Origin of the sequence: Azospirillum melinis, assembly GCF_013340935.1 — a bacterium.
In the GTDB taxonomy this organism is placed as follows: Bacteria; Pseudomonadota; Alphaproteobacteria; order Azospirillales; family Azospirillaceae; genus Azospirillum; species Azospirillum melinis.
In genome coordinates, this window is sequence record NZ_WHOS01000053.1 from 1 (window position 1) to 49,032 (window position 49,032).

Below are 49,032 nucleotides of genomic sequence, written 5' to 3' on the forward strand. Positions count from 1 at the left end.
GAAGGCCGCAGGTTCAAATCCTGCCCCCGCAACCACCGACACTTGACGCCCCGGTTCGAAAGAGCCGGGGCGTTCGTGCGTCTGGGGTCCGCCTCGGCGCACGCCTCCAGGATTGCCAGCAGGTCGCCATGAAGCTGCGCCTTCAATCCGGCGCCCGAGGGGCAGGGGGACAGCACGACACGGTCGACCATGGACCGGATCATCTCCATCGCGGCCATCCCCTCGTCGCCGTCGCCAAGCACGGATTCGAGCTCCGCGATCTTCCGCCGGTACAGCTCCGGCAGGTTGGCCGGCAGCAGCATCTCCGGCGCCTCCGTCGCCAGGGTGCCGATCTCGGCGGCGAGCGCGGCACGCTCGGCCTCCAGGGCGGACAGCCGCTCCTTCAGGGCCGGGCTGTACATCCCGTTCTCCACCGCCTCCAGGATCGACGCGATCTTCCGGTCGATGCCCGCGAGGGCGCGCTCCTGGTCGCCGCGCCGGTTCCGGGCCTCGGCCTGATCACGCCGTTGCGCCACGACCATTTCCTCAATAAAGGCGGCGACCACGTCGGCGCCGAGCAGGCGTTCCTTCAGCCCGGCAAGAACACGGCCCTCGATCGCTTGCCGGCTGATGGTGCGGTCGTTCGGGCTGGTGCCCGAATTCCGGTGGCCGGCGCAACCGTAGCGGTCCTTGCCCATGATGGTGTAGCGGCCGCCGCAGACGCCGCAGACGCCGCAGACGCCGCAGACGCCGCACACCAGCACGCCGGACAGAAGGAAGCGCCGCCGATGCACGCGGTTCAGAGCGTTGCCCTGCTCATCCCGACCGATCTCGGTGGCAACCGCCTCCTGTCGTGCCTTGACGCGGTTCCACAGAACGTCGTCGATGATGCGCAGCTCGGGGACTTCGACAATCTCCCGCTTTGCCTGAGGGTTGATGCGGGCGACGCGCTTGCCGGTGCCCGGATCCTTGACGAACTCGCAACGTCCCCATTCCAGAACGCCGGCATAATTGGCGTTGTTGAGGATACCGGTCCCGCGGGCGACCTGTCCGCGAATCGTGGTATCGACCCATTTCCTCCCCCTGGGGCCTGGAACGTTCTCATCGTTCAACAGGCGCGCAATGGCGCGGGGGCTCATGCCGTCGGCGTATAGCGTGAAGATGCGGTGGACAACGGCGGCCTCGTCCGCATTGATGCGGCGATACCCGCCACCTGCCTTGTCGCCGTCGACGATGTCGTATCCATAGGCTTTGCCGCCGGGAATACGTCCCTCCTTGGCGAGGCCGAGATGGCTGCGTCGGGTCTTCTGGCCGATCTCCTTGAGCTGAACCTGTGCCATCATGCCCATGATGGCGACGTGGATCGTGGTGATCTCGCCGACGTGCGGCGTGTACAGCTTCACATTGTAGAAGCTAAGGCGGTCATAGAGATCCGAGGTGTCCGCCAATCGTCGACCCAGACGGTCGACGGCTTCGGACACCACGACATCGAAGCGGCGGCGCCCAGCGTCATCCACCAGCTTCAGAAAGCCCGGGCGGTGCCGGGAGGCGCCGCTGATCGCCGCGTCCGTGTAGGTATCGACAACCTCCCAGCCCTGCTGGACGGCGTAACGCCGGCACAGCTCGATCTGGTCTCCGATCGATTCCTGGCGCTGCTTGTCGGTCGAGTAGCGGGCGTAGATCACGGCACGGAGTCGGGGGTGGTGGAGGACGGTCATCGCAGGGCCTTCAGGGAGAACGCGATCAGGGCGGCGAGAAGAACAAGGGCGAGGCCGGCAGCGAACGTCATGAAGCCGGCCTGGGACGGCCGCCGGCGCATCTCATGGCGCGCCAGAATGCGCGCCAATCCGAGCAGCTTCTCGAGCGGAATGGTCCGCGGCTCCTGCTGGGGCGGCTGGACAGTGGGCGCCGTCGTCGCGGCGGTGGAGTCGGTGGTGTGGGTCACGGGTGGAGAGTCCATGATGGGAACGGTCAAGACGATATGGTCCGATGGCGGCAGGAGCGGAAACACAGGGGCAGATGGGCGTCGCCGACGCCAACCCGGTCATCGGTGCGGTCAGGAATCGGGCGGCGCGGCCATGGCCGGCAACCCCAACGAGCCCTGCTTGGCGGGCTTCACCTTGCCACCGGCTTCACGATGGGCGGATGCCGCGAGCGTCGCCGCCAACGGTTCCAGAACCTCCAGCCGCCCCTGCAGGCGGGCGTTCTCGCGGCGCGCTTCGTCCAGCGCCTGCTCCACCTGATGCTTGGCGGTCAGTTCAGAACGCAGCTGGTCGAGCTGCAGCGAGGAGCGCAGGAGGGCAGCCTTTTCTTCTGACAGAAGGCGGTTCACGGTCTCCACAGCGGCTTGCGCGTCCGCCGCCTGCCGCTGCCAATCCTTGATCTCTGCGGACGTCCGGGTCAGCGCCGCGTCCTGCTGGGCGACCTTCACCGCCAGCTGGTTGCGGTCTTCCATGATCCGGTCGTGCTCCTGCGCCAGATCCTCGTAGCCCTGCTCCTGTTCAGCGATCTCGGCCGTCAGAGCGTGCAGTTCGCTCCGGCAAGCCGCGCTTTCGCTCTGCAGGGCTGCCAGCGCGGTGGTGTGCTGTTCCGCGGCGAGGCGCCTCTCCTCCTGCCGCATGGTGTCGATCGACGCGATGAAGGCCGTCAAGGCGCCGTCGATGGCGCACCGCATCAGCTCGGCCGCAGCGCAGGACTTGACGTCAACCGGCCCTCCTGCGAACGCATTGCCAGACGTGTTGACAGCGCCCTTCTGAATGACGAAGAGGTGAGGGGCGGTCTTCCTGATGTCATGGATGAGGCGGGATACGTCGCGCAGGGAACCCCCGCCAATCTCGGCGCGGATGCGGCGGTATGACGAATAGGCATGGTCCTTCGACACGATCTTGTTGACGGCTTCCGAGACGGACTCGTGCGTGATCAGGGGATGGGTGGGCTGGGAGCAGGACATCCAGAACCTCAGCGAGGACTACGGTTTCGGCGGCCGTGCCGTCGGCCGGCTGAGTATCTGGATGAGTTGCGATGCCGGTAAAGGGCTGCGGCGACGGAATCTTGACGGTTCCGGTCTAGGCCGGTCGATGGTGAGGTGATACCGCGGTAGCGCTACCGGGTAACGGCACCTGATACCGGCGTTACCGCCGCAATCCACGTCGAGCCTACCCCTCCGCCTGCGGGCCGCTCAGGTCCACCATTTCACCCAGGCGGTGCAGAAAATTGCCCGGCGCCCGATGCGGCGGGGCGGAACCCTCCATACGCTTCCTTCCGGACAAGGCTGCCCGGGCGTCGGACCTCCGGCCCTCGCCACGGGCAGCCTTGAGCGAAGAAGTGTGCAGTTAGGCGTTGCGGCAGGCCGCAACGCCTCCGGGGCCAGCCAGGGCCGGTTGCAGGATTGACGACGGTGGGGAGGTGCCGATGCCGTGGCGGACTTGGGATACTTTCGCATCGAACAGGGCATGCTCTCCCGTGGCGCCGGTGCGAAGGCCGGAGCGTCGGCGGCTTATCAGTCCGGTGGCCGGTTCCGCACCGTCATCGCGGCGGCGGCCTACCAAGCCGGCGTGGGGCTGTCCATCGGCACCGACCTGCGGGACGCGTGGGCGGCGAAGGGGCAGGACCCTGTGTCGGAGACCGTGGACTTCACGGGCAAATCGGGCGTTCACCACACCGACATCCGCGTGCCCGCGGGCGCGCCCGCTTGGTGCGCCGATCTGCAGACCTTGTGGACCCAGGTGGAACTCAGCGAACGGCGCCGTGACGCGACGCTGGCGCTGCAATACACGCTGTCGCTCAGTCGGGAGGTCCCCATCGCGACGTCGATCCGGTCGGTGGAACGCTTCGTCGATGAGCGCCTCGTAGCACGCGAGCTGGTTGCCGAGGTTGCGGTCCATCTGTACGGGCGCCCCCTGGACCCCAGGGTGCCGGCCGCCGCCGAGAAGCTGGCGAACACGATCGATCTCGGGTGCCGGTGATCCCGGTGGCCCGTGTCCCCAGCACTCCACTAGTAGACGGCCCCCATGCCCTGGAACTGCCCGACGGGCGCCTCGTCGTCTACCAGCCGCACGCGCACGTCCTGGCGACGACGCGCCCGCTCGTCGACGGCGCCCTGGGCCCGAAGGACCGCGACCTTTCGCGGAAGGCCTTTCTGATCGGAAGCCGCAAGCTGTGGGAGCACCTGTGCAACCAGACCCTGGCCGAGACCGGGGCGACCCATCGCGTAAATCAGCGGTCGAAGTGGCATCGCCACCGTCAACAACAGGACCTCGGCGCCGCCGGGCCAATCCCTGAACCGCTTTCCCAGGTGCCGCTCGGTCCGGCCTATCACCCGGTCGTCGAGGGGCGTGCTCTGGATTTTGGAGGAGTGGGTGTCATGCCTCATGAATTCAATGCCATCGTGGCGGAACTCGAAAAGTCCAGACGTGCAGCGCCCGACAAAAAATCGGTGCGTCTGGCTCGGGCGGTTGTCCGGATCGAAGAGCTGGAAGCGCAAGGGGTTCGTTTCAGCCGGGAAACGGGTGGGATGGTGAGGGTCGAAGCTCCTTCCGGTGTGGTCGTTGACTGGCATGACCGCGCCTTGTGGAGCGGAATACACGCGATGGTGCTCGACTACCTGGAGACCCGCGACGCTGAACGGAAAGTGCGTGCGCCCGAACCGGGCACCGTCGGGATCACCGTTCCTGAAGCAAGCGACAGGATGTCGACGGCGCCGGAACCGACGATGGAAGCGGCGTGGCTGGGGCTGTGGGGCGTCACGCGGGGCAAGGCAGTGCGGACGACGAGCAGCGACCAGGCGGCTCCCTGTCCGCTCGACCGGGTGAACCGCCAGTTCCAGGCGCCCCGCCCGAATGCCTTGTGGGTGGCCGATTTCACGTACGTGGCCACGTGGCAGGGCTTCGTCTACGTGGCCTTCGTCATCGACACCTTCGCCCGCCGCATCGTGGGCTGGCGGGTGTCGCGCACCGCCCACACCGGCTTCGTCCTCGACGCCCTGGAGCAGGCGCTCCATGATCGCCGCCCGGCCAAGGGCAGCGGCCTCATCCACCACTCGGACCGTGGGTCGCAATATGTTGCCATCAAGTACACCGAGCGTCTGACCGACGCCGGTGTCGAACCCTCCGTGGGCAGCGTCGGCGATTCCTATGACAACGCCTTGCGCGAGCGGGATTTCGGCACGCTGCACCACAGGGGTGGCGTGTCGCCGCCCTGGCCGATCAGCTACGCCGACCTGGCGCCCTACTACCTCAGGGCCGAGCGGCTCTACAGCGTGCACGGCCAGCGCGGGAGCGACCCGACCGAGCCACCCTGCGCCGATCCATACCCCTACCCGCCGGTCAGCCACGAGCCCCGCATCCAGGAACTGTCCGACGACCTGATGCGCGCCGGCCACCGGCCGTTCCCGCTGCCCGTCGGAATCCGCCTGGACGAGGCGGGGTGCTCCAGCAGCGTGGCGACGAGACCGGCGGACAGCATGAAGAGACCGAGCCCGATCGCCTCCATGAGGTATTCCGGCCAGTGCGCGCGAAGGGTGTCCGGCATCGCTCAGCCTCCGGACTCGAAGCCGGGGTAGAGCGTCATGCCGCCGTCCACGAACAGCGTCGTGCCGGTGATGTAGTCGGCGGCGTCCGACGCCAGCCATGCCGCCGCCGCCGCGATGTCCTCCGGCTCGCCGATGCGCTTGTAGGGGACGAGCTTCAGGAGCGACGCGTAGGCTTCCGGTGTCTCCCAGGCCTCGCGGTTGATAGGCGTGCGGATGGCGCCGGGAGCGATGCCGACGACGCGGATGCGGTCGGCAGCCAACTCCTGTGCCAAGGTCTTCATCATCAGCATGACGCCGCCCTTCGAGGCCGCGTAGTTGACGTGCCCAGCCCAGGGGATGATCTCGTGCACCGAGCTGACGCAGATGATCTTGCCGAGCGCGCGCGAGACCTTCGGGCGTGGCCCGCGCCGCTTGAACTCGCGCACGGCTGCGCGGGCGCAGAGAAACTGGCCGGTGAGGTTCACGCCGATCACCCGGTTCCATTGCTCCAGCGTCATCGCCTCGACCGGTGCGTCCTGTTGCAAGCCGGCGTTGTTGACCAGGATATCCAGCGTGCCGAATGCGGTGATGGTGTGGGCGAACATCGCCTCGACCTCGTCTTCGCGCGAAACATCGGCCCTCACCGTGACGGCGCGCACGCCGAGGTCGCGGAATTCGGCCGCGGCCGCCTCGGCGGCGGCCTCCCCAAGGGTGTAGTTGAGCGCGACGTCGGCGCCGGCCTCCGCCAGGGCACGTGCTATTGCGCGTCCGATTCGCTGTACGGCCTTCGTTCGGAGAGGAAGGCCAGGCAGTTCCTTGACGTGGCGCGCAGCCGGCTGCGGCTGTCGATCATGCCCTGGGAGATGCAGTTGATCTCAGGGATCAGGGACCAACTCCGCTCGCTGCACTGATCATCGGCATGCGCGAAGATCGGGGAGGCTCGCCCGTCGCCGGGCGAGCCTCTTTTGGCATTTGCAGCAAGGAGACGTCGCTTCAGATTGAGATGGCTGGCAGCGTCAATTCTCGGTGGGTGCGCGCCCCCGCAACCACCGACACTTGACAGCCCGCCTCCAATGAGGCGGGCTGTCGGCGTTTGTGCTTCACTTTCGGGGGGAGGTGCCCGCAGAGTCACGCCACACTTCCCGCCATGGCGGAACGGAAGAACCGTTCAGCGCAGTGACGCGGCAGTTACGCGAGTGTGGGAGAAACCGCTACGGTGACGCGGCCACGGACCTGCCCGTCGAGCAGGCGGGTGGCGGTGGGGATGACATCGGACAAGGGGATCTCCGTCGTCAGGCCATCCAGCTTGGCCGGATCGAGGTCGTCGGCCAGGCGGCGCCAGGCCTCGATCCGCAGGTCCCTGGGGCACATGACGCTGTCGACACCGGCCAGGGTCACGCCGCGCAGGATGAAGGGCGCCACGGTGGTGGGCAGCGACATGCCGCCGGCAAGACCGCAGGCAGCCACCGTGCCGCGATATTTCATGGCCGCGCAGACATTCGCGAGGATCTGGCCGCCGACGACATCCACGGCACCGGCCCAACGTTCCTTGGCGAGCGGCTTGCCGGGGTCCTGGAACTGCTTGCGCTCAAGCACCTCCTTGGCGCCCAGCACCTTCAGGTAACCGGCCTCTTCCGGGCGGCCGGTGACAACCACCACCTCATAGCCGAGCTTCGACAGCAGGGCGACGGCGACGCTGCCGACCCCGCCGGCGGCGCCGGTGACCAGAACTTCCCCCTTGCCCGGCGTGACGTCATGCCGTTCGAGCGCCATGACGCAGAGCATGGCGGTGTAGCCCGCCGTCCCGATCGCCATCGCTTGGCGGAGCGTGAACGGGCTTTGCAGCGGGACCAGCCAGTCACCGTTGACGCGCGCCTTTTCCGCAAGGCCGCCCCAGTGCTGTTCGCCAACGCCCCAGCCATTGAGGACGACCTTGTCGCCGGGCTTGTAGTCAGGATGTGCGGAATGCTCCACGACACCTGCGAAGTCGATGCCCGGGACCATGGGATAGCTGCGGACCACCGGCGCCTTCCCGGTGATCGCCAGAGCATCCTTGTAGTTCAGCGTCGAATAAGCGACGCGGACGGTCACGTCGCCCGCCGGCAGGCGGTCGTCACCGACGGTGGACAGGCCGGCGCGGATGTCCGTGCCGTCCTTTTCGATCAAGATGGCTTGAAACATTGGACCCTCCTCGGTGTTGGGTGCGGGTGACGTCCAGAGACGCCGGGGCTATGCCTGAAGATGCAAGGCCGCGAAGAAGCCGCGGGAAAAGGCGTCGAGAGGGGCGGGGCTGCGTTCCAGCTTTGCCCGCAGCACGGCACCCTCCCAGCCGATCCAGAAGAACTCGGCCAGGTGATCGCACTCCAGATCGTCCCCAATCTGTCCGGCCGCCTGCGCCGCCCGCAGACAGCGGGATGTGCGTGCCTGCCAATCCAGAAAGACGAGATGCAGCTTTTCACGGAACGGCTCGGGCAGCGTGCCCATTTCCTGGCCGAGATTGCCGACCAGGCATCCACGGCGGAAGTCGAACCGCGCCATGCCCGCCTTGGCATCCTCGACAAAGTCGCGCAGACGCTGCAGCGGAGGACGGGATTCATCGAGGAACCAGCGGTCCAGCTTCCGCGCGAAGTATTCCGCATAGGCAGCGATCAGCGTGCCGCCAAACTCTTCCTTGCTGCCGAAGTAATAATAGAAGGATCCCTTCGGCACGCCCGCCGACGCCAGGATTTCCTCGATGCCGACGGCGGAAAATCCCTTTTCCGTGAGTATGGCGACGCCGGTCCTGACCAGCCTCTCCCTGGTGTCCAGATAGGCGCCGTCCTGCTTCGGAGGGCGCCCCCGTCGGCGAGGCTTCAGAGATGGGTCGGTCATGTTCATGGCGCTATTTGTAGACCGGTCGTCTATAAAAATAAAGCGCCAATTCTGCGCGGCGAGCGGCGGCACCGTTCTATCGCGCGGGGATAGAGCGACGGAGCCGATGTGATGGTAAGACCGTCCGTCACATCGGCTCCCGGCCCGGTTCTCATGCCGGCTGGCTGAAGACCACAACGGGTGGCAGGCTTCCTTTGAACCGCTCCACCTCGGCAACCCCGGTGTGCCCGCAGTTGCCTTGGGCCAGCTTCGAGGTCGACAGCCCGGTGGTCAGATTGTTGACGTCCCCGTACCGGCACAGGCTGCCGATTTCCCGGGCGTTCGCCGGATCGAACCAGCCGCCCTCGTTGATGCGGATCACGCCGCGGCAGATGTCGTCGGTGATCTTCAAACCGGCGAGGATCTGGCCACGGTCGTTGAAGACACGGACCACATCGCCATCCGACAACCCGCGCGCCCGCGCGTCCTCCGGATGCATCCAGCAGGGTTCCCGGCCGGCGATGGCGTAGCTCTGCCGGTTGACGGTCCCGCAGAGCTGGGAGTGCAGGCGCATCTGCGGGTGGTTGGCGGCGACATGCAGGGGATAGCGGGCCGTCGGCCCCCCCAGCCGTTCCACCGGCTCCATCCAGGTGGCGTGCGGCGGGCAGTCGTCATAGCCGTACTTCTCGATGGCCGCCGAATACAGCTCGAACTTGCCCGACGCCGTTCCCAGCGCGTTCAGCAGGGGATCGGCGCGGAAATCGGCATGGCGGACGAAATCGGCCTGCTCCTTGCCGAGGGGGAATTCCAGCGGCTTGTTGCTTTCCCAGAAGACGTCGAAGACCGGCATCTCCATGCCCTTGGCGCGCGATTCGATCTTGGCGGATTCGTAGATGCCGCGGATCCAGTCCATCTCGCTGAGGCCCTGGGTGAAGGCGTAGCCCTTGCCCAGCTTGTCGGCGATGGCGGCGAAGATGTCGAAATCGCTGCGCGCCTCGAAGACCGGATCGACGATCTTCTTCATCGGGACGATGTGGCTCAGGGCGTAATCCCCGACCTGCTCGATGTCGTTGCGCTCGTAGGAGGTCGTCGCCGGCAGCACGATGTCGGCATGGCGGGCCGAGGCGGTCCACTGCGCATCCTGCACGATGAAGGTGTCGAGCCGGCGCCACGCGCGCAGCATCTCGTTGCGGTCCTGCTGGTGGGAGAACGGGTTGCCGCCGGCCCAGTAGGCGAGCTTGATCAGCGGAAGCGTGATCTCATGCCCGTTGAACTGCATCGTCTTGCCAGGGTTCAGCAGGGTCTCGACCAGACGCGAGACCGGGATCGACACCGCTCCGCTCTGCGACAGCCAGGCCGCCCCGTCGCTCGCCTGACCGGAGGCGTCGTCGATCGCCTTGAGGATCGGCGTGGTATGGGTCGGCGCTCCGCCGGAGGCATAGTGATAGCTGAGGCCGTAGCCGCCCCCCGGCAGGCCGATCTGTCCCAGCATGGCGGCGAGCGTGATCAGCATCCAATGGATCTGTTCGCCGTGATGCTGGCGCTGCGTCGAATAGCCGAGCGCCAGCATGGTCCGCTTGGCGGCGAAGCGGCGCGCCAGGTCGCGCAGCGTCTCGGCGGGCAGGCCGCAGATGCCGGCGGCCCAGTCGGCGCTCTTCGGCGTTCCGTCGGTCTTGCCCAGCAGATAGGGCAGGAACTTGTCGAAGCCGTTGGTGTAGCGGTCGAGGAAGTCCTGGTTGTGCAGCTTCTCGGTGTAGAGGGTGTGGGCGATGCCCAGCATCATCGCCACGTCGGTCTGCGGACGCGGCGCCAGCCACTCGCCGTTAAGTTCCTTGCAGGTCTCGGTGCGGATCGGGTCGATGCAGAGGACCTTCGTCTTGGCCGCCTTCATCATGGCGATGCCGGGCCAGGCGCCATGGTCGGCGACCTGCCAGGAGATCTGCGAGCTGTTGAGCGGGTTGCAGCCCCAGAACACCATCAGCTCGCAATGTTCGGCGAGGTTCTTCCAGGTGGTGCACTGCTCATACACCTCGATCGAGCCGGACACATAGGGCAGGATCACCTGCGCGGCGCCGGTGGAATAGTCGCCGGAGCTGTTGGTGTAGCTGCCGGTCAGGTTCAGCATGCGGCGCAGCAGCGTCTGGCAATTGTGCAGCTTGCCGGGGCTCTTCCAGCCATAGGAGCCGGCGAACACCGCCTGCTGGCCGTACCGGGCACGAACGCGGGTGATCTCGCCGGCGACCAGCTCGATGGCCTTGTCCCAGCTCACGCGCACGAAATCGCCGCTGCCGCGCCCGTCGGGATCGGCACCGGGCCCCTGCTCCAGCCAGGCGCGGCGCACCATGGGATAGCGGATCCGCGATTCCGAATAGATCGAATCCATCACGCCGGGAAGCTGCGGCGACGGGGACGGATCGCCTTCCCACGGGATGAATTCGGTCACGCGGCCGTCCGCGACCTTGCCGTAGAAGACGCCCCAATGGCAGCCGGACAGGATCTTCCCGGGTGCCGCCTGTGCGATGGCGCCGCGGGCGAGCAGCGGCAGGCCGGAGAGCCCCAATGCCGCCGCCGCGGATCCCTTGAGGAAGGCCCGTTTGGAAAGCAGCGGACCGCCGGTCATCGTCAAGCTCTTTGTCGTGTTCATGGTCAGACCTTTCAGATCGCTGCGGCTGCGCGGCCACCGTCCACCGTCGCGGAGCCGTCCGCGATCCGGTCGAGCAGCGAGAGCAGGAAGCGCGCGAGATTGCCGTAATAGCCGACGCCGTCGGCCCTGATGAGTGCCGCGGCGAAGCGGCCGGTCCAGACCTGCATCTGGTCCGTCAGGTCGGCCACCGCCGAGGTCCGCCGCTGCCGCATCGCCTCCGCCAGCGCCGCCAGCTGGATCGCCAGATGATCGGGCGGTTCGGCGCAATCCGCCTGGACATGCATGTCGAGGTCACGCAGGACCGCGCGCGTGCGGTCGACGGCCGGGCCGCAGAGACGGCCGGTGCCGTCCCACAGGCTGGCATAGGGCGGAACGGAGCGCTGGCGGAAGATGCCTTCGAACAGGGCGGTGTGTCGGCGCTCGACCGCCAGGGTCACGTCAGCGGCCGAGCCGGCGGCGAGCAGCTGGCAGAGGGCGTCCGCCGCGGCGGGCTGTCCGAGACAGTCGCCGATCCGGCGCAGGGCGATCTGGCCTGCCATGGAGCGCGCCGCCTCGACGTGTTGGATATCCGGTGGCGACAGGAACTGCTGCGTCAGCCATTCGGCGATGAAGACGAGATCCCGCTCCTCGGGGACGGTATCCATCGGATCGCGGCTCATTTCGCCTTCTCCTTGCCGTCCGGATGCAGATCCTTCGAGTGGTTCTGCAGGTAGGCGAGGATCAACCGGTACTGGTCGTCGTTGAAGGACGTGAACCGCTTCATCGCCTTCAGCGTTCCGATCCACTGGTTGGCGGTGAAATGCTGTTTTTCCGGCAGCACATGGCAGGCGGAGCAGGCCTTCTGGAAGGTCGCCTGGCTGTAGTCCCACAGCGCCTTGCGGTCGGCGTTCAGATTGGCGGCGTTGGACCAGAGGGTGACTTCGACCGGTATCCAGGACTGGCCGGTGTCGGCGTCGGTTTCCGGTTTGCCGCGCGTCACGGCCGTGGCGGCCGCTTGGTCGAGCACCGCGAGCATCACGCGATGACCCTTGGACTGATAGACGACGGACGGCGCACCCTCCATCTGCCAGCCCTTCAGCACCAGCTGTAACTTGTCGGCGCTGCGGGCGGCGACATGCACCGGGGCGCCGCCCAGCAGCTTGCCCTGCTCCGGGACCGATCCGCCGACGCCCGCCTGTTCGAGCCACACCGGCTTGGTCGCGACAACCCAGGCGTCACCGCCCTGGACGATGGCCTGGTCCGGCGAGGTTGGCAGCGTCGGCGTGACGGCGACGGCGTTGCGGAGCATGACCAGCCTGTCGGTCCGGTTCGGTTCCGGCATGCCGGGCGCCGGCTTGTGCACGGCGGGAACATGCTTCAGATAGACGGCCATCGCCTGGACGTCCTCGCGCGGAAGCTGGGCGGTGTTCTTGACGACCTCCGCCATGTCGCCGCCCGCCGTGCGGCCGATGGGGCTGACGCCGGTGTGCAGGTAATTGGCGATGGCGTTGGCGGACCAGAAGCCGATCCCGGTCTCGTCGGGGGTGATGTTGGGGAAGTAATCGACGCCGTCGGGGGCCGGGCCGCCGCCGAAGCGCTGGCTGGCGATGACGTTGCCCATCAGGCCGCGCGACGAATGGCATTCGGCGCAATGGCCCGGCCCCTCCACCAGATATTCGCCGCGCCGGTACTGGGCGGCGTCGACACCGGCGGGAACCGGGCTTTCCTCGCCGCGCTTGCCGTCGAGGAAGGCCAGGCGCCAGACGCCGACGCCGCGCCGCATGGCATAGGGGAACTTCAGCTCGTGGTCCGGAACCTTGTTGTCGACCGGCTTCAGGCTGCGCAGATAGGCATAGAGGTCGCGGACATCGGTGCCGCTCAGCCGCTGGTAGGAGGTGTAGGGGAAGGCCGGATAGAGGTTCCGGCCATCCGGCCAGAGTCCGCCCGGCCCGACGCCTTCCCGCAGCGCGCGGTCGAACTGGGCCAGCGTCCAGCCACCGATGCCGGTCTGCGGATCGGGCGAGATGTTGGGCATGTGGAACACACCGAACTGCGTGTCGAGCGCCCAGCCGCCGCCCAGGACGGTGTCGTCCTCCTGGCCGGGGGTCTTGTGGCAGGTTGAGCAGTCGGAGGCGACGAAGACCTTGCGGCCGTTGGCGAGGTCGGCGCCCCCGGCGTCCGGCAGGGTCCGGCCCGGATGGGTGGCGGACCAGGTCCAGGGCGAGGTCAGCACCACGAAGCCCAGCACGCCCAGCAGCGCCGCGCCCCCGGTGAGACGGTAAAGGGTCTTGCGATGAAGAGCCATGTTGCGTGCTTCCTTCGAATGATACCGACCGAATGGAAGCAGCGTAGCGATGGCGGCGGCGCCATAGGCGTCATGCCTGTGAGCAAGATGTAAACGCGATGTAAACGACGACGCCCTTTACACCGGCCTCGCCGGCCGTAAGCTGGCCGTCTGGAGTTCGGGGGCCGGGGTCCGGACCCTCGACGGTGCAATGGCTGAAGGATGGGGGCGGATGAAGCGGCGGGCCGAATGGTTGACCGACGCCCTGCGGGCCGAATGCGGCGCGCTGGTCGACGAGGGCATCCGGCTGGCCAAGGAGAAGGGCTATGCCGACCAGACCAGCTCCATGCGGGCGGCCTGGACCGAAGCCACCGTGGCACTCAACGAGGGGCTTGCCGCCTATCTGTCCGACCCGCTGCGCCGGGATGGGCACAGCGGCCACAACAACTATCGCACCGATCCGCGGTTCGACAGGCTCCGCCACATCGCACAGACGCACCACGACGCCGGGATCCCGCTGGAACTGAACAACGGCCTGCTCAAGCTGTACCGGCGCGCCTACCGCAACCGGCTGGGCGACCTGCCGGACGGTGCGCAGGAGTTCGGCGGCGGCGACGCCTTCCAGGCGAGGCTCGACGACTTCTTCGACGAGGTCGAACTGGCGATGCTGGTTCCCTGGGCGGTGGCCGCGCCGCAGGAGGAGGCATTGAGCGACAGCCTGCGGCGGTTGACGCGCGAGCGCGACCAGTATTTCGCGGCGCTGGAAAGCCTGCGCAATCCGGTGTTCATCCTGGACGAGGACGGCAGGCTGCTGACCGCCAACCGGGCCGCCCTGCAATTCTTCCTCGACATGCCGGAGGCCGGCGCGCTGACCTACCGTCTGGCCCTGCAACCGCATCGCAGCGAGCTTCAGGCGGTGGTGGACCAGATCGTCGCCACGCCGGGGACGGAGTGGAGTTCGATCTGGATGCAGACCCGCCAGGGCAGCCGCTGCTTCGACATCCGCCTGCGGTCGGTCGAGGATACGGTCCACAAGCTGCGGCCCTGGCAGATCATGCTGCTGCACGACGTGACCGAGCATCATCAGGCGATCCGCAGGGCACGCGAGGCGGAACGCACCATGTCGCTGTTCCTGGCGGCGATGTCCCATGAAATCCGTGCGCCGCTCCACAGCGTCCTGGGGGCCGCAAGCCTGATGAAGGGGGCCAGCCCGGACAAGCAGGAGGAACTGGTCGAGCTTCTGGACATCGCGGCCCGCTCGCTGAACACGACGCTGGAGAATGTGCTCAGCTTCTCGCGGTTCGAGCATCAGGCGCCGCAGCCGCGTCCGGTCGCGGTGTGCCTGCGCGAGGCGCTGGGCGATCTGGTGCGGATCAAGGACATTCACGCCCGTCAGTTGGGCGTGCCCCTGCGCCTGGAAATGGCGCCTGGCCTGCCGGAGCATGTCCGGCTGGATTGGTCGTTGATCCAGCAGATTCTGGGCAACCTGATCCAGAACGCCCTGCGCCACGATGACGGCCGTGGGGTGCTGGTCGGCCTGCGGGCGGAAGACGGCATGCTGGTCTTCCGGGTCGCCGACCATGGCCCGGGCATGCCCGAGGAAATCCGCGAGATGCTGGCGCAAGCCCCCGTCGGGCTGCGGCCGCGGACGACGGGTCGGAACGGGTCCGGCCTCGGCCTCGCCATCGCGCAGCGCATGACGCTGGCGCTGGGAGGCGGTATCGCCGTCCTCGACCCTGGGAAAGGGGCCGTCGTCGAGGTGCACCTGCCGCTGGTCGCGGCATCCCCGGCCGAGCCGCCGGCCCGGCAGAGCATGCCGGACGACCGTCTTCACCAGAACTGCCTCATGGTCGACGACGACCCGATCAACGCCCAGGTCACCGCCGCCATGCTGGAGCGCATGGGCCTGTCGGTGGACCACGCCCAGACCCTGGAGCAGGCGCACGCCCTGTTGCTTGCGGCCCCGGACGCCTATGGCGTCTTCCTCCTCGATTACCGGTTGCCGGACGGCACCGGACCGGACTTCGCCCGCGAGATCCGTCGCAGTCCGGCTTTGGCGGATGCCTCGATCATCCTGTTGAGCGCCAACGCCGATTGGGTCCGCGCCTCGCCCGCCGACGCCGGACTGTTCCAGGCCATCCTGGAGAAGCCGCTGGATGCGACCGCGCTGGGCAAGGCCATCCGCGGCAAGGCGGGGCGACCGGCGATGGGGGCGGGCGGCCTGCTCGACGGCCTGTCGCCGACCGCCCGGCGGCGGATGGCGGAAGCGTTCACCCGCGGCTGGACGGAGTTCCGTACGATGCTGGAGGTCGCCGACCCGGCGGAGCGGGATGCCGCCCTTGCCGCGCTGGCCCACAAGCTGGCGAGCGGAGCCGCGACCTTCGGCCTGGACGAAATCGCCGACCGGCTTCGCCGGATCGAAGCGACGCATGAGGATGGCGCTGTCGGCGCAGCGACGCGGGCCAAAGAGCATGGTTCCCTGCTCGCATGCTCCCTGCCACCGGATTGGCGGAACCGCTTCGCAGAGGACTCCTCAGCGTGACCGAGACCGCCGACATCCTTCTCGTCGACGACGACGTCCTGATCCAACTGATGGTCGAGGATGTGGTCACGCAGATGGGGCATCGCTTCCATTGCGCCGCCGACGGCGCCCAGGCGCGGGCCGAGCTGAAGCGGCAGCGGTTCGATCTTGTGATCCTGGACCGCCGGCTGCCGGACACCGACGGCCTGCTGCTTGCCCAGACCATCCAGGCCGAAGCCAGGGCACCCTTCATCGTGCTGTCCAGCCTGTCGGCCTCGCACGACCAACTGCTTGGCCTGGGGCTGGGGGCCCTCGATTATATCTGCAAGCCGGTCGAGCCGGCCTTGCTGCGGGCGCGCATCGCCAAACACATCGACGCGCCGCGCGAAGCGAACGAGGACAGGGTCTTGACCGTCGGCAAGGCCGTCCAGCTCAACACCCAGACCCGGCGGTTGTCGGTCGGCGGGCGGACCGAAGTCCTGTCCCCGGCCGAAAGCCGGCTGCTCGTCCATCTGATCCACACGCTCAACCGGCCGTCGGATCGGCTGGAGATCAGCAAGGCGATTTGCGGGCGGGAGTGGGTGTATGGAGACCGCACCGCCGACGTGTTGGTGTCGCGCCTTCGCCGCCGGCTTGCCGGAAGCGAAGTGGAGATCGTCACCGTCCATGGACTTGGCTATCTGCTGACCGCCAAGGCGGAAGCATAGGACAATGACCGTTCTCAGGAGAATGGACCTGTGTACCATTGCCCCGCTGCGGCATTTTTACCTGTTCATGGTTGGGCGTGTTCCAAGACGTGGTGTGGCTGTGGGGTAATCCTGCCCCGGTTTGGTGGGGCAAGATCAGAAGTTCACTCATCCGCGGTGGTGATCTGTTCATATTTGCGGGTCTGCCGGCTGATGCCGCTTTGGGTTAGGTCGGGTCGACATTCAAACCCTGCTCCGGCAGGGGAGGGCGTCACGCCCGACAACGACTCCGTTGCGCCCATCAGAAGCGCAAGAGGCGCCCGCCGCCGTCAAACCGCGGTTCGGCGGACCACGAGTTCGGGCAGGACGAGATCGACCTCGCGGTTCGGCGAACTCCCCTTGCCGATGCCCTCGATCATCGCCATCAGCCGGCCGACCTGGCTGTCGAGGTTCGGGCGCAGGCTGCTCAGGCCGAAGGCCGGCCAGGAGGCCATGGGGATGTCGTCGAAACCGAGGATCGCCACATCGTCCGGCACCCGCAAACGGAAGGTGGCGGCAGCCTGGAGGGCGCCCAGCGCGATGATGTCGTTGAAGCAGAACAGCGCGTCCGGGCGGTCCGAGCGGGCGAACAGCCGCGTTGCCGCGTTGTAGCCGCCTTCGAAGCTGTTGTCCTCGGACTCCTCCTCCATAAAGGGCAGGCCGGCATCCTCCAGCGCGGCGGCAAGCCCGGCCCGTCGCCGCCGGTTGGCGTCGGTCTGTGCCGTCTTGGTGACGTAGGCGATGCGGCGCCGGCCGGATTGCACCAGAAAGCGCCCCCCCATCAGCCCGCCGAGCCGGTTGTCGCAGGCCACCCCGCCAAGCCCCTCGATCTGCCGGCCGAACTGGAACACCGGGGTGTCGAGCGCACGGAGTTGGTCGACGACATGGTCCGACACGGTTCCGCCCATCACCACGATGGCATCCACCTGATAGTCGAGCGCATGCATGGTCGAACTGGTCAGGTCGTGGTGCCGCGTCTCCGGGATGACCAGGGCGCGCCTGTCTGCCTCCGCGATGGCCACCAGCAGCTTCTTCAGCACCAGATCGGTGTGCGGGTTCTCCAGTTCGGCCAGCAGCAGGGCGACGAGGCCGGTGTTCTGGCCGGTCAGCGAGCGGGCGATGACGTTGGGGCGGTATCCCAGCGCTTCCGAGGCCGCCATGATGCGCTTGCGCGTCTCCTCGGACACCAGCCCATCGCCGAAACAACGGGAAACTGCCGAGCGTGAAACGCCCGCCATATCGGCCACCTGCTGGGCGGTCACCCGCGATTTCATTGACGACACTGGGTTCCCGTCCCTTGCCCGCATCCGGATCGCTGCCAGGGGATACTGAGGGCGAACCCGGACGATCGCAAGCGCTATGCATCGCCTGGAAATTTCACTGAATGCCGCGTTGTGCTGCACGCGCGTGCAGCGATGAAAACCTCTGCGAGGATAGTGGTAGGGGCGAGGATTGGGCCCTTCGGTGGGCGCTGCTTGACTGGTCACGCCGTGTCGAGGGCGTTGCGGTCGCCATTTTTCGCCATTTTCCGACTTAAGCGCATGTCTCCAATCATCGTCATCATTCCAGAGGAGTGTGCCTGTCTGGGGATTGACAGATGTTCGTCTCTCTAATAGCGTGATGTACGAATGAACGCGCGTGCATAAACAGACCGAGGCGGTTGAGCATGCCAGAGGCCGGGCTTTGCCGGGGTTCGCGTCCCGGTCATGCCTACGTCCACCCATGCCGACATCGCCGAAAGAAGCCGTCCGTTTCCTTGAAGGGAGGAACTTCATGCATTGCAAAACACGACGCCCGGCCACGGCCGCCGGCCGGAAGCGCCTGCGCTCGCTGGTGCTGGCGGTGACCGCGGCGGCGGGAGCCGCCATCCTGACCGGACCGTCGCCGGCCGCCGCGTCGGAGGTGGTCGTCTACTGCTCGGTCAACGAGGACTGGTGCCGCGAGGTGATGACCTCCTTCGAGCGCAAGACCGGCATCAAGGCGCTGATGACCCGCAAGAGCGCGGGCGAGGTCTATGCACAGCTTCGGGCCGAGAAATCCAATCCGAAGGCCGACATCTGGTTCGGTGGCTCGGGCGATCCCCACCTGCAGGCAGCGGAAGAGGGGCTGACGGAGCCGTATAAGTCACCGGAGCTCGACGGGCTGTACGGCTGGGCGATCCGCCAGGCGGAAATCTCCGGCTACCGGACGGTCGGCATCTACATGGGCGCGCTCGGCTTCGGCTATAACAAGGACTTGCTGGCCAAGCGCAAGATCGCGGCCCCCGCCTGCTGGTCCGATCTGGTCAAGGCCGATTTCCGGGACGAAATCCAGATCGCCGATCCCAATTCGTCCGGCACCGCCTACACCATGCTGGCGACGATGGTGCAGTTGATGGGCGAGGATGCGGCCTTCGATTACCTGAAGAAACTGCACCGCAACGTCAACCAGTACACCAAATCCGGTGCGGCTCCGGCGAAGTCGGCGGCGCAGGGCGAAACCATGCTGGGCATCGCATTCCAGCACGACCTGCTGGTGGAGGCGATTGCCGGCGCACCGGTCGCCATCGTCGCCCCGTGTGAGGGCACAGGTTACGAGATCGGCTCGATGAGCCTCGTCAAGGGTGCGCGCAACCCCGACACCGCCAAGATCTTCTACGATTGGGCGCTGACGCCCGAGGTGCAGGCGCTGGGCGCCAAGGCCAGGAATTTCCAGATTCCCAGCAACAGCGGCGCCCAGATCCCGCCGGAATCGCCGCGCGTCGACAAGATGAAGCTGATTTCCTACGACTTCGCGCGCTACGGCTCGAGCGCGGAACGCACCCGCCTGCTCGCCAAGTGGGATCACGAGGTCAAGTCCCTGTCCAGATAGGTCCCGCGATCATGAAACGACATCTCGGTTTCTGGCTGGCCGCGGGCTGGGCGGCTGTGCTTGTCCTGCCCTGGCACATCGGCGGCTTCTGGCCGGTCTTTTGGCCGGGCGCTCAGCAGAACGGCCCCTCCGCCGGTGACGGAATGCCGGCGCTGATCCAGGGGCTGCTGCTGGGACGGCCATGGCTGCTGGCATCGGTCCTGCCGCTGCTGGCGGCGCTGGCCGGTTTGCGGGCGAAGGGCGGGGCAAAAGGCGGGGCGGACGGACGGGCGCGGTCGGCGTGGCTGACCGCCGCCGGTGCCGGCGGGCTCGGCTGGCTGCTGGTGGAAAGCCTCGCCGTCACCCAGCCGGGCCTGGGGCTCGGCGCCGCCGCCTATGCGTTGGCCTGCCTCGTGCTGGGCGCCCATGGGCTGGCGCTGCGCGGCTGGTGCAAGGGCGACGTCTTCATCGTCGCCTCCATCGGGCTGGTGCTGGGCTCCATCCTGGTCTTCGTCGGTTTCCCGGTGGTCACCATCCTGCTGTCGGCGGTCCAGGGCGACGATGGCCGGCTGACGGTCGCCGGCCTGTTCGACAAGCTGACCGACAGCGGCATCTGGGGCCTCGGCTGCGTGCTGGGCACCGGCAGCACATGCGGGGTGGCCTGGAACACGCTGGCGCTGGCGGGCGTGGTCGGGGTGCTGACCACCGGCACGGGGCTGGCCTTCGCGCTGATCGCGGTGCGCACCGGTTTCCGCTTCAAGGCGGCCTTGCGGCTGGCCTCGATCCTGCCGGTGATCACGCCGCCCTTCGTCATCGGGCTCGCCATCATCCTGCTGTTCGGCCGTGCCGGCGTGGTGACCGATCTGCTGTCCACCCTGTTCGACATTCCGCGCTCGCGCTGGATTTACGGCATGCCGGGGGTGGTAATGGCGCAGATCCTCGCCTTCACGCCGATTTCCTTCCTGGTGCTGGTCGGCGTGCTGCAAGGGGTGAGCCCGACGCTGGAGGAGGCGTCGCAGACCCTGCGCGCCACCCCGTGGATCACCTTCCGCACGGTGACGCTGCCGCTGATCCGTCCCGGCCTCGCCAACGCCTTCCTGATCTCCTTCATCGAAAGCCTGGCGGACTTCGGCAACCCGCTGGTGCTCGGCGGCAATTTCGACGTGCTGTCGACCAAGATCTTCTATGCGGTGGTCGGTGCCGCCCATGACCAGGGGCGGGCCGCCGTGCTGGCGATCATCCTGCTGTCCTTCACCCTGTCGGCCTTCCTGGCGCAGCGACGGTGGCTCGGCCGCCGGTCCTACACCACCGTGGCCGGCAAAGGCGATGCCGGCCTGCCCAGCCCGCTGCCGTCGGGGGTGCGGATCGCCGCGTCGGCCGTCGCGGCGCTGTGGACGGGACTGACCGTTCTGGTCTACGGCACCATCCTGGTCGGCGGCTTCCTGAAGAGCCTGGGGCGCGACAACACGCTGACGCTGATCCATTACCAGACCGCCTTCGGCATCGAAACCGGGCCGAACGGCTGGTGGTTCAGCGGGTCCGCCTGGGATTCGCTGTTCACGACGCTGGGCGTGTCGCTGGTCGCCATGCCGCTGACGGCGGCGCTCGGGCTGCTGACCGCCTATCTGCTGGTGCGCCAGTCCTTCGTCGGCCGCGGGGCGTTCGAGTTCCTGACGATGCTGAGCTTCGCCATCCCCGGCACGGTGATCGGCGTCAGCTACATCCTCGCCTTCAACACGCCGCCGCTGGAACTGACGGGGACCGGGCTGATCCTGATCATCGCCTTCGTCTTCCGCAACATGCCCGTCGGCATCCGCGCCGGCATCGCCACGCTGAGCCAGATCGACAAAAGCCTGGACGAGGCGTCGCTGACGCTGGGGGCGCGGTCCTTCACCACGCTGCGCCGGGTGATCCTGCCGCTGCTGCGCCCGGCCATCGTCACCGCCATGGTCTACAGCTTCGTCCGCGCCATCACCAGCGTCAGCGCGGTCATCTTCCTGGTGACGGCCAAATACAACCTCGCCACCGCCTACATCGTCGGCCGGGCCGAGGTCGGCGAATACGGCCTCGCCATCGCCTATTCCTCCGCCCTCATCGCGATCATGGTGGTGGCGCTGCTGGCGATCCAGCTGCTGGTCGGCGAACGCCGCCTGGGCCGCCGCACCGCCGCCTTGCCCGTCAGCACTTCAGCCTCGAAGGTCAACGCATGACCCATATCCGGACCCTGTCCTCCGGGACGACAACCCTTGAGCCGGCGCCGGCCGTTGCCCCGGCCGCTGCCAGAGCCCGGCCGGCGGTGGAGTTCCGCTCCGTCGTCAAGCGCTATGGCGCCTTCACCGCCGTGCACGAGCTGGATTTCTCCATCGAGGCCGGGACGCTGGTCACGCTGCTCGGACCGTCGGGCTGCGGCAAGACCACCACCCTGCGCATGATCGCCGGGCTGGAGCAGGCGTCGTCCGGCACCATCCTGATCGGCGGAGAGAACGTCACCGCCCGCTCCGCGGCGGAACGCGACGTCAGCATGGTGTTCCAGAGCTACGCCCTGTTTCCGCACATGACCATCCTCGACAATGTGGCCTACGGGCTGACGGTCGGCGGAATGGCCAAGCGCGCGGCGCTGGAGGCGGCGCGCGACAAGCTGGCCCTGGTCGGTCTCGCCGGGCTGGAGGGCCGCCTGCCCAGCGAGCTGTCGGGCGGCCAGCAGCAGCGCGTTGCCGTGGCCCGCGCCATCGTGCTGGAGCCGCGCGTCCTCCTCTTCGACGAGCCGCTGTCGAACCTGGACGCCAAGATGCGCCGGCAGGTGCGGGAGGACATCCGGCAGCTCCAGCAGACGCTGAAGCTGACCGTGGTCTACGTCACGCACGACCAGGAGGAGGCGCTGGCGGTGTCCGACCGCATCATCGTGATGGCCGGCGGGAAGATCGCCCAGGACGGCACGCCGCGCGACCTCTACCAGCGGCCGGCCAGCCGGTTCATCGCCGATTTCATCGGCGACGCCAACATCGTTCCGGCTCTGCTGGAGGGGCGGGACGGTGCGCTGGGCCGGGTGAGAGTGGGGATGGCCACACTGACATTGCCGCACCGCGATCTGGCCGATGGGCCGGTCGAGCTGGCGGTGCGCCCCAACGCGATCCGCCTCACGCCAGGTCATGACGCGGGCCAGGATGCGAACGCCGATGCGGCAGGCGGCCTGCCGGGCCGGGTGCATTTCGCGGCCTATCTCGGCGACCACATGGAATATGAGGTGGCCGTGGCGCTGGGCGGACGCGAGGTCATGCTGTTCGCGCGCACCCCGGACGTCGATGCGCCGCTGTCCGTCGGCGATGCCGTCAGCGTCGGTTTCGTGCCGCGGGGCGTCACCATCGTTCCGCCCTGATCTTTCCGCCCCGATCCCTTTTCCCCCGATCCCTTTTACCCAAGACATCCCGGGCCGGCGCTGCCGGCTGCCGGCGGAGCTTTCCTGTCATGACCGATTTCGACGACCGCCTGCGTTTCGCCATCGACCTCGCCACCGAGGCGGGAGTCCTGGCGCGGTCCATGCGCCAAGGGCTGGGCGCGGTTGAGACCAAGAGCAGCATCGATTTCTGCACCGCAGCCGACCTTGCGGTGGAAGCGCTGGTGCGCCGACGCCTCGACGAGGTCTTCGGCGACCCGGTGATCGGCGAGGAGGCCGGCGGCGTCCCGGCCGAACTGGTCTGGGTGGTCGACCCCATCGACGGAACGACCAACTACATCCACGGCATGGCCAACTGGTGCATCTCGCTGGCCCTGGTCCATCGGGGTGCTGTCGAGATCGGCGTGATCTACGCCCCCGACCTCGACCAGCTGTTCGTCGCCCGCCGCGGACAGGGGGCGACCCTAAACGGCCGTCCGCTGCGCACCAGCGGCCTGCGCCATGGCGGCGGGGCGGTGGTCGAGGTCGGCTGGTCGGCGCGGCGCCCGCTGGCGCTCAGCCTCGACCTGATCACCCAGATGATCGCCGGCGACATCGAATTCCGCCGCTGCGGATCGGGCGCGATGGGGCTCGCCAATGTCGCGGCCGGCATCAGCGACGGCTATGTCGAGTTGCACATCAATGCCTGGGACGCGCTGGCCGGCCTGCTGCTGGTGCGCGAGGCGGGCGGCTGGACCAACGACTTCCTTGCCGGGGACGGGCTGCGGCTGGGCAACGTCATCGTCGCCTGCACGGCGGAACTGACCGAACGATTGCTAGCGCTGGGACCGCTGCGGAGCGTCGCCTGACGCGCCACGGGACTTCGAACATCGAAAAAACGGGTGGAGGAAACAATGAAGCGAGCCAGGGTCCGGACATCCGCCCTGCTGGGTGCCGCTCTCGTCGTGGGTGGGCTGATGTCGGCGCCGATGCCGGCAGGAGCAGCGGAGACCCGCGAGAGTGTCGAGAAGGCGTTGATCTTCAGCCGTCACGGCGTTCGGCCTCCGACCGAAACCCACAAGATCGTTCCGCTCTCCACCAGGGACTGGCCGTCCTGGCCGGTGCCGGACGGGCATCTGACGCCGCATGGCCGCGAGGGAGCGGTGCTGATGGGCCAGTTCTACCGGTCGCGCTTCGTCGGAAACGGGCTATTGCCGGCCGGCGGTTGCCCCACGGATGGCGACGTCTTCGCTTGGGCCAACACCGACCAGCGCACCCGCGAAACCGGCAACGGCATTCTGGAGGGGCTGTTTCCCGGCTGCGGCCTGAAAGCGGCGTCGAAGCCGCCGCAGGGCGGACGCGACGTGCTGTTCGCGCCGATTGCGCAGGGGCTGTCGCCGCTCGACCCCGCCAGCGCCAAGGCCGGCGTGCTGGAGGCGATGGGCGGCAGCATCGACGCCTACAAGGCCAAGCTGGCGCCGCTGTTCGCGAGGCTCGACCCGGTGCTGCCGGGGCCTCGTCCGGAGACCTGCCGGAAGGCGGGGTTTGCCGAGGGCTGTCACCTGATCGACCTGCCCTGGGCCATCGACCAGGGGAAGGACAAGGGGCGCAACATCGGGCTGGACGGCTCGCTCGATCTCGCCTCCACCATCGCCGAAACCTTCCGGCTGGAATATATGGAGGGCATGGCCGCCGATCAGGTCGGCTGGGGCAGGGTGGGGCCGGACGAGGTCCGCGACCTGATGGCCCTGCGCATGGCGAAGTACGACGTGATCGAGCATGTGCCTTACATCGCCCGCCGCGGCGCCTCCTTCCTGTTGCAGCAGATCGTCGCAGCGATGAACGATGGCGCCGGTCCGCAAAGCTCCGGAGCGGAGAATGCCGGCCCCCCGCCGGCCAAGCTGACCCTGCTGGTGGGGCATGACACCAACATCGGCCATATGCGCGCGGTCATGCAGGTGGGCTGGGCGCTGGAGGGATCACAGCCCAACGACTCTTCGCCGACCGGAGCGATGCTGTTCGAGCGTCTGAAGGACGGCGCCAGCAGCAAGCGCTACGTCCGCTTGTCCTACGTTGCCCCCACGGCCGATCAGGTCCGCGGCCTGACGCCGCTGACCGGCGATGCCGGGCCGAGGGTGGCGACGCTCGACCTTCCCGGCTGCACCGACAGGCTCGGACCCGGCACCTGCGAACTGTCGCAGTTCACCGCGCTGGTCAGCCAGCGGCTGGACCCGACCGCGGTCGGGAAGCCGGACTATACACAGTGACGGCGATAGCCGGGCCGGCTATGCCGGGTCTTCGGCCATCGCCGGTCCGCTCTGCCGGCGGACCAGCCGGTGGGGAAGCAGCACCTCCCCGACGCTGTTTCCCGCCCGCAGGTCGCGCAGGCTGGTCACGATGGCGTCGCCAAACCGCTGGTAGGGGATCTTGACCGAGCTGAGCCAGGGGGCGATCCAGTCGTTGAGGTCGTTGTCGTCGATGCCGACCGGGCGGCAGTCGTCCGGGATGCGCACGCCCTGCTCGCCGGCGGCGCGGAACAGGCCGTAGGCCATCAGGTCGCTGGGGCAGAGGATGCCGTCGGGCCAGCCGCCGTCGGCGGTCAGCCGTTTCGCGGCGGCGTAGCCGCAATCGAGATGGTTGCCGCCCGGCCCGTCGCAGCGGCGGACCGTCAGGCCAGGCCGCCGCTCCTCCAACCGGTCGAGAAATCCCTCCACCCGTTCCCGGATGGTCGAGGACAGGTCCGCCGGGTGGATGACCGCCGGGGCGCGCACGCCGCAGGCCAGCAGATGGTCGGCGGCGTCGGCGCCCGCCTGCCTGTTGTCGATCCCGATGAAGGGACCGCCGCCATAGGGATTGCGCCGGTTCACGAAGACGATCGGCTCGCGCCGGTCCAGCGATGCCTCCAGTTCGGGGCTCGCGACCGCGCTCACCACGATGAACCCTTCGGCGAAGCGTGAGCGCATCGCGCGCAGATACTCGTCCTGCAGGTCGGGACGGTCGTGGGTGTCGCACAGGATCATCACATAGCCGGCGGCGCGCAGGGCCGCCTCCGTCGACGCGGCGATGGCGGCCATGGCCGGGTTGTCGAGATTGGGCGCCAGCATGGCGACCAGACGGCTGTCGCCCCCGCGCAGACTGCGGCCGACGGGGTTTGGACGATAGCCGCGCTCCGCGATCAGACGCTGCACCTTCGCCACCGTCGCCGCCGATGCCCGCCCCAGATCGCCGTTGGCGATGCGCGAGACGGTGGAGACGGATACGCCGGCTTCGGCCGCGATGTCGGCCAGGGACGTCTGTCCGGATGTCTGGCCGGAGGCCTGTCCCGGTTCCCGACGCCGATCGTTCATGACCCCCTCCGTTTGTGTAGCGAACATTGCCGTTGACAGTTTAGGCAAACGTTTGCCATGTTCAAGGACGAAGAGCGGAGCCGGGCAATTCCGGCCTGCGTCGAGCTGCCGGTGTCGGCAGGAAAACAGGTCCGGACAGGGACCGACCAAGGGTCCGCAAGCGACCCCACAGGAGGAAACGCAATGAAGAAGGCAGCATGGATGGCCGGCTGTGCGCTGGCGTTGTCGATCCTCGGGGCCGCTGGCGCCCAGGCCGAAACCACGCTCCGCATCATGTGGTACTCGGACGGCAACGAGGGCGAGGTCATGAACGACCTGCTCCGCCGGTTCGAGGAGAAGAACAAGGACGTCAAGGTCGTCCTCGACCAGGTGCCCTTCAAGGCGATCAACGAGACTCTGCCGGTGCAGCTGGCCTCCGGCCAGGGTCCGGATCTGGCCCGCATCACCGACATGGGCGGCCTCGCCCCCTACCTGATGGACGTCCGCGCCCATGTGAAGGATGCCGCCTATTGGGAGCAGAATTACGGGCCGTTTCTGCAATGGATGCGGGTACCGGGCAACACCACCGCGATCCCCGGCTACATGACGCAGCTGACGGTGACCGGCCCCTTCGTCAACAAGACGCTGTTCGAACAGGCGGGCGTCGCCATGCCGGGCGCCAACGCCACCTGGGAGGATTGGGCCAAGGCCGCCAAGGCGGTCGCCGACAAGGTGCAGGCGCCGTTCCCGGTCGCCTTCGACCGCTCCGGCCACCGTTTCTTCGGCCTTGCCGTTTCACAAGGGGCGCAGATGGCCGAGACCGGCGGCGAGCTGAAGCCGGTCGATGACGGGTTCAAGCGCGCCGCCAAGCTGGTCGTCGACTGGCACAAGGCCGGCGTGATGTCTACGGAGCTGTGGGGGGCCGTGTCGGGCACCGCCTATCGCGGCGCCAACGAGGAATTCAAGAACGCGCAGGTCGTCTTCTACGAATCGGGATCCTGGCAGACCGCGCAGTTCGACAAGACCATCGGCGACGCCTTCGACTGGATCGCGGTGCCGACGCCCTGCGGCCCGGCCAACTGCTCCGGCATGCCTGGCGGTGCCGCGCTCGTCGCGTTGAAGACCAGCAGCCATCCGGCCGAGGTCGGACGCCTGCTCGACTATCTCGCCAGCGAGGAGGTCGCCAACGAGTTCTATGCGCGCACGCTGTTCGTGCCGGGCCACATCGGCCTTGCCAAGAAGGGCATCGCCTACAAGTCGGCCTCGCCGCAGGCAGCATCCGCGCTGAAGGTGTTCGGCGATGCGGTCGGCAAGCTCGATCCGGTGGCCTACCGCATCCAGGGCGATCCCAGCAGCCGCATCGTTTTCAACGCCGCCATCAGCCGCCTGGGACAGGTGGTGGTCGGTGAAACGACCCTGGACGACGCCTACCAGCGGATTTCCGCCGACGTCGCCCAGCAGATCGCCGAGCGCAAAAAGAAGCAGTAACTTCCGGCTTTCGCTCCCAACCCTGGGCCCCCAATTCCGGGCCCCAACCTTGGGTGGTGGAATATGACCGATACCATGAGATCGCACGGCGCCCCCGCGCGCGGTCCGTCCGCCGCCGCGGCTGCCGTCACCACGGGCAGCGCCAACATCCTGATGCGGCTGACCGACCCGCCGATGCGGGCGGTCCAGCGCCTGATCGGCGCGGCGCGCATGCCCTATGTCTTCCTGCTGCCGAACCTCGTCTTCTTCGGGCTGTTCGTCTTCCTGCCCATCGGGATCAACATCGTCTTCTCGGTGACGGGCGGAACGGGTCTGTTCCCTGCGGAGCGGCCCTATGTCGGGTCGGAGCATTACGCCCGCCTGCTCGACTGCGGCTCCTATCTGGAAGCCGCGAGCTGCCGGGAGGATCTGTTCTGGCGCGGCGTGGGGAACACGCTGACCTTCACCGTCTTCCAGATGGTGGCGATGGTGCTGTTCTCGCTGGTCACCGCCCTGGTGCTGAACCGTCCCATCCGCGGCCGCGGCTTCTTCCGGGCGGTCTATTTCTTCCCCGTCCTGCTGTCGCCGGTGGTCGTCGCGCTGATCTGGAAATGGATTTTGCAGCGTGACGGCCTGCTGAACGCGGTGCTGACCACGGCGGGCGGCGAGAAGATCCTGTTCTTCGTCGATCCCGGCTGGGCGATGTTCTGGTCGGTCTTCGTCTCGGTGTGGGCCCATATGGGCTTCTACACGCTGATCCTGCTGGCCGGCCTTCAGGCGATCCCGCGCGACGTCTACGAGGCGGCGGAGATGGACGGAACCCGCCCCTGGCGGGTCTTCCACCGCATCACGCTGCCGCTGCTCTGGCCCAACCTGCTGGTCGTGCTGGTGCTGGTGCTGATCCGCTCGGTGCAGGTGTTCGACGAGGTGTTCGTGCTGACCGGCGGCGGTCCTGGCACGGCGACGATGATGGTCGTCCAGTACATCTACACCACCGCATTCGCGAACCAGGTGCAGAATTTCGGTCTGGCCGGTGCGGCGTCGGTGCTGTTGGGGGCCGTGCTGTTCGTCCTGACCCTGATCCAGCTTTTCCTGACCCGGCGGAGGGCATCATGACCGGAAAACTCCGCCACCTGCTCCTGGCCCGTCGGGGCGGTGCCTCCTGGCATTGGACCGATGTCGCCAGCTATGCCTATCTGGCGCTGGGCGTGCTGCTGATGTTCGGGCCGGTGGCCTGGCTGGCGCTGTCGTCCTTCAAGACGCCGGCGGCCCTGCTGGAATTTCCGCCGTCGCTGCTGCCGATGGCGCAGAGCGAGGTGTCGGTTCCGGGTTATCCGCAGCCGCTGCCGCTGTTCCGGGTGACGATGGAGGACGGTTCGGTCCGCGAACTGGCGCAGGTCCGCCGCGTCGGCATCGTCGCCCAGATGGTCGATCCCAAGGAACCGGCCCAGACGATCCGCGTGCCGGCCGACCGCCGGACGCCGGTGCGCCACATGGCGCTGGCGGTCGAGAACTACACCGACCCGCTGACCCAGTTCGATTTCCTGCGCTTCCTGCGCAACTCGCTGGTGGTGACCGTGGTGGCGACCGTCATCACGCTGATCATCAACTCGATGGCCGCCTATGCGCTCTCCGTCTATGAGTTCCGCGGCAAGTCGGTGGCGATGCTGGGGGTGATCGGCACGCTGATGATCCCCATCACCATCGTCCTGGCGCCGGTCTATCTGGTGGTCACCAAGCTGGGCTTCGTCGACTCGCTGTGGGCGGTGATCCTGCCGGGTGCCGCCACCCCGACCGGCGTCTTCCTGCTGCGCCAGTACATGCTGACCATCCCGCGCGACCTGATCGAGGCGGCGCGGATGGACAAGGCGTCGGAGTGGCGCATCTACGCCCGCATCGTCATGCCGCTGTCGATGCCGGCGCTGGCGGTTCTGGCGATCTTCTCGGTCATGTGGCGCTGGAACGAGTTCCTGTGGCCGCTGGCCGTCCTGACCAAGACCGAGGTTCACACGCTGCCCATCGCGCTCAACGCCTTCCAGGGCGAGCTGCAGACGCAGTGGCATTATCTGCTCGCCATGACCGTGGTGACCCTGCTGCCGGTGGCGCTCGTCTTCGCCTTCCTGCAGCGCTTCATCACCAGCGGCATCGCGAATACGGGGATGAAATAAATGGCCGGACTGGAGCTTCGCGGCATCCGCAAGGACTATGGCAGCACCGCCGTCCTGAAGGGCATCGACCTCAGCATCGCCGACGGCGAGTTCGTGGTCTTCGTCGGCCCGTCGGGCTGCGGGAAATCGACCCTGCTGCGCGTCATCGCCGGGCTGGAGACGGTCACGGCGGGCGACATCCGCATCGACGGGGCGGAGGTGACGCGGACCGCGGCGTCGGACCGCGGGCTGGCGATGGTGTTCCAGTCCTATGCGCTCTATCCGCACATGACCGTCCACCAGAACATGAGCTTCGCGCTGGAGAATATGGGGATCGCCAAGGCGGAGATCGCGGCGCGGGTGGACCGCGCCGCCCGCATGCTGCGGCTGACCGACTATCTGCAGCGCAGGCCCGCCGCCCTGTCGGGCGGCCAGCGCCAGCGCGTCGCCATCGGCCGGGCCATCGTGCGCGATCCCAAGATCTTCCTGTTCGACGAGCCGCTGTCCAATCTCGACGCCGAATTGCGGGTGGCGACGCGCAAGGAGCTGGCCGCCCTGCATGCAGAGATCGGCGGCACGATGATCTACGTCACCCACGATCAGGTCGAGGCGATGACGCTGGCCGACCGCATCGTCGTCCTGAACGGCGGACGGATCGAGCAGATCGGCACGCCGCTGGAACTGTATAACCGCCCGGCCAACCTCTTCGTCGCCGGCTTCATCGGCTCGCCGCGGATGAACCTGCTGCCGACGGAGCTGGTGCGGGGCGAGGCGGCCGGCCCGGCGGCGACGCTCGGCATCCGGCCGGAGCATGTCGAACCCTGCCAGGAGGCCGAGGCCGACCTGACCGTGCGGATCGACCTCGTCGAACAGCTCGGCGGTGAGACTTTCCTCTATGCGGCTGCTCCGAACGACATCCCGCTGACCATCCGCTGCGACGGCCAGAGCCGCCTTGTCCGCGGCGACCTGCTGCCGGTGCGGTTCAGCCGCGACCATCTCCACCGTTTCGACGCCGCGGGCCTCGCCTGCCGTCCCGAACCCCTTCTCGCCCGGAGCCATTCATGAAGGCCCTGACCCGAGCCCGTTTCCGCGGGCGTGACGGCATCTATGCCCTGTTCGAACTCGACCATGGCGTCGATCTGCGCATCGGTTTCGTCGAGGACGATGTCGGCCGCATCCTGATGCGGCGCAACGGCGGCTACCGCCTCGACCGCGGCTGGTCGGTGGCGCCTGGCGGCAGCGATCCGTCCTATGAGGGCCGTGACCGCGACGATCTGAGCGGCTTCGCCTGTCCGTCGGCTGACATTGAGGAAGGCGAGGGCACGGTCACGCTGCAGGGGGCGACGCTCCGCGCCGTCGTGACGCTGGAGCCCTTCGGCGTCGCCTGGTACCGGGCGGGGGAGGAGGTGCCCTTCCTTCAGGACCGCCGTACCCAGGCCTATTTCGTGTCGCGCCAGACCCATGCCTTCTCGCATTTCGTCGAGCGCGGCGGGGACGAACGGCATTACGGGCTGGGCGACAAGGCCGGTCCGCTGGACCGCACCGGCCGCCGCTTCCGCGTCGATGCGGTCGATCCCTGCGGCTTCGATGCCGAACTGAGCGACCCGCTCTACAAGATGATTCCGTTCCTGCTGGTCGCCGGACCGACGGGGGCGCACGGGGTCTATTACGACAATCTCGCCACCGCCGAGATCGATGTCGGCGCCACCATCGACAATTACCACGGGCTGTTCCGCTCCTACCGTGCCGACGACGGTGACCTAGACGCCTATGTCTTCGCCGGCCCCGGCGTTCCGGATGTGGTGCGCGCCTTCTCGCGCCTGACCGGCGGCCATGCCTTCGGGCCGAAATGGACGCTGGGCTTCGCCACCACCTCGATGGCCATCGCCGACGCCGCCGATGCCGACGCCCGCATCGCCGACTTCGTCGACCGCTGCGCCGAGCATGCGATCCCCTGCGACAGTTTCCATTTCGGCTCCGGCTACACCATGATCGGCGGCCGGCGCTACGCCTTCCATTGGAACCACGACAAGTTCCCCGATCCGGCGGCGACGCTGGCCAAGCTGAATGCCGCCGGGCTGCATCCGGTCGCCAATCTGAAGCCCTGCCTGCTCGACGACCATCCGCGTCTGTCGGAGGTGACCGGGGTCGGCGGGCTGGTGACTGACGGCGAGACCGGCAAGCCGGCGGTGGCGCAGTTCTGGGACGGGCTGGGCTACCATCTCGACTTCACCAACGCCAAGGCCCGCGACTGGTGGCGCAACGGGATCGAGACGGCGCTGCTGACCCCCGGCATGGTGTCGGTGTGGAACGACAACAACGAGTACGAGATCTGGGACGAGGATGCCGTGGCGGCCGGCGACGGCCGTCCCTTCCCCCAGACGCTGGCGCGGCCGGCGCAGGCGCTGCTGATGACCAAGCTGGCCTACGACACGCAGGCCGCCTGGGCGCCGGACAAGCGGCCCTACACCATCACCCGCGGCGGCCCGGCCGGCCTGTGGCGCTACGGCCAGACCTGGTCGGGCGACAACGCCACCGCCTGGAAGACGCTGCGCTTCAACCTGACCCAGGGGCTCAACATGAGCCTGTCCGGCATGTTCGACATCGGGCATGACACCGGCGGCTTCCACGGGCCGAGTCCCGGGCCGGAGCTGCTCTGCCGCTTCGTCGAGTTTTGTTCCTTCTGGCCGCGCTTCATGATGAACAGCTGGAACAGCGACGGCATCACCACGCTGCCGTGGATGCATCCGGAGGTCATCGATCCGATCCGCGAGGCGATCCGCCTGCGCTATCGCCTGATGCCCTATCTCTACACGCAGATGTGGCGGGCGGCGGAGGCGGACGAGCCGGTGGTGCGTCCGCTCTTCTACGGCTTCCCCGACGATCCCGGCGCGGTCGCGACGGAGGACGCCTTCATGCTCGGCCCCGACCTGCTGGTGGCGCCGGTGCTGGAGCCGGGGGCGGACAGCCGGTCGGTGCGGCTGCCGGAGAATCCCGGCGGCTGGTACCTGTTCCACGACGGCACGCACCATCCGGGTGGAGCGGTGGCGACGGTGGCGGCCCCGCTCGGCCGCGCACCGCTGTTCGTCCGGTCCGGTGCCCTGCTGCCGCTGGGGGCCGCCGGGCTGCGCATCGATCCGGCGACGGACACGGAGCGTGAACTGGTCGCTTATGGCGACGTGGAGGGCGCCACGGCCCTGCTCTATGACGACAACGGCGACACCACCGGCTGGCGCGACGGCGCCGGGCTGGCGACCAGCTTCACCGCGGTGCGCGAGGGTGATGCCGTGGTGGTCTCCGCCAAGGCGGCCGGCGGTTACCAGCCGGCATGGCGCAGCCTGCGCCTGCACAGCGTGGGCGGACCGCAGCTGCGGCCCGGCACGGTCGAGGGGGCCGCGCTGACGCTGGAGGCTTGAACCTCCGCGTCGCCGGGGCGGGGGCGATGTCTTACTGCCGGTTGCGGTATTCCACCGGCACCCAGCGATAGGCGTCACCGTCGCGCCGCAGCCGGCCGAGGCCCGGGAAGCTGAGATGGGCGGCGGCGGTCAACTGACCGCTGTCGGCCTCCTCGGCGAAGCGGTCCCGGCGCTGGGCGCGGGCGGCATCCTGGTCGATGTCGAAGGCGACGGTGGCGTCCGGATGCCGGAACTGCACCGGCCCGACATGGATGATGTCGCCCCAGAACTCGATGGTCTCGCCCCGGCTCGTCACCCGGTAGAAGGCATGTCCGGGGGTGTGGCCGGGGGTGGGGATCGCCGTGACTCCCGCCAGGATTTCCGACTTTTCGGTGAAGGGCTTCACCTTGCCGGCCTTGAGATAGGGGCCGACCGTGGCGACCGCCTCGTCATGGAGGCGGGGCTGCAATCCCTTGGCGATGTTGTCGCGGTTGAGGAAGAAGTCGATGTCGGGCTGGCCGACATGGACGGTGGCGTTGGCGAACATCATCCGCCCGTCCAGCGTCAGTCCGCCGGAATGATCGGTGTGGATGTGGGTGAGAAGGATGTCGGTCACCTGATCGGGCCGGTAGCCGGCGGCGGCGAGGCTGAGCGGAAGCTTGCCGCCATAAGGTCCGAACAGCTGGCCGGCGCCGGTATCGACCAGCAGCAGGCGTGATCCGGTGTCGATCAGGAAGGCGTTGATGGAGGTTTCCAGCGGATCGCGCTCGAACCGCTCGGACAGCAGCGCGTCGATCCGGTCCGGCGGCAGTCCCTTCACCAGCGGCTTGATGCCGAGCGGCAAGGTGCCGTCGCTGAGTGCCGTGATGCGCAGGTCGCCGACGGTGAAGCGGTAGAGTCCGGCTTCGGACGGTTGGGCCGCCGATTGTGGAATGGACTGTGCGGTGGTGTGGCCGGCGGGCTTGTCGGGGGATCTGTCGGTGGCATGGCCCGTCGGGATGGCTGCGAACAGCAGGCCGGCGGCCAGCAGGAGCATGTGCGGTTTCATTCTGCCTGTCCTTGGAACGGTCCGGATATCGGATGCCGCGGCGGTGGAGGTTTTCCGCCGCTGCGCATGCCCACCAGTTAGCACCGGACGGCGGGCTTGATTACCCGTCGAGCTCGGTCAACATTGTGCCGGAAACCGATCCAATCGCCGGGTGGCGGATGCAGGACCTGAACGACACCATTGCCTTCGTCAAGGTCGTGGAGGAGGGCAGCTTCACCAAGGCCGCCCGGCGGCTGCGGCTGCCCAAGACGACGCTGAGCCGCAAGGTGCGCGATCTCGAACAGCGGCTCGGCATTCAGCTTCTGCACCGGACCACCCGCCGCATCGGGCTGACGGAAGCGGGGACGGTGTATTTCGACCGCTGCCGCCGGATCGCCGAAGAGCTGGAGCAGGCGGAAAGCGCCGTTGCCCAGCTTCGTGACGCGCCGCGGGGCTGGCTGCGGATCACCACCCCGCCATCCTTCGGAATGAAGGTCATCGCACCGCTGCTGCCCGAGTTCCGGAGCCGCTATCCTGATGTCCGCATCGATCTGGTGCTGAGCCACGAGAATCTCGATCTGGTGGCGCGGGACATCGATCTGGCGATCCGCATGGGGACGTTGCAGGACTCCAGCATGGCGGCGCGCAAGCTGGGCGTCCTGCACCGCCATGTCTATGCCGCACCGTCCTATTGTGCCGCCCATGGGTTGCCGGCCCATCCCGACGCGCTGATCCGCCATCTGACGCTGGCGAACATGACCGCCCGCCGTCCCTCGGGCTTTGCCTGGCGGCTGTTTGGCACCGACGGGGACCAGCCGGGAGAGGGGGTGGATGCGGTCATCGACCCGGTGATGTCGGCCGACGATCCGGAGATGCTGGTCCCGACGCTGCTGGCCGGCGGCGGGCTGGTGCTCGCCACCGACTTCGCCATGCGATCCTACCGGTCGGCCGGTCAGGTGCGGCGGGTGCTCGACGGCTGGAAAGGATCGGATGTCGATCTGCACGCGGTTTTCCCCGGTGGGCGGATTCAGCCGCCGAAGGTGCGGTCCTTTCTGGATTTCCTGGCGACACGCATCGATCTCGGGGACGGCGCCGACCATTGGAACGCGGCGGAGGGGTGAGCGGCACTTGCCGTCGTTCCGATCTACGCAACAGTCTTCTTCAGCTCCGTTTGTTTATCGCCTGCAATAGAACGGTTAGCGTCCTTGCATTGACCGGCACGGCATTCCGTTCGCGTCCGGCCTGATCCCGATCTCCCACACGGATCCAAGGACGCGGGTCATGAGCCAATCCACTTCCCTCTGCTCCACCGCCAGCGACACCCTGTCGACCCTGTCCTGCAAGCTTCACAGCGCCGGCTGCTCCGTCGTCCGCGGGGTGCTGGATTTGCTGATGATGCCGTCGGGCAACCAGCGCCTCCTCGGCTGGCTGGGGAACCATCTGCTGTCGATTGCAGGCCAGCTCGGCAACAGCGCGCCGGACCTGATCCCGGCTCATCCGATGGCCGCCGGTTCCCTTCTGGCCGCCATCGCCTGTGCGGTTCTGGTGGCGTTGCGCAGGTTTGGGAGTGCCGTGGCGCTGGCGGTCCTCATGCCGGTCGCCGCCTATGGCCTGATCCTGCAACTGCCGGCCGAGATGGCCGGGTCGGTCAGGGGAGTGGAGTTCCTGCTGATCGCCGGCCTGCTGGCGGTCGGCGCCGCGTTTCACCAAACGGCGCACTAATCGAATCGCCCGCCTTGACAGGTAATTTATAACTTATAAGATTGCCGCATCGGATGGACCGGTGCGGCGGAATGCCGCCGGCCTTCCGGGTTCCACACAATTTCCGGGATCCAAGTGAGGAGGGTCGGATGAGAACGAGACGGGCAGGGCGCCTTGGCGCGTCCATTCTGTTCGCCATGCTGATTGCGTCCGGGTCGTCGCATGCGCGCGACCTGACCGTCGTGGGCTTCGGCGGATCGTTGCAGGATGCGATGCGCACCGCCTATTTCGAGCCCTTCGCCAAACGGTCGGGCGCGCCGCTGATCGAGGAATCCTATACTGGCGGCATCGCCAAGCTGAAGGCGATGAACCAGTCGCGGACGGTCACCTGGGACGTCCTGCAGATGGACGAGAACGAGATGACGCTGGCCTGCGACGAGGGGCTTCTCGAACCCTTCGACTGGAAAAGCCAGCCCGGTGCCGCCGACATCCTGCCGCAGGTCAAGGCGCCCTGCGGCGTCGGCGCCTTCGTCTGGTCGAAGGTGCTGGCCTTCGATCCGGCCAAGACCCCCGGCGTGACATCCTGGGCCGATTTCTGGGACCTCAAGCGCTGGCCGGGCGAGCGCGGCCTGCGCAAGCAGGCGCGCATGACGCTGGAGATCGCCCTGCTGGCCGACGGCGTCGCCCCCGACAAGCTTTATGAGACGCTGGGCACCAAGGCCGGGGTGGACCGTGCCTTCGCCAAGCTGGACCGGATCAAGCCGCACATCCGCTGGTGGGTCAGCGGCGCGCAGCCGGTGGAATGGCTGGCCGCCGGCAATGTCGTCATGACGTCGGCCTACAACGGACGGGTCGCCGCCGCCAACAAGGACGGGCGTTCCTTCACCATGCTGTGGTCGCAGCAGCTCTATTCCGCCGATTACTGGACGATCCCCAAGGGCACCGACAAGCTGGCAGCGGCCAGGGAGCTGGTCGCCTACATGACCAGCCCGGAGGCGCAGAAGCGCTTTGCCGAAACGATCCCCTACGGCGTCACCAACAGCCGTGCCTCCGCCCTGATCGATCCGAAAATCCAGCCCGACCTGCCGACCGCTCCCCAGAACATGGCCGGCGCGCTGATGATCGACACGCCCTTCTGGGTGAACAACGAAGACGAATTGCAGCAGCGTTTCGAGCGCTGGGTCGCCCAATAGATCCGGGTTCACCGGACCGGGCGCAGGGCGGACCGGGTGCGGAACCCGCCGCAAACAACTCCTGAACAGGTGAGAGTCATGACGCTTTACGCAACGCGCATCATCGGATGCGCGCTGGCGGCCGGACTTTGGTCCGCGCCGGCCCTGGCGCAATCTCCCGCACAAACCGGACAATTGACCGTCGTCGGCGCCGGCGGCGTGCTGCAGGACGCCCAGCGCGCGGTGTTCTTCCGCCCCTTCGCCGATGCCGAAAAAGTGCAGCTGACCGAGGATTCCTATTCCGGCCAGATGGCGAAGGTCCGCGCCATGGTCGACACCGGCAGCGTCAGCTGGGACGTGTTGCAGGTCGAACAGAACAGCCTGCCCAGCGGGTGCGAGGAGGGGCTGTTCGAGAAGATCGACTGGGCGGGCGTCGGCGACCGCCGGGACTTCATCGACGAGGCCTACAGCGAATGCGGCGTCGGCGCCTTCGTCTGGTCGATGGTGATGACCTACGACCGCTCCCGCATCGCCGACGGTCCGCAAAGCTGGGCCGATTTCTGGAACGTGCAGCGCTGGCCGGGCAAACGCGGCCTGCGCCAGACCGCCAAGATGACGCTGGAGATCGCCCTGCTGGCCGATGGCGTGCCGCGCGGCGAGGTTTACCGGCTGCTGGCGACGCCGGCCGGGGTGGACCGCGCCTTCGCATCGCTCGACAGGCTCAAGCCGGACATCCTGTGGTGGACCTCCGGCGCCGAGCCGATCGAGCGGCTGGCTTCGGGCGACGTGGCGATGGCCGCAGCCTTCAACGGGCGGGTGACGGCGGCCAACCGGAGCGGGCGGACCTTCGCGCTCGCCTGGAACGGGCAGGTGCTGGGCGTCGATTACTGGGCGATCCCGAAGGGGGCGAAGAACCGCGCCACGGCGGAGCGCTTCATCGCCTTCGCCAGCCGGCCGGAGGTGCAGGCCCGCTTTCCCAGCCACATCGCCTATGGCGTGACCAACCGCAGGGCCAACCTCGGCATCGACCCGGCGCTGGCCGCCGACCTGCCGACGAACCCTGCGAATTTCCAGCTGGCGGTCCCGCTCGACACCGCCTTCTGGGCCGACCATGGCGAGGCGCTGGAAGCGCGCTTCGCCAACTGGCGATCCCGATGACCGGCGGGACGGAGCGATGACGCGCATGGCAAGCACCACGGAAACTCTGGATGGGACTTCGGCGCTGGCGCCGCCGTCCCTGTCGTCGCGCGCGAAGGCCCGCATGGTCTCGGCGCTGCTGATCGCACCGCTGGTCCTGTTCCTCACCCTGGTCTTCGTGCTGCCACTGGGCGGCATGCTGGTCCATGCGGTGGAGAATGGCGAGGTGGGTGGGGCGCTGCCCGGCGTCGCCGCGGAAATGCGCGGCTGGACCGGCGAGGGCCTGCCGCCCGAAAGCGCCTATGCGGCACTGGCCCGCGACCTGAAGGCCGCCCATGGCGAGCCCCGCCTGGGCGAGGCGAGCCGGCGCCTGAATTACGAGCGCGCCGGCTACCGCGCGCTGCTGGCCAAGACCGCGCGCGCCGTCCGTTCCATCGACCGGCCGCAGGCGGGCTGGGCGGCGGAACTGACCGGCATCGACGCGCGCTGGGGGGAAGCGGCCACCTGGGCGGCGCTGCGCCGGGCCAGCCCGCCGCTGACGCCCTATTACCTGCTGACGGCGCTCGACCTGCGGATGGACGACAGTGGATCCATCTTGCGGGCTCCGGCGGAGGAGCGCATCTACATCGACACGCTGGGCCGCACCCTGTGGATCGGCTTCGTGACCACGCTCCTGTGCCTTGTGCTGGGCTTTCCGCTCGCCCATGCGCTGGTCAGCCTGCCGCGCGGCTTCGCGTCGGTCCTGATGGTCTGCGTGCTGCTGCCCTTCTGGACCTCGCTGCTGGTGCGGACCAGCGCCTGGATCGTGGTGTTGCAGAAGGAGGGCGTGCTGAACGGGCTGCTGACCCGGCTCGGCATCGTCGATGCGCCGCTGGAACTGGTGTTCAACCGCTTCGGCCTCTATGTCGCGATGGTGCACATCCTGCTGCCTTTCATGATCCTGCCGATCCTCAGCGTGATGAAGGGCATTTCGCCCTCCTACATGCGGGCCTCGGCCTCGCTGGGTGCCCATCCGGCGGTCGGCTTCCTCAAGGTCTATCTGCCGATGACGCTGCCGGGCGTCGGGGCGGGCTGCCTGATGACCTTCATCATCGGCGTCGGCTATTACATCACGCCCAGCCTGGTCGGCGGCGCCCGCGACCAGATGACCAGCTATTTCATCGCCTACTACGCGAACACCACCATCAACTGGGGCCTGTCGTCGGCGCTGGGGGCGATCCTGCTCCTCTGCATCATGCTGCTCTACGCGACGGTCGGACGCCTGATCGGCGTCGGCCGCATCGCCGGCATCCAGTGAGGTCCCCGCTTCCAAAAGCAGCCAAGAGAGACCGAACCCCCATGTCCAGACCCATGCCCAGTCCGACCCGTGTTCTCCACTATGCCTTCTGCTGCGCGATGATGGTCTTCCTGGTGGGGCCGATCCTGGCGGTCATCCCGATTTCCTTCAGCTCCGCCGGCTTCCTGTCCTACCCGATCCCCGGCCTGTCGCTGCAATGGTACGACAAGGTGCTGGCGGCCTCCGGCCCCTGGCTGCCGGCACTGCGCAACAGCCTGATCGTCGGCACCGGCGCCATGGCGCTCGCCACGGTTCTGGGCACGCTGGCGGCGCTGGGGCTGGCGCGCAACGACCTGCCGGGACGCTCATTCCTGCTCGGCCTGCTGATCGCGCCGATGGTGGTGCCGGTGGTGATCAGCGGCGTCGCCATGTATTTCCTGTTCGCGCGGATCGGCCTGACCGCCTCCTATGCCGGGCTGATCCTGGCGCATGCGGTGCTGGGCGCGCCCTTCGTCGTCATCACGGTGACGGCGACGCTGCGCAACTTCGACACCACCCTGGTGCGGGCGGCCTACAGTCTGGGAGCCTCGCCGGTGCATGCCTTCTTCACGGTGACGCTGCCGCTGATCCTGCCGGGCGTGCTGTCGGGCGGCCTGTTCGCCTTCATCTTTTCCTTTGACGAGGTGGTGGTGGCGCTGTTCATCGGCGGGCCGGAGCAGCGGACCCTGCCGCGCCAGATGTTCGACGGCATCCGCGACACCATCGACCCCTCCATCCTGGCGATGTCGACCCTGCTGGTCGGCGCCACCGTCATCTTCATGGTTCTCCTCACCCGGCTGGGGCGGGGGACCGGTTCAAAGCCCGGGAGCAACGCATGATCATCGTTACCGGCGGCACGCACGGCATCGGCCGCGCCTGTGTGGCGCGCCTGACCGGAGAGGGGCAAACCGTCCTCTTCACCGGCCGGGACGAGGCGGCCGGCGCCGACCTTGCCGGCCGCTGTCCGGGGGCCGTCTTCCAGCAGGGCGACGTCGCTTCGCCCGACGACTGCGCCCTGGCGGTCGGGCGCGCGATGGAGCTTGGCGGTGGGCGCATCGACGGGCTGGTCAACAATGCCGGCATGTCGCGCCGCGTCGCCTTCGCCGAAGCGCAGGTGGAGGATTGGGACCGGGTGATGGCGGTGAACGCCCGCAGTGCCTTCCTGTTCACCCGCCTTGCCCTGCCGGGGCTGCGCGCGGCGCGCGGGGCGGTTGTCAATGTCGCCTCGGTCGCCGGCAAGATCGGCGAGGAGGGGCTGGCGATCTACTGCGCGTCGAAGGCGGCGGTGATCGGCATGACCCAGGCGCTGGCGCTGGAGTTCGGCGACGAGGTCCGCTTCAACGCCGTCTGCCCCGGCCAGATCGACACCCGCATGATGCAGGGCATCAAGACGCAGGCGATCAAGCGCCGCCGCCTGGAACAGCGCATCCCCGCCGGCCGCTTCGGCGCGCCGGAAGAGGTCGCCGACGCGGTCGCGTGGCTGCTGTCGGAGCGGTCGAGCTATGTCAACGGCACCGTGCTGACCATCGACGGCGGCGAGACCGCCGGCATGCGCACGCCGCGCGGTCTGGACGAGGATTGAGAAAGGGACTGCACCCTGGCGCCGGTCAGGCCGGCGCCAGGGTCAGGCCGGCGTCAGGGACTGGCCGAGCTTTTCCAGATAGGGGACCAGGCTCTCGCCGCCGCGGACGATGTCGCGTTCGATGGCGGCCCGCGCCGCCGGGCCGTCATGGGCGCGGAGTGCGGCGATCAGGGCCAGATGCTCGTCGGCACCGGCATAATCGTCGTGTTCGACCTCGTTGTAGAACACGTTCAGGATCGGTCCCATCGACACCCACAGGCTTTCGATCTGGCCGACCAGCATCTCCATTCCCGACAGCCGGTAGACGGTGAAATGGAAGTCGCGGTTGTACTGCAGCGCCGCAGCGACATCGCGGGCGCGCTCCGCCGCGTCGAACCGGGCATGCGCCTCGGTCAGCCGGGCGATGTCCGCCGCCGTCGCGTGGGCGGCGCCGATCTCCGCCGCCAGACCTTCCAGCGCAATGCGGATGGTGCGGATTTCCAGATAGCGCGACAGGCTGAGCCCCGGCACGCAGACGAAGCGGCCCGACCGCAGTTCCAGACCCTGTTCGCTGACCAGCCGCAGGCAGGCTTCGCGCACCGGCGTGATGCTGGTGCCCAGCTCGTCCGCCAGATCCTGCATGACCAGCCGCTGGCCCGGTTTGAAGCTCCCGGCGATCAGCGCTTCGCGCACCGCCACATAGGACCGCGCCGACAGGTTTCTCGGTTCGATCGGCTGCATTCGCACGACGTCATCTCCTCACACACGGACGAACGGCAGGAGGCGATGCCGCGGCGTCGCCCCCTGCCGTCCTATAAGCTATAACACAGAAAGTCAGGCGCCGACCCGCATCGCCGGATGCAGCGCTTGCAACGTTTCGGCGATGGCGTCCAGCGTGCGGTCGATCAGCGCCTCGTCATGGGCGGTCGACAGGTAGAGGCGCTTCAGCGGCAGGGGCTGGAAGATGAAGCGCTGCTCCACCAGACGCCGGCGGAAGGCGAGGTCGGCGGCGTTGTCGTTGCGCAGCAGATCCTCGTAGCGCTGGAAGGCGCCCTGGAAGAAATAGAGCAGCCAGACCGAACCGTAGCCGGCCGGCTGCGCCGGGATCCCCAGCCGTTCCACGATGGCGGACAGGCCGTTCCGCATGCGGTCGCCGAGCGCGAACAGCCGCTCGTAGGTGCCCGGCCGCTCCAGTTCGCCGATGGTCGCCAGCAGGGCCGCCAGCGACGGCGGCGTGCCGTTGAAGGTGCCGCCCATGAAGACCGCCCCCTCGCCGGTCCGTGCCAGCCGCTCCATCAAATCGGCGCGGCCGGCCAGGATGCCGACCGGATGGCCGGAAGCCACCGCCTTGCCGAAGGTGGCGAGGTCGGGCGTCACCCCGGCGATGGACTGGTAGCCGCCCAGCGCGTGGCGGAAGCCGGTGATGACCTCGTCGAAGATCAGCACGGTGCCGTGGTCGGCGGTCAGCCGGCGCAGGTCGCGCAGGAAGGCGTCATGGGCGATCACCGATCCCATGTTGTGGGCGATCGGCTCGACGATCACCGCGGCGACCTCGCCCGGATGGGCGGTCAGGTAATCCTCGAACGCCTGGGCGTCGTTGTAGGGAAGAACCATGGTGTGCCGGGCGGCGTCGAGCAGGATGCCGTCGCACACCGGGTCGTACCGCCCGATGCGGTCGGCGGGCGACTGCACGTTCATGGCGACGTAATCGTGCCAGCCGTGATAGCCGCCCTGGAACTTGATGACGGTGCGCCGCCCGGTGGCGGCGCGGGCCAGCCGCAGGGCATGGTAGGTCGCCTCCGACCCGCTGCTGCAGAAGGCCACCCGGTCGGCGCAGGGGATCAGGCGGACCAGCGTTTCCGCCGCCTCGATCTCCAGGTCCAGCGCCGCGGCGCCGATTAGGTCGATGCGCTCGGATACCGCGGTCACGCGGTCGCGCACGGCGGCGGCGCAGTGGCCCAGCATGTTGGCGCCGAAGCCGCAGTGATAGTCGACATGCTCGTTGCCGTCGGCATCGTACAGGTACGGCCCGGCGGCGCGGACGAAGACGTAAGGGTGGGCCAGCTGGCGGCTGGGGCTGAGCAGCCCGCCGGGCATGACGGCCCGCGCCCGCGCGGTGAGCGCGGCGTTGTCGGTCTTGTTGGGCATGGTCGGTCCTTGTGGTACCGCCGGGACTGAGCCGGAATCGCCCGTCCCGGCCGGCGGTGTCAGGCCAGGATGTCGCGGACGACCGTCTCGATGCCGGCGGCGTCGAGCTGGTAGTGGCGATAGAGGTGCGTCGGCGGGGCGATCAGGCTGTATTCGTCGCGGATGCCGTGGCGGATCAGCAGCGCCTTCGTGCCGGCCTCCGCCATCACCTCCGCCACGGCACCGCCGAGGCCGCCGAGGATATTGTGCTCTTCCACCGTCAGGATGACGCGGGAGCGTTCGGCCGCCGCCAGCACGGCGTCGCGGTCCAGCGGCTTGATCGTGTGCATGTCGATCAGCCCGACCGACAGGCCGGAGGCCCGCAGGGCGCGGACCGCTTCAAGGCAGGGGTGGACCATGGTGCCGCAGGCGATGACGGTCAGGTCGCTGCCGGTTTCGTGCTCGATGGCCTTTCCGAATTGGAAATCCGGAAGGTCCTCATAGACGTTCGGCTCCTGGCCGCGGCCGATGCGGAAATAGATCGGCTCCGGGTGGTCGGCCGATGCCTTGATCGCGGCGGCCAACTGCGGCCCGTCCGCCGGATTGACCACGGTCAGCCCGGCGATGGAGCGCATGATCGCCAGATCCTCGGTCGCATGGTGCGAGGTGCCGTAGAAGCCGAGCGCGATGCCGGCATGATGGCCGATCAGTCGCACCGGCAGGGCGGAGTAGGCGATATCCATGCGGATCTGCTCGCAGCACAACAGCCCGAGGAAGGAGGCGAAGGTCGCCACGAAGGGCATCACCCCGGTGGTGGCGATGCCGGCCGCCGCCGACACCATGTTCTGTTCCGAGATGCCGAACTGCACGAAGCGGTCGGGATGGCGGGCGGCGAAGCGGGCGAGGCCGTTGGAATATTGCAGGTCGGCGGTCCCGGCCATCACCGGATGGCCGTCCGCCACCAAAGCCGACAGCGCGTCCGACAGGTAGGACAGTCCGGGGGCGCGGGAGTTGAGCTGCCGATACTGCCAGCTGCCGGGGTTCACCGGTCCGGTCGGGGTGTCGGTAACGGTCATCGGGGCGGTCATCGGGCGTCTCCCTGGGCGGCGGCTTCGCGGGGGATGGCGGGGCTGGCGGGCTGGCCCATGATCTCGGCGATGGCGGCGGCCTCGTCCTCCGGCGCCAGATATCCGAGGTGCCAGCCGGCCTCCCGCTCCATGTAGCCGACGCCCTTGCCCTTCAACGTCCTGGCGATGATGCAGGCGGGTTTCTCGCGCGTCCTGTCCTGTTTCAACCGGCGGAACAGGGTGGCGAGGGCGGCGACGTCGTGGCCGTCCACCTCATGCACCTCCCAGCCGAAGGCGCGCCATTTGCCGGCCAGCGGTTCGATCCCCATCACCTCGTCCACCTGGCCGTCGAGCTGGTATCCGTTGCGGTCGACGATGGCGATCAGGTTGCCGGCCTTCTGGTGGGCGGCGGCCATCGCCGCTTCCCACACCTGCCCCTCCTGCATCTCACCGTCGCCGAGCATGACATAGACGTCGAAGCGCCTGTTCATCATCCGGCCGCCCATCACCATGCCGAGCCCGGCGGACAGGGCATGCCCGATGGAGCCGGAACTGAAATCCACCCCCGGCACCTTGGTCATGTCCGGATGGTCGCCCAGCGGATTGCCGAGCCGGGTGTAGCCGTCCAGCAGTTCCTTCGGGAAGAAGCCCCAGTCGGCCAGCAGCGGGTAGAGCCCGACCGCGGCATGGCCCTTCCCCATCAGGAAGCGGTCGCGGTCGGGCCAGCGCGGCTCGCCATGCCGCAGGCGCATGGCGTCGTAATAGAGCGTCGCGAACAGCTCCGCGCAGGAGAAGGTCGAGGAATAGTGGCCGACCTTGGCGATGGCGATCAGCCGGATCGTCTCCAGTCGGACATGGCGGGCGCGCTCCTCCAGATGGGCGATGGTTTCGGGTGTCAGAGGGGCAGGCATCAGGGTCCGTTCAGCGCCCATGGGATCGGGCGCCGGTGCGGCGGTGGCGGTGGTTGGCATGGTCTTCCTGTCAGCGGATCGGCGCTGGTGCGTGAGCGGCGGGGTGCGAAGGCGCGCCGAATTGCCCTCGACAACTTATAACTTATAAGATACAAGTCGGGAATGGCAAGCGCGACGTTGCTGCTCTTTCCGACGCAATCCGCGGCCGGAACGCCGTCGACGCTCCCCCTACCCAGTTCCCGCAATCAGGATGAGCCGATCCCATGACCAACGCCCTTCGTGCCTTGGACATCGACCTGCATCTGCATTCGCAAACCAATGCCCGTGCCCATGAGGAGCGCGGGCCGCTCGCCCTGGTGCGGGGCGATGGCGTCCATGTCGTGGACGACGCCGGCCGCCGCTACATCGAGGGGATGGCCGGGCTGTGGTGCGCGTCGCTCGGCTTCGACGAGGCGCGGCTGGCCGATGCCGCCGCCCGCCAGATGCGGACGCTGGCGACCTACCACACCTTCAACCACCGCACGAACGACGCCTGCGTGGCGCTGGCGGAGGCGATTTCGGCCATCTCGCCGATCAGGGGCGGCAGGATCTTCTTCGCCAATTCGGGGTCGGAAGCCAACGACACCATGGTGAAGCTGGCCTGGTACTACAACGCCGCGCGCGGCCGGCCGGAGAAGCGCAAGATCATCAGCCGCACCGGCGCCTTCCATGGCAGCACGGTGATGGGGGCGGCGCTCAGCGGCCTGCCGCACATGCACCGCGCCTTCAACCTGCCGGACCAGGGCGTAATCTTCACCGCCTGCCCCAACCATGCCCGCCATGCCGGGCTGGGCGAAAGCCAGGAGGACTACGCGACACGGCTCGCCGCCGAGCTGGAGGCCCTGATCCAGGCGGAGGGCGCCGACCGCATTGCGGCGATGATCGCCGAACCGTTGATGGGGGCGGGCGGGGTGATCCTGCCGCCGGAAACCTATTTCCCCAAAATCCAGGCGGTGCTGGCGCGCCACGACATCTTGCTGCTGGCCGACGAGGTGATCTGCGGGTTCGGCCGCACCGGCAACTGGTTCGGCAGCCAGACCTTCGGCTTCCTGCCGGACATGATGTCGATGGCGAAGGGGCTGTCGTCGGGGGCCATCCCCATCGCCGCGGTGGCGCTGAGCGACCGCATCTATCAGGCGGTCGCCGACCAGAGCGCGGAGGTCGGCGTCTTCGGCCATGGCTTCACCTATTCCGGCCACCCGGTGTCGGCGGCGGTCGCGACCGAGGCGATCCGCATCTATCACGAGATCGACGTGGTCGGCCGCGCCCGCCGGCTGGGCGCCCATCTGCGCGCCGCGCTGGACGAGGCGCTGGCCGGGCATCCGCTGGTCGGGGAAATCCGCAGTGTCGGCCTGCTGGCCGGCATCGGCCTGACCGCCGATCCGGCCACCGGCCGCGACTTCGACCCTGCCCTGCGGGTGGGTGCGCAGGTGGAACGGCGCTGCCTCGCCCATGGCGCGATCATCCGCAACATGGGCGACAACATCGCGCTCTGCCCGCCCTACGTCATCGAACCAGACCAGATCGACGCGCTGGTGGAGCGGCTGCGCGCCGCGCTGGACGATGTCGCCGACGCGCTGTCCCGCGACAGCCTCGCTGCCTGAGGGGACCGTCATGACCTATCTCGATCTGCCCCATCTCGATCTGATTGAGCAGGCCCGCCTGATCCGCGACGGCGAAATCTCTGCCGCCGACCTGCTCGACGCCACCATCGCCCGCATCGAGGCGGTGAACCCGGTGCTGAACGCGGTGATCCTGCCGCTCTACGATCGGGCGCGCGCCGCGCTGGCGCGTGGCGAGGCGTCGTCCGGACCCTTCGCCGGCGTGCCTTTCCTGATCAAGGATCTCTATTGCCATGTCAGCGGCACGCCGACCACCGGCGCCTCCCGCCTGATGGCCGGGGCCGTCGTCGACCATGACAGCGAGCTGATGGCGCGTTACCGCCGGGCCGGACTGCTGCCGGTCGGCAAGACCAACCTGTGCGAATTCGGCACCCTCGGCACGACGGAGCCGGCGCTGTTCGGCCCGACCCGCAACCCGTGGGACATCACCCGCTCCAGCGGCGGGTCGAGCGGCGGCGCCGCGGCGGCGGTGGCGGGCGGCATGGTGCCGGCGGCCCATGGCGGCGACGGTGCCGGCTCCATCCGCATCCCGGCCTCCTGCTGCGGCCTGTTCGGGCTGAAGCCGACGCGGGGACGCATCACCATGGGCCCCGACCTGGGCGACAGCCTGGGCGGCATCGTCAACGAGCATGTGGTGACGATGACCGTGCGCGACAGCGCGGCCCTGCTCGATGCCACCCATGGGCCGATGGCTGGCGATCCCTACAGCGCATCGCCGCCGCCGGAGAGCTTCCTGTCGCAGGTCGGCCGTGAGCCGGGACGGCTGCGCATCGCCGTCACCGACCGGTCGCTGCTGGGCACCGATGTCGATCCGGAATGCGTGGCGGCGGTGCGCGACACCGCACGTCTCTGCGCCGAGCTGGGGCATGAGGTCGAAGTCACGGCACCGGTGTTCGATGCGGAACAGTACCAGTCGGCCTATCGCCGCTTCTGGTCGATGACGGCGACGCGCAGCCTGTGGAGCATCGGCCGCGCCACCAACCGTTCCCCCGTGGAACTGGCCGGCGAGGTCGAGCCCTTCAACCGTCATCTGTTCGAACGCGGCAGCCGCATCCTTGCGGCGGATTACGTGACGGATCTCGGCTGGTTCCACGGCTTCTCCCGCATCCTCGGGCGCTTCCTGGACCGCTACGACGTCTGGCTGACGCCGACGCTGGGCTCGCCGCCGCCGAAGCTCGGCCATTTCGATGCCGGGCTGCATGGCGGCGAGGCGGTGATGGACCGCTTCATGCAGTTCCTGGCCTTCACGACCTTCGCCAACATGGCCGGCCTGCCGGCGATGAGCGTTCCGCTGTCCTGGACCGCCGAGGGACTGCCGGTCGGTTCCCAATTCACCGGACGGGTGGGGGACGAGGCGACGCTGTTCCGCCTCGCTGGCCAGCTGGAGGCCGCCCGTCCGTGGCGGCATCGCCGCCCACCCGTCCACGCCGCCTGATCCCGGAGGGTTAAGATCATGGAACAACAGGGCTTTGTGGAGTTTTCCGGCGTCCAGAAAAGCTATGACGGCCGCACTCTGGTGATCGAGGGGCTGGACCTGTCGATCCCGAAGGGGGAGTTCCTGACCATGCTGGGGCCGTCCGGTTCCGGCAAGACCACCAGCCTGATGATGCTGGCCGGGTTCGAAGCGCCGTCGCGTGGCGAAATCCGCGTGGCCGGCAAGCCGATCCAGAATGTGCCGCCGCACCGCCGCAACATCGGGATGGTGTTCCAGAACTACGCGCTGTTCCCCCACATGACCATCGTCGAGAATCTGGCCTATCCGCTGAAGGTCCGCCGGATGGGGAGGGTGGAGACGGAGGGGCGGGTGGCCCGTGCGCTCGACATGGTGCAGATGGGGGCGCTGGCGCAGCGCCGCCCCTCCCAGCTTTCGGGCGGACAGCAGCAGCGGGCGGCGCTGGCGCGGGCGCTGGTGTTCGAACCGGATCTGGTCCTGATGGACGAACCGCTGGGCGCGCTCGACAAGAATTTGCGGGAACACATGCAGTTCGAGATCAAGCATCTGCATGAGCGCCTCGGCGTGACCATGGTCTATGTCACCCACGATCAGGCGGAGGCGCTGACCATGTCAGACCGCATCGCCGTCTTCAACCGCGGCCGGGTGGAGCAGCTGGCGACACCGGCTGAACTGTACGAGCAGCCGGCAACCGTCTTCGTCGCCGGATTCATCGGCGAGAACAACCGCTTGTCCGGCGTGCTGGCCGACCGGCAGGGCGACAGCGGCACCGTCCGGCTGGAGGGCGGCCCGGTGGTGCGGACCCGTGTCGCCGCCGGGCTGGAGGCGGGGGCGGCGGTCACCGTGTCCCTGCGGCCCGAGCGGGTCCGGCT

At 68.0% G+C, this 49,032-nt stretch carries 39 protein-coding genes and 1 pseudogene; 24 read left to right on the top strand and 16 right to left on the bottom strand.

The genetic code is table 11. The features are described from left to right. From GBZ48_RS27695 to GBZ48_RS27705, 3 genes are all read right to left on the bottom strand, one after another. A partial coding sequence (locus tag GBZ48_RS27695) for a recombinase family protein (protein WP_174473984.1) occupies positions 1–1,697 on the bottom strand: 1,697 nt, incomplete at its 3' end. Next, positions 1,694–1,924 (bottom strand): hypothetical protein, encoded by a 231-nt coding sequence (locus GBZ48_RS27700; protein WP_174473985.1) that lies wholly within the window; start codon positions 1,922–1,924, stop codon positions 1,694–1,696. The genes GBZ48_RS27695 and GBZ48_RS27700, both read right to left, overlap by 4 nt. 111 nt (positions 1,925–2,035) lie before the next feature. Further along, on the bottom strand, positions 2,036–2,929 hold the full coding sequence (locus tag GBZ48_RS27705) for a hypothetical protein (protein ID WP_174473986.1): 894 nt from the start codon (positions 2,927–2,929) through the stop codon (positions 2,036–2,038). A gap of 466 nt (positions 2,930–3,395) precedes the next feature. On the opposite strand from GBZ48_RS27705, the gene GBZ48_RS27710 reads away from it, so the two are divergent. Both GBZ48_RS27710 and GBZ48_RS27715 read left to right on the top strand, forming a co-directional pair. After that, positions 3,396–3,944, top strand: a complete 549-nt coding sequence (locus tag GBZ48_RS27710) for a MobA/MobL family protein (RefSeq protein WP_174473987.1) — start codon at positions 3,396–3,398, stop codon at positions 3,942–3,944. A gap of 761 nt (positions 3,945–4,705) precedes the next feature. Beyond that, positions 4,706–5,131, top strand: a pseudogene (locus tag GBZ48_RS27715) (IS3 family transposase); the annotation flags it as partial. A 380-nt stretch (positions 5,132–5,511) separates the two neighbouring features. Here the strand turns inward: GBZ48_RS27715 and GBZ48_RS27720 are convergent. The 6 genes from GBZ48_RS27720 to GBZ48_RS27745 form a co-directional block, all read right to left on the bottom strand. Continuing rightward, positions 5,512–6,357: a glucose 1-dehydrogenase gene (locus tag GBZ48_RS27720; protein ID WP_174474015.1), complete on the bottom strand. Its 846-nt coding sequence runs from the start codon at positions 6,355–6,357 to the stop codon at positions 5,512–5,514. A gap of 319 nt (positions 6,358–6,676) precedes the next feature. Continuing rightward, positions 6,677–7,669, bottom strand: a complete 993-nt coding sequence (acuI, locus tag GBZ48_RS27725; protein WP_174473988.1) for an acrylyl-CoA reductase (NADPH) — start codon at positions 7,667–7,669, stop codon at positions 6,677–6,679. A 48-nt stretch (positions 7,670–7,717) separates the two neighbouring features. Next, positions 7,718–8,365: an acrylate utilization transcriptional regulator AcuR gene (gene acuR, locus GBZ48_RS27730; RefSeq protein ID WP_209798398.1), complete on the bottom strand. Its 648-nt coding sequence runs from the start codon at positions 8,363–8,365 to the stop codon at positions 7,718–7,720. Positions 8,366–8,510: 145 nt separating this feature from the next. Further along, complete coding sequence (torA, locus tag GBZ48_RS27735) at positions 8,511–10,982, bottom strand: trimethylamine-N-oxide reductase TorA (RefSeq protein WP_174473989.1); 2,472 nt, start codon at positions 10,980–10,982, stop codon at positions 8,511–8,513. Positions 10,983–10,993: 11 nt separating this feature from the next. After that, on the bottom strand, positions 10,994–11,641 hold the full coding sequence (locus GBZ48_RS27740) for a TorD/DmsD family molecular chaperone (RefSeq protein WP_174473990.1): 648 nt from the start codon (positions 11,639–11,641) through the stop codon (positions 10,994–10,996). Beyond that, positions 11,638–13,266: a c-type cytochrome gene (locus tag GBZ48_RS27745; protein ID WP_174473991.1), complete on the bottom strand. Its 1,629-nt coding sequence runs from the start codon at positions 13,264–13,266 to the stop codon at positions 11,638–11,640. Before GBZ48_RS27745 ends, GBZ48_RS27740 begins: the two co-directional genes overlap by 4 nt. 211 nt (positions 13,267–13,477) lie before the next feature. Here GBZ48_RS27745 and GBZ48_RS27750 point away from each other — a divergent pair, with 211 nt between their 5' ends. Together GBZ48_RS27750 and GBZ48_RS27755 are read left to right on the top strand one after the other, a co-directional pair. Then, positions 13,478–15,787, top strand: coding sequence for a hybrid sensor histidine kinase/response regulator (locus tag GBZ48_RS27750; RefSeq protein ID WP_209798397.1), 2,310 nt, complete (start codon positions 13,478–13,480; stop codon positions 15,785–15,787). Then, on the top strand, positions 15,784–16,473 hold the full coding sequence (locus GBZ48_RS27755; protein ID WP_174473992.1) for a response regulator: 690 nt from the start codon (positions 15,784–15,786) through the stop codon (positions 16,471–16,473). Before GBZ48_RS27750 ends, GBZ48_RS27755 begins: the two co-directional genes overlap by 4 nt. 308 nt (positions 16,474–16,781) lie before the next feature. Here the strand turns inward: GBZ48_RS27755 and GBZ48_RS27760 are convergent, their stop codons facing one another. Next, on the bottom strand, positions 16,782–17,753 hold the full coding sequence (locus tag GBZ48_RS27760) for a substrate-binding domain-containing protein (protein WP_174473993.1): 972 nt from the start codon (positions 17,751–17,753) through the stop codon (positions 16,782–16,784). Between the two features lie 511 nt (positions 17,754–18,264). Here GBZ48_RS27760 and GBZ48_RS27765 point away from each other — a divergent pair. The 5 genes from GBZ48_RS27765 (at position 18,265) to GBZ48_RS27785 (ending at position 24,960) form a co-directional block, all read left to right on the top strand. Beyond that, positions 18,265–19,341: an ABC transporter substrate-binding protein gene (locus tag GBZ48_RS27765; RefSeq protein WP_174473994.1), complete on the top strand. Its 1,077-nt coding sequence runs from the start codon at positions 18,265–18,267 to the stop codon at positions 19,339–19,341. Positions 19,342–19,352: 11 nt separating this feature from the next. Beyond that, entirely contained in the window at positions 19,353–21,530 is a 2,178-nt protein-coding gene (locus GBZ48_RS27770) for an ABC transporter permease (protein ID WP_174473995.1), read from the top strand. Beyond that, positions 21,527–22,696: an ABC transporter ATP-binding protein gene (locus GBZ48_RS27775; RefSeq protein WP_174473996.1), complete on the top strand. Its 1,170-nt coding sequence runs from the start codon at positions 21,527–21,529 to the stop codon at positions 22,694–22,696. The genes GBZ48_RS27770 and GBZ48_RS27775 overlap by 4 nt, the downstream gene beginning before the upstream one ends. Before the next feature lie 89 nt (positions 22,697–22,785). Beyond that, a complete protein-coding gene (locus GBZ48_RS27780) occupies positions 22,786–23,562 on the top strand; it encodes an inositol monophosphatase family protein (protein WP_174473997.1) in 777 nt (258 codons plus the stop codon). 45 nt (positions 23,563–23,607) lie between these two features. After that, entirely contained in the window at positions 23,608–24,960 is a 1,353-nt protein-coding gene (locus GBZ48_RS27785) for a histidine-type phosphatase (RefSeq protein WP_174473998.1), read from the top strand. 18 nt (positions 24,961–24,978) lie between these two features. On the opposite strand, the gene GBZ48_RS27790 is transcribed toward GBZ48_RS27785, so the two are convergent. Then, the gene (locus tag GBZ48_RS27790) at positions 24,979–26,040 is read right to left on the bottom strand and encodes a LacI family DNA-binding transcriptional regulator (RefSeq protein ID WP_174473999.1); all 1,062 of its coding nucleotides are present in this window, start codon (positions 26,038–26,040) and stop codon (positions 24,979–24,981) included. A 183-nt stretch (positions 26,041–26,223) separates the two neighbouring features. On the opposite strand from GBZ48_RS27790, the gene GBZ48_RS27795 reads away from it, so the two are divergent. The 5 genes from GBZ48_RS27795 (at position 26,224) to GBZ48_RS27815 (ending at position 33,049) form a co-directional block, all read left to right on the top strand. Then, complete coding sequence (locus GBZ48_RS27795) at positions 26,224–27,507, top strand: ABC transporter substrate-binding protein (protein WP_174474000.1); 1,284 nt, start codon at positions 26,224–26,226, stop codon at positions 27,505–27,507. A 63-nt stretch (positions 27,508–27,570) separates the two neighbouring features. Then, positions 27,571–28,602, top strand: coding sequence for a carbohydrate ABC transporter permease (locus GBZ48_RS27800; RefSeq protein WP_209798396.1), 1,032 nt, complete (start codon positions 27,571–27,573; stop codon positions 28,600–28,602). Beyond that, complete coding sequence (locus GBZ48_RS27805; protein ID WP_174474001.1) at positions 28,599–29,654, top strand: carbohydrate ABC transporter permease; 1,056 nt, start codon at positions 28,599–28,601, stop codon at positions 29,652–29,654. The genes GBZ48_RS27800 and GBZ48_RS27805 overlap by 4 nt, the downstream gene beginning before the upstream one ends. After that, positions 29,655–30,698 (top strand): ABC transporter ATP-binding protein, encoded by a 1,044-nt coding sequence (locus GBZ48_RS27810; protein WP_174474002.1) that lies wholly within the window; start codon positions 29,655–29,657, stop codon positions 30,696–30,698. It begins immediately after the preceding gene. Continuing rightward, complete coding sequence (locus GBZ48_RS27815; protein WP_174474003.1) at positions 30,695–33,049, top strand: glycoside hydrolase family 31 protein; 2,355 nt, start codon at positions 30,695–30,697, stop codon at positions 33,047–33,049. The genes GBZ48_RS27810 and GBZ48_RS27815 overlap by 4 nt, the downstream gene beginning before the upstream one ends. 31 nt (positions 33,050–33,080) lie before the next feature. On the opposite strand, the gene GBZ48_RS27820 is transcribed toward GBZ48_RS27815, so the two are convergent. After that, a complete protein-coding gene (locus tag GBZ48_RS27820) occupies positions 33,081–34,076 on the bottom strand; it encodes an MBL fold metallo-hydrolase (protein ID WP_174474004.1) in 996 nt (331 codons plus the stop codon). Positions 34,077–34,234: 158 nt separating this feature from the next. On the opposite strand from GBZ48_RS27820, the gene GBZ48_RS27825 reads away from it, so the two are divergent. The 7 genes from GBZ48_RS27825 to GBZ48_RS27855 all read left to right on the top strand — a co-directional run bounded on the left by GBZ48_RS27825 (position 34,235) and on the right by GBZ48_RS27855 (position 40,962). Continuing rightward, positions 34,235–35,176, top strand: coding sequence for a LysR family transcriptional regulator (locus GBZ48_RS27825; protein ID WP_174474005.1), 942 nt, complete (start codon positions 34,235–34,237; stop codon positions 35,174–35,176). A gap of 160 nt (positions 35,177–35,336) precedes the next feature. After that, entirely contained in the window at positions 35,337–35,777 is a 441-nt protein-coding gene (locus tag GBZ48_RS27830; protein ID WP_174474006.1) for a hypothetical protein, read from the top strand. A gap of 128 nt (positions 35,778–35,905) precedes the next feature. Continuing rightward, positions 35,906–36,949 carry a polyamine ABC transporter substrate-binding protein gene (locus GBZ48_RS27835; RefSeq protein ID WP_174474007.1) on the top strand — a complete coding sequence of 348 codons (1,044 nt, stop codon included), beginning with the start codon at positions 35,906–35,908 and terminating at the stop codon, positions 36,947–36,949. Between the two features lie 78 nt (positions 36,950–37,027). Next, entirely contained in the window at positions 37,028–38,086 is a 1,059-nt protein-coding gene (locus GBZ48_RS27840; protein ID WP_174474008.1) for an ABC transporter substrate-binding protein, read from the top strand. A 25-nt stretch (positions 38,087–38,111) separates the two neighbouring features. After that, positions 38,112–39,362, top strand: a complete 1,251-nt coding sequence (locus tag GBZ48_RS27845) for an ABC transporter permease (protein WP_174474009.1) — start codon at positions 38,112–38,114, stop codon at positions 39,360–39,362. A 41-nt stretch (positions 39,363–39,403) separates the two neighbouring features. Continuing rightward, positions 39,404–40,219 carry an ABC transporter permease gene (locus GBZ48_RS27850; protein WP_209798395.1) on the top strand — a complete coding sequence of 272 codons (816 nt, stop codon included), beginning with the start codon at positions 39,404–39,406 and terminating at the stop codon, positions 40,217–40,219. Continuing rightward, the gene (locus tag GBZ48_RS27855; RefSeq protein ID WP_174474010.1) at positions 40,216–40,962 is read left to right on the top strand and encodes an SDR family NAD(P)-dependent oxidoreductase; all 747 of its coding nucleotides are present in this window, start codon (positions 40,216–40,218) and stop codon (positions 40,960–40,962) included. The genes GBZ48_RS27850 and GBZ48_RS27855 overlap by 4 nt, the downstream gene beginning before the upstream one ends. A gap of 42 nt (positions 40,963–41,004) precedes the next feature. Here GBZ48_RS27855 and GBZ48_RS27860 read toward each other — a convergent pair whose 3' ends face one another. From GBZ48_RS27860 to GBZ48_RS27875, 4 genes are all read right to left on the bottom strand, one after another. After that, positions 41,005–41,682: a GntR family transcriptional regulator gene (locus GBZ48_RS27860; protein ID WP_174474020.1), complete on the bottom strand. Its 678-nt coding sequence runs from the start codon at positions 41,680–41,682 to the stop codon at positions 41,005–41,007. Between the two features lie 93 nt (positions 41,683–41,775). Next, complete coding sequence (locus GBZ48_RS27865) at positions 41,776–43,089, bottom strand: aspartate aminotransferase family protein (protein ID WP_174474011.1); 1,314 nt, start codon at positions 43,087–43,089, stop codon at positions 41,776–41,778. A gap of 59 nt (positions 43,090–43,148) precedes the next feature. Further along, entirely contained in the window at positions 43,149–44,156 is a 1,008-nt protein-coding gene (locus GBZ48_RS27870) for a transketolase family protein (RefSeq protein ID WP_209798393.1), read from the bottom strand. After that, on the bottom strand, positions 44,153–45,106 hold the full coding sequence (locus GBZ48_RS27875; protein ID WP_209798392.1) for a transketolase: 954 nt from the start codon (positions 45,104–45,106) through the stop codon (positions 44,153–44,155). Before GBZ48_RS27875 ends, GBZ48_RS27870 begins: the two co-directional genes overlap by 4 nt. Positions 45,107–45,309: 203 nt before the next feature. On the opposite strand from GBZ48_RS27875, the gene GBZ48_RS27880 reads away from it, so the two are divergent. From GBZ48_RS27880 to GBZ48_RS27890, 3 genes are all read left to right on the top strand, one after another. Further along, the gene (locus GBZ48_RS27880) at positions 45,310–46,689 is read left to right on the top strand and encodes an aminotransferase (RefSeq protein WP_174474012.1); all 1,380 of its coding nucleotides are present in this window, start codon (positions 45,310–45,312) and stop codon (positions 46,687–46,689) included. Between the two features lie 10 nt (positions 46,690–46,699). Beyond that, positions 46,700–48,142, top strand: coding sequence for an amidase (locus GBZ48_RS27885; RefSeq protein WP_174474013.1), 1,443 nt, complete (start codon positions 46,700–46,702; stop codon positions 48,140–48,142). Between the two features lie 18 nt (positions 48,143–48,160). Then, on the top strand, positions 48,161–49,032 hold an 872-nt coding region (locus GBZ48_RS27890), incomplete at its 3' end, for an ABC transporter ATP-binding protein (RefSeq protein ID WP_174474014.1).

What these genes read in the sequence shown, in the direction of transcription:
- GBZ48_RS27705 (WP_174473986.1), bottom strand. Translation starts at nt 2,929, where the DNA reads ATGTCCTGCTCCCAGCCCACCCATCCCCTGATCACGCACGAGTCCGTC.
- acuI (WP_174473988.1), bottom strand. Translation starts at nt 7,669, where the DNA reads ATGTTTCAAGCCATCTTGATCGAAAAGGACGGCACGGACATCCGCGCC.
- acuR (WP_209798398.1), bottom strand. Translation starts at nt 8,365, where the DNA reads ATGAACATGACCGACCCATCTCTGAAGCCTCGCCGACGGGGGCGCCCT.
- torA (WP_174473989.1), bottom strand. Translation starts at nt 10,982, where the DNA reads ATGAACACGACAAAGAGCTTGACGATGACCGGCGGTCCGCTGCTTTCC.
- GBZ48_RS27740 (WP_174473990.1), bottom strand. Translation starts at nt 11,641, where the DNA reads ATGAGCCGCGATCCGATGGATACCGTCCCCGAGGAGCGGGATCTCGTC.
- GBZ48_RS27745 (WP_174473991.1), bottom strand. Translation starts at nt 13,266, where the DNA reads ATGGCTCTTCATCGCAAGACCCTTTACCGTCTCACCGGGGGCGCGGCG.
- GBZ48_RS27750 (WP_209798397.1), top strand. Translation starts at nt 13,478, where the DNA reads ATGAAGCGGCGGGCCGAATGGTTGACCGACGCCCTGCGGGCCGAATGC.
- GBZ48_RS27765 (WP_174473994.1), top strand. Translation starts at nt 18,265, where the DNA reads ATGCATTGCAAAACACGACGCCCGGCCACGGCCGCCGGCCGGAAGCGC.
- GBZ48_RS27770 (WP_174473995.1), top strand. Translation starts at nt 19,353, where the DNA reads ATGAAACGACATCTCGGTTTCTGGCTGGCCGCGGGCTGGGCGGCTGTG.
- GBZ48_RS27775 (WP_174473996.1), top strand. Translation starts at nt 21,527, where the DNA reads ATGACCCATATCCGGACCCTGTCCTCCGGGACGACAACCCTTGAGCCG.
- GBZ48_RS27780 (WP_174473997.1), top strand. Translation starts at nt 22,786, where the DNA reads ATGACCGATTTCGACGACCGCCTGCGTTTCGCCATCGACCTCGCCACC.
- GBZ48_RS27785 (WP_174473998.1), top strand. Translation starts at nt 23,608, where the DNA reads ATGAAGCGAGCCAGGGTCCGGACATCCGCCCTGCTGGGTGCCGCTCTC.
- GBZ48_RS27790 (WP_174473999.1), bottom strand. Translation starts at nt 26,040, where the DNA reads ATGAACGATCGGCGTCGGGAACCGGGACAGGCCTCCGGCCAGACATCC.
- GBZ48_RS27795 (WP_174474000.1), top strand. Translation starts at nt 26,224, where the DNA reads ATGAAGAAGGCAGCATGGATGGCCGGCTGTGCGCTGGCGTTGTCGATC.
- GBZ48_RS27800 (WP_209798396.1), top strand. Translation starts at nt 27,571, where the DNA reads ATGACCGATACCATGAGATCGCACGGCGCCCCCGCGCGCGGTCCGTCC.
- GBZ48_RS27805 (WP_174474001.1), top strand. Translation starts at nt 28,599, where the DNA reads ATGACCGGAAAACTCCGCCACCTGCTCCTGGCCCGTCGGGGCGGTGCC.
- GBZ48_RS27810 (WP_174474002.1), top strand. Translation starts at nt 29,655, where the DNA reads ATGGCCGGACTGGAGCTTCGCGGCATCCGCAAGGACTATGGCAGCACC.
- GBZ48_RS27815 (WP_174474003.1), top strand. Translation starts at nt 30,695, where the DNA reads ATGAAGGCCCTGACCCGAGCCCGTTTCCGCGGGCGTGACGGCATCTAT.
- GBZ48_RS27820 (WP_174474004.1), bottom strand. Translation starts at nt 34,076, where the DNA reads ATGAAACCGCACATGCTCCTGCTGGCCGCCGGCCTGCTGTTCGCAGCC.
- GBZ48_RS27825 (WP_174474005.1), top strand. Translation starts at nt 34,235, where the DNA reads ATGCAGGACCTGAACGACACCATTGCCTTCGTCAAGGTCGTGGAGGAG.
- GBZ48_RS27830 (WP_174474006.1), top strand. Translation starts at nt 35,337, where the DNA reads ATGAGCCAATCCACTTCCCTCTGCTCCACCGCCAGCGACACCCTGTCG.
- GBZ48_RS27835 (WP_174474007.1), top strand. Translation starts at nt 35,906, where the DNA reads ATGAGAACGAGACGGGCAGGGCGCCTTGGCGCGTCCATTCTGTTCGCC.
- GBZ48_RS27840 (WP_174474008.1), top strand. Translation starts at nt 37,028, where the DNA reads ATGACGCTTTACGCAACGCGCATCATCGGATGCGCGCTGGCGGCCGGA.
- GBZ48_RS27845 (WP_174474009.1), top strand. Translation starts at nt 38,112, where the DNA reads ATGGCAAGCACCACGGAAACTCTGGATGGGACTTCGGCGCTGGCGCCG.
- GBZ48_RS27850 (WP_209798395.1), top strand. Translation starts at nt 39,404, where the DNA reads ATGTCCAGACCCATGCCCAGTCCGACCCGTGTTCTCCACTATGCCTTC.
- GBZ48_RS27855 (WP_174474010.1), top strand. Translation starts at nt 40,216, where the DNA reads ATGATCATCGTTACCGGCGGCACGCACGGCATCGGCCGCGCCTGTGTG.
- GBZ48_RS27860 (WP_174474020.1), bottom strand. Translation starts at nt 41,682, where the DNA reads ATGCAGCCGATCGAACCGAGAAACCTGTCGGCGCGGTCCTATGTGGCG.
- GBZ48_RS27865 (WP_174474011.1), bottom strand. Translation starts at nt 43,089, where the DNA reads ATGCCCAACAAGACCGACAACGCCGCGCTCACCGCGCGGGCGCGGGCC.
- GBZ48_RS27870 (WP_209798393.1), bottom strand. Translation starts at nt 44,156, where the DNA reads ATGACCGCCCCGATGACCGTTACCGACACCCCGACCGGACCGGTGAAC.
- GBZ48_RS27875 (WP_209798392.1), bottom strand. Translation starts at nt 45,106, where the DNA reads ATGCCAACCACCGCCACCGCCGCACCGGCGCCCGATCCCATGGGCGCT.
- GBZ48_RS27880 (WP_174474012.1), top strand. Translation starts at nt 45,310, where the DNA reads ATGACCAACGCCCTTCGTGCCTTGGACATCGACCTGCATCTGCATTCG.
- GBZ48_RS27885 (WP_174474013.1), top strand. Translation starts at nt 46,700, where the DNA reads ATGACCTATCTCGATCTGCCCCATCTCGATCTGATTGAGCAGGCCCGC.